A 49909-nucleotide genomic window follows, 5' to 3' on the forward strand; every position below is an offset into this window, starting at 1 on the left:
TCGACAGCTCCTGCGGGCGGCTCGACAGCTCCTGCGGGCGGCTCGACAGCTCCTGCGGGCGGCTCGACAGCTCCTGCGGGCGGCTCGACAGCTCCTGCTGGCGGCTCGACAGCTCCTGCTGGCGGCTCGACAGCTCCTGCGGGCGGCTCGACAGCTCCTGCTGGGGGCGGCACAGGTACGGGGGCATTGCCGGTACAGGTTCCGGGTACGAGTCCGAGTCCGACTGCGGGCGCGACAACTCCGAGTCCGAGTCCTTCGATCGTCCCCACTCCAACTGCTGCGCCCCCAACTCCTCCGCCTTTGGGCGGCGGGCCGACTCCGCCGAGTTTTACATCTCCGACTCCTAACCAGCCGCCGATCGTGGAAGCGGGCAAGACGGTGACTGGTTTGCAGAATTTGCCTCTGTCTCTGAGCATTTCGGCGCCCAGCGACCCGGAGGGCCAGCCGCTGTCGATCGCGGTAGTCGGACTTCCCAATCCTACTTTTGGTCAGGTAATTACGGGTACGAGCCCGGTCGCCGTGAACCAAAAGTTAACCGTTCAGGATTTACTCGGGCTGAAATTCCAACCTGGAACAAACGCGATCGGGCCAGCCGGTTCTTTCAGCTACAGCGTAGCTGACGACCAAGGCGGCACGGCAGCAGCGTCAGTGGCGATTAACATCAATTCTTTCGATACCTCCGTAACTGTTCCAAGTACCCTGTCGCCGATTGCTGTCAATGACGGCATCGTATTTACGAGTACGAATAATTCGCTGCCCACTTTCATCGATGTGCTGGCCAACGATTCCAGTCCGCAAAAAGGGACGCTCAACATTATCAATGTCAGCACACCGCAACTGGGGATAGCTGTAAATCTTGTCTCTCAAGTGCAATTCATCCCCGGCAACGTAGCGGGTACAACTGCTTTCACCTACAGCGTCAGCGACGGATTCGGGACAATTCCGGGTGTAGGTACTATCACCGTTCAAATCTTGCCTGCAGATAGCGGGCCTAACAATTTAGTTGGGGGTTCTTTGCCGGACAATTTGGACGGTTTGGCGGGCAGCGATACTATTGATGGTCAAGGCGGCAACGATACGATTAACGGCGGTGTGGATAACGACGTGCTCGTAGGCGGCCTCGGCGCAGATACCATGACGGGGGGCGGCGGCGGCAATCAATACCGCTATACCAGCCCTGCACAAGGTGGGCCTGGCTTTGATGCGGCTTCTTCGGCGGCGATCGAGGCTGCGATCGCGGCGGGCGGATACGATGTGATTACTGATTTTAACGGTCTCGGTGTGCCGATCGCCGATCAGTTTAATTTTGCCCCCGGATTTGCGAATCTGGGCGGTAACAGCCAAGTTCTGCTGAATGTGCAGACAACTGTTTCTGCAAATATTCTGGGAGGAAGTGCTTTCTTGTTTGCCTACGATTCCGGCGGCAATACTTACATCATTTATGACGGCAATGGCAATAACCTCACCGGCAGCGATTCTCGCATTTTGGCGAAGTTAAATGGTGTAACTGGGGTTTCTGCTCTTTCGGAATTTGACTTGACGTTTATCTAGGAATACGGTTCAGTTAGTGCTAAAAAACAGATCGTGCGTAGGTTAGGTTGAGGAACGAAACCCAACATTTTCGCTACAATTTTCCTTAAGTGAACCGTATTGGTTGATCTCGGAAGATAAGAGGTTTGAAACCGCAGATTAACGCAGATAAACGCCGATTTCCTTGGCAGTTTATCTGCGTTAATTTGCGTTAATCTGCGGTGAAAAATCCAATCTCATTATCTTCAGAAAACAATCCCAACAAAGAGCCAAGCATAGCACCGAACGTTTAGAAAAATCCGAGTTTTGATATCATGTCCGGTCGAGCAACCGCGATTTTTGTAGATACTGTCTTGATCTGTCAAGGGGTAGCGAGCAAATAAGTTGGATAGAAAGGCTTTTGGGACTTTAAAATACCAAAAGCCAAATGCACCAACTTCCGATATCATTGCACCAATCACCTGCATTTTGACCTGGACACGACCCAATAATCGCTCGGGAGCATCCCGGTTTTGTAAATATCCCCAAATCAGCGTAAAATAGTTAAAATCAATAGAAGCGTCAAAAAAAGTCGAGAAAAAGAGCCATGACCCCTGAAGAACTAGAGCGGTTGCAATCCTGTACGGCAGAAATTGCTAAAATTTTGTATAACAATACACCCCCCAGTAAACTGACCAGTCTGGAAAATATTGAAAAGCATCTCAGGCAACAAGGGCTTGAAAAAATCGGCCCCCAAATCGGTTTTTTTTTATCAAACAAGCAACGGGAACAGAACAAGGACGACCTCAGCGAGCGTAAAAAGCTGTATTGGTGAACTAAGAATTACTGAAAAACAGGCCAAAAAATTAGAGGTTAAGAAATCAACTAGATGATCTCCATTATTTGAAAAATGCTGTCTCCGTCAAATTGCTAATCTTTCCTACGAAAATGCGGCCTCATATATGGAAGTTCAGACGGGAGTCAAGATTGGACACACTTGTTTGCATCGATTAGTAGAAAAACAAGAATGGTCAGAACCTATAGCCAAAATTGAGGTTGAGGAAACTAGCATAGATGGAGGGAAAGTCCGTCTGAGAGGGAATTTGGGAGAAGGCTCTCATTGGCAAGATTATAAGGCTGTGCGGTTACATGAAAGTTATTATGGGGCTTTTTATCAAGACAATGAAGCGTTAATTAACTATATAAATCATCAACCTTTAGCCTATTTATTAACATGTTTAGGTGATGGACATGAGGGAATATGGAAGATTATTAGCCAGTTGAATCCGGGTAAAACCCGACGCGAAATCTTAGATTGGTATCATTTAATTGAAAATTTGTATAAAGTGGGAGGGTCGTTAAAACGGGAGCATCTCATATTTGTAAAAATACTTCTTCTGGCTCATTCCTTCTTCTGGCTCCTTCCTTCTTCTTCTTTCCTTCTGCCTCTTTCCTTCTGCCTCTTTCCTTCTGCCTCTTTCCTTCTGCCTCCTGCCTCCTGCCTCCTGCCTCAAAACTCCAATTTCTAGCGGAGGGCTGCAAAGGTGAGATGCACCCGTTAAAACGCCTAGCTAAAGCCAAGGGATTTTTGTGGCAAGGCCAGATCGACCGAACCCTTGACTTATTTAAATCGAACCCAACAAAAACCGCCCAAAACTTTTGTAACTATCTAGGGCTTGCTGAATATATCGATCGCACTTGACGTGGCATGGGTTAAGAACTGGTGCGATGCAAGTCAGGTGCAAAAAAAACAGGTAAAATAGATCAAAACCCGTGCATCACCATTGGTGACAAGTTAAGGCTGTAAGTTTTTTGTCAAGAGGCTTTTGGAGAATTATTGAAAAAGAATTGGTTAGAACCTCGTTGCTTTTCAGGAAAAGGGGCGACGATTAACTTAACATTTGGTTTTCGCTCCTGTTTAATAATTCCTAAATCGCGATTTTCTGGGGCAGCAAAATATTTAACTGGATCGGTTGCTTTACCTTTATGATGAGCTATCGTAAAATGATAAAGACCGCGATAAATCATTTCTAAAGAAATCCGATCAAAAGGTATAGCTAGTTCATCGGCTACTGCATCACCTAAGTCTACTAAAACCGCATAAAATAACCACCTTGCCCAAATTTGTAATTTAATCCCATTGATTGAACCCGTCAATAAATAGCTTAAATCTAACAGCCTTTTTACTATATTAAATGCCTCTTCAATCCGCCAACGTCGTCGATATAAATCTGCAACTACATAAGGGGTAATATCTCTGGCTCTAAGACAGTGGTTAAATAGGAATGCCAGGCTTTTCCTGAACGAACTTCAATCAAAAGTAAAGTAATAAACGGAGTTCTCTTTGTTCCAGACCCCAGACGTATCTTACGGTCTCGCAGTCCATAACTATCTGTAAACACTTGCTCTACTTTGATTGCTGCTCCTTTCTTTATTCTCCTAATAAACTTAACTTTTTGGTCAATTAATTTCAACCAAAAACTAAAGTGATAAAATCCTCTATCTAATAATAGCAACGTATTTTCGCTGACTAAACTGAGGATATTTTCTTCAAGCTTTATATCAAATTCTTTCGCATTTTCGGTAAACCAGATTTCTACTGGTAGTCGATTTACTCGCATCAATTACTGTACTTATTTTTCCCGCCCGTTGTCCGACCTTAGTCTCTTATAAACTTGATAATTTCCGAAACAATGCCTCTAATATTGAACTATCTATAATCCAAATCTGCTCAAATTTTGTTAATGTAAACTGAATACTTTCTGGTAAGGTTCGTTGATTTCTGCTTTGCCAATTTGTTCTTAACCTTGGCAATAAGTCTTTAAATACTTGTTCAAATAGCTCGGCAGGAAAGGTGAAAAATCTTTGTGAGAGTCCTTGTTGGCTGACTTTGGTGGGATTACACCACAGAAAACCATCTCTAGTTAACATTCTAGTCAGTTCTCTTACCCCTACTACATCTCGCCATAGAACCGGTTAACACCGCAGCCATCATCAGGGGCAAGTTGAGAATGCGGTCTCGCTCGCCCCAGTTGACGGTAGGAATTTTTCTGGTTGAGCATGGCTGGTGTCAGTAATGCTTCGAGTTGTTGGGCAATTACTTCATCCTCTATCATTGGCCGTTGTTTCTTCTTGGCGTGATCTCGATTTGTAGTTCTAGTCTTGGTCATGGCCCGTCTCAATCCCCCAATTACTTACCTGTTATGAGTTTCATCCATTTTTTACTTAATGTAAATACCCCATTGACAATTTACTCATCACCTTAACTTGTCACTAATGGTACTCGCCAATATGTTTTTGAGCTAAACCAGCCATATTCAAATCCCAGCAAGCTTGCCAAGGCGGAACGCTTTCTAAAGGTTGTTGCAAGTGTCTTGTAGTTTCTTTCAATGCTGCCTTCGCCTCACTCGCTTGTCCTAAATATGAATGTAGGAGAGCAACTTCGCAGTAACAACTATTTAGCCGAGATTGAATTGCAGGAGATACTTGAGATAAAGCTAAATTAAGTTTTGCTTGATAAATAGCTAATCCTAGCTCGTATTCACCAGCAGCAATATATAGCAATCCTAAATCATTCTCATAATTATTGTAGGGGCAATCCGACCCCTACTCCCCGTGGTTGCCCGATAGATAGGGGGTAGGCACGGGGAGTAGGGGTAGCACTACCCCTACAAATTTATCTGAATCATTTAGGATTGCTATAGCACAAACCCATATCACTGTATGAATTTAATTCTGTCCATTTATCGCCTTCACGCTTAGCGGCAAATTGAGCTTGGCGGTGATATTCTAGAGCTGCTTCAAAACCATCTGCTAGCAAATAGGCGTGACAGTCGCCGATGCAGCGATACAGACTTGCTTCCCGGTTAGGCGAAACTCGATTTACCAGTTTATCTGCTAATTCTAAAGTTTGGCTGATGTATCCCCACGATAAAAAATATAGAAACAATTCTTCTGGTAAAATAGGTATGGCAGGGGCGGCACAATACATCCCACGCTGAATCATAATCTTCAATTTCTCGGAAATGATAGTAAGCTTCTAAAACGTGCAAACCTAACTGAGGGGATTGAATATGTTCTACACTAGAAAACCAATGTTGTGCGATCGCCCTTTGAGTTTGTTCCCATTCGCTGCTATTCTGTAACTGATTCAAACCTGCCGCCCGAATCGCTGGGTGCATTCGGTATTTGCCCCGATGTAATTGTAGCAAAGAACAGTCACACAACTGCCGCGTTACTTTCAATTGTTCTGCTGGCGTTACATCCCACAGCAAAGCTTTGATACAAGTATCTGGCAACCATTCAATTTGTTGATAGCGACAAGCTCCCAAACGGCATAGCAAGCGGTAAGCTTGATGAGAGTGAGCGTTGAGGCGATTTAACTGATTGTTGATAAGAAACGAAAATGGATCTAGCTGCTGTAATTCCTGGCGGTTTTGTTGCCAAGCTTCGGCAATATCTCCATCATAATTATTTTGAATATAGCAATCCTAAATCATTCTCATAATTATTGTAGGGGCAATCCGACCCCTACTCCCCGTGGTTGCCCGATAGATAGGGGGTAGGCACGGGGAGTAGGGGTAGCACTACCCCTACAAATTTATCTAAATCATTTAGGATTGCTATATCATTGTACAGCACCTCCATCGCTAGAGCATTGCCTTTGTAAACTGCGTGCATTTCTTGCAGAGCTTGTAAATCTTCAGAAGTTTTGGGATATTCAAAATATTGTTGCCATGCTTCTGGAGTCAAGCCTCTTAAAATGTGAGTTTGAACGCCTCTGATGTCAGGTTCTTTTAATTTTTCTCTACTGGTAATCAGGGTGACTCCTTCGATTCGGGGATCGCTGAGTACGCGCAGTAATTCTACATAATTGCGGTATTCAGGTAAAAACATACCGTTGCATAAGGCAGACTCTAAGTTATCTATGAAAATTACAACTTTGATTTGACGCAGTTTTTTTTCTAGCAAACTTAAACTAAGGCTAAAATCTCTGGGTGCATCTTCCTGAAAATCTTGCTGCAGCCAAGTCTGAACAAATGAATCGGCACTCCGCAAGTCTTCTGGAGTGTATGCAATTTTCATATCTAATATTTTTTCAAATTGGCAACTGGCTAGGTATTGCTGTGCTAAGGTAGTTTTGCCGATGCCGCCTTCTCCTACTATTATCAAAATCTTGAACTTTTCTGATGTCCATTTTTGGAGCTTAGTAATATCTGAACTTCGTTCTACCCAGCGAGAATTTAATGGTTGTGGTTCTCCAGGTGGCGCTGGGATTAGTTCGGGCCTGAATTGAAAAAATAATGCCTGCAAATCTGACCAGCTAGAGCGCTTGTCGTTTCCTAAACCAAAGGCTTGATATGCTGTTGTCAAATGTTGGCGTACAGTTGCTTCAGATTTAATTGCGAGAATTTTGGCAATTTGTTTGTTGGGTGTTCCAGCTAGTTTTTGCTGCAAAACTTGCTTGCATTTGTTGCCTAAATTGTTGTAAATAGTGGTAAATTCTGCTTGATTCATGGGTAGTTTGCCTGTGGAAGTGCGATCGCGCGTGGCAGCGCCATGTCAGAAGTTGGCGACCGAGAATTTCAAAGGTGGTACAAGCCCCCGTCTCTATCCGTGGAATCAATCGAAAGCATCCCAAATCTAAAATCCTCAAGCCCCCGTCTCGATCCGTGGGGTCAATTCTTCAATCATCCAATCTAAAATCTAAAATCTAAAATCTAAAATCGAATGACTGCTGCCTGTGACTGCACAATTGTGAGTTTTGAATGTTTATTGATTTTACACTGAGTTACGGGTTAAAAAGTTATTCAATAATTAAATCTTTGCAAACATCATTTTGGGGGTAAGAAGTATGGAGTTTCTGGCGGATGGGAATTGTGCGGATGCAACGCTGCTAATTGTTGTGCGATGCTGTGCGTCATCGTCTGCGACTTTGGGGGCGATCGTGTAAATGATTGTTACAAAAGCTGGAACTATGCGTAAAAACATAGGGCTATTTCCGAAATGTAAGTAGAGGCTGGAATTTAGGGGGTAAAAAGCTATGAAGTTGGTATCAGAGGATGCAGCAGGCGATCGGACAGATCGATCGGGCGACAGCAACAGCAAAGCTAAGTTAAATCAGAAGGTGGAAACAGATATGTCATCATCGCCCGAAAGCAAAGAGAATCCGATTAATCAGGTTTTTGATAAAATCGAGGACATTTTGTGTGAAACTTGGGAAAAAACAGGGTTTGGAAAAGTGACTATTGAGAGTGAGAGGGCCCAAAAGGGTAAAGATAAAATTCAAGTGACTGTGAAGGGTTCTACTTATTATCGGTATCACATTTCTGAGGAAGATGTTCGGGAGTGGAATTCAAAGGAATAAGTGCGATCGGTTGGGTGAGGGCGGGTTTTTATAATTTGTTGATGGGTGTCAAAAATTTAGGCGAACCCGCCCCTATCAGTAAAATTGCGGACAAATTTGTAGGGGCGGGTTCACCGATCGATTCTGTCACCCACAGATTATCTTTATAAACCCGCCCCCACCCAACTATGAAACTATTTACAACAAAGATAAGGGAAGGTATTGACAGGTTAAATTAAATCGTGTAGATTATTTTTACGTCGGGTAAAGTACCCGCAATGATATAGTCTGTACGGTTGCGATGGTCGGCAGCATCATTGTTTAAACAATTGAATTTTAGGTAAAAACCTAGCTTGAGATGAGTGAGATGCTCACGGGGCTGGTGAAAGGGCAGGCGCGATCGCTTCGATCGCATTTGTCACTTTCCCGGCCTTTTGTGTTTTTTGGCAATAATTAGTTTTTTTGAGGAGATCGGATTATGAAATGGCTAACAGATGATGAGTTTTTCGGTACTGAAGTGGGTACGGATGTCGAGGATCGCGCTTTGAATATGATAAGTGCGATCGGGCAGAATTCCCTCACAAGTTTTGCAACAAGTGCAGATTTTCTGGCCAAGATGCAGGTAGCATTCGGCAACAACTTTGATGTTGAGAAAGCAGTCAAGTTAGCATCAGCTTGGGCACAGGGAGATTTTAGCGAATTTCCAGAGATTGAGATTCGTTCGGAAGCAGAGATTAATGGTGCTTTGGGTGCGTTTACGGCTGCGACAGGGAAGATTTATCTGTCGCGGGAATTCCTTGCCAAAAATGCGGGAAATGTTACGGCGGTTGCGGGTGTTTTGCTGGAAGAGTTTGGGCATTTTGTTGATTCGCAGATTAATACTGTAGATGCGATCGGGGATGAGGGGGAGATTTTTTCGGATTTAGTTCAAGGTAAGGCGTTGAGTCAGGGGGAATTGGCGGGGTTGAAGGGTGAGGATGATTCGGCGGTGGTTGTTTTGGATGGGGAATTGAGGGCGATCGAGCAGAAAGTACAATCAGATACCCTTGATTTTTTTGCAAACAATATTGAGGGTTGGAATAATTTTAAACTCCCCAGGTACGATAAAACTCTTTTGGATACTGGCAGCATAATATTTTCAGGAAAGGACGATAAAGGTAGCATTCAATTTGATGGGAGTTTAAATGGCTCTGCTAAAATCAATTATTTTGCTGAATGGGGCGGTCTGGGACGTTTAGAGGAATTTCGATATCCAATAAAAACGGATATTACTCTGCCCAACAATGTGAATAATAAAGAGACAATAAAAATAGATACCTCATCTTTTTCAGTTCAAAAAGGGTCAATTAAGGGATCGGGATATGAGCTACCAGGTACAGGTCTTGATCTAGTATATAGCTTAGCGCCCAGTGGTTTGAGCAATATTTTAGTAAAAACTCCTTTCGGAGACAAAAAGATCCCAAATTTAGGCTATTTCGGAGATCCGATAGTTGAACAAAAAAGTGAATTAGTTCGTGCCAGAGTAGGTGATGTTGCTTTGAAGTTTCCTCTGGGAAATTTAGGCTCTCTCAGCTTTACACCAGTTGACAATATAGCCATAAAACCCTCAGAGTTTGAATCTGAAACCCTATTGAATTTTATTCCATCTAGTATCAATAAAAAACTTGTACCTATTAGTGGAAAAGGTACAGATGATTTGGCAAAGCTAAAATTAGATATAGATGGACTTATCGCGTATTTTTTCCCTCCAGCCAGATTTCTTAAACTTCCTCCAATAAATTTTGGAGGCTCTGTCACCAATCCAACAGATAATACTACAACTCAAGTCACTCCTCAAGAAAGAGAAACAATTGAAAAGTTTGACTTTGATAAGTTAAAGCAAAAAGATTTAGATTTTTTTGCAGAACAAGGAATAACTCTACAAGACTTGCAGGCGGTCAAAAACTTTGATATCAAACGTCTTCCTTTAACTAATAAAGAAGTGATTAAGCAAGCAAAGTTTGGGTTCGCAGCTAGTTTGGATATTTTAGATGTAACAGCAAACTTGTCTTATGTTGTGAGACAAGATTTTGTATTTGCTCCATCTGATGTAAAGGTTAAAATGGAGGTGGTTGGAGAGCCAAATTCAACAAAACCAGGTTCTTTAGGAGATGTGTTTGAATTTGAAACTCCTGAGCAGGGATGTGGTGTTGTAGAAATCAAAGCCGAATACGAACTTTCGGGTCAGATATTTAATGAAATTGGTTCGGCAGTTCAGGGGTCATTAGATACTGAGATATTGAAATATGAATTGGGGGCTAGTTTTGGTTATTTGCAAATTCCACCAATAAAGGGAGGGCCACTCAAAAAGTTTCAAGTTCCTGAAGGAGGTCTCACAAGTGAACCAACTCCTATAATCGGTAGTAATCCTATGGCTACTTTAAAAATTGCGCCAATTGATCTAGCCCAAATTAAACAAGATGATAAGGTCACAAAGAGAATAGTAATTGAGAAAACTTATAGAATTCCTTACAACCTACCCGTCTCAGTTTCAGATGCAAGCGTAACTGAGGGGGATAGCGGCACTAAAGATATGGTGTTCCCAGTAACACTACGCGATGTGCCAAACGAGGCAGTAACGCTATCATATAGCTCACCTAAAGGTAGTGGCTCAGTCACAATTGCAGCAGGTCAAACCAGTGGCGAAATTAAAATTCCTGTTACTGGAGATGAAACAGTAGAGCCAGATGAAACCTTCACGCTTACAGTCAAAGACCAAAATGGTAAACTCTTTGCTGACTGTAAAGGCACAGACTCCTCTGAAGCAACAGGCACTATCAATGACGATGACAGCCCCGATCCCAAGCCAGAAAATCGAGGTAGTACATGGGGCGAACCCCACTTAGTAACCATTGACGGACTCAGTTATGACTTCCAAACGGCAGGTGAATTCATGCTACTGAAGTCGGAAAGTGGAGACTTAGAAGTTCAAACCCGACAAGAACCCTTCAGAAATGAACCAGTCTCTATCAACACAGCGATCGCAACAAAAATTGATGGACAGCGGATAACAATTTTCCGCAAACCGGAACAACAAACGCCTAATACACCAAATCAACAGGTTTTCATCAACGATCAACCTACTCAAATTGCTGATAATAGCTACCTGAGTGTTGGTCAAGGTCGTATTTATCACCAAGGAGATCAATACACCATTGTTTATCCAAGTGGCGATCAAATTGACATTGATACCCAGGCTAGTTTCAAAGGAATAAACTACCTAGATATCAATATCTATTTAACGAAAGAACGAGAAGACAAAATTACGGGTCTGTTTGGCAATAACAACAATAAACAAGAAGATGACATTGCTCTGCGAGACGGAACAATTCTCCAGTCTCCTGTTTCCCGTAACGATCTGTATGGCAAATATGCTGATAGTTGGCGGATCAAACAAGAGGAATCCCTCTTTCACTATGAACCCGGTCAAAGCACTAACACCTTTACTAATCGAAAATTCCCTCTTAACCCCATTACTATTGAGGACTTACAAGCCAAAGACCCACAAAAATTTGAGGAAGCAAGACAGAAAGTTCTCGCTGCGGGAATTACAGATGAAAACCTGATTAACGCTGCCATTCTTGACTTTTTACTCACGGGAGACGAGTCTTTTATTGAAAGTGCTAAAAACGCACGAACCACAAATGGGGTTTTAGCGATCGCCTCCCCATTCACCGCCAACAGCGACTTTACCACCACCACCGTCAACACAGCCACAAAAATAGATATCCTAGCCAACGATACCACCGCCAAAGACCCCCTCTCCATCAAAGAATTCAACACAAAATCCGTTGCCGGAGGCATCATCACCCTCGACAACAACAACACCCCAGACGATAAAACCGACGACCAACTCACCTACACCCCACCCCCAAACTTCACCGGCACCGATAAATTTAACTACCTCCTAACAGACGGCAAACAAATACAAGCTGCCACCGTTAATGTCAATATAAATAGCCTCAAACTTGACAACCTTTCCGGCAATAACGGCTTCGTCCTCAACGGCACAGAAGCAGGTAACTTCTCAGGAGTTGCTGTCAGCAAAACCGGAGATATCAACGGCGACAAAATAGACGATATCATAGTCGGATCGTTCGGTGCCGACCCCAATAACGTCAACGCCGCAGGCAAAAGTCAAGTCATCTTTGGTAATCAAAAATTCCCCGCCAGCGTCAACCTTTCCCAACTCAACGGTCAAAATGGTTTCACCCTCAATGGCACCGATGCCGAAGGTTTCAGCGGCGGAACAGTCAGCAGTGCCGGCGATATCAACGGCGACGGCATCAAAGACTTTATTATTGGTGCCTTCGGTGCCGCTGTCAACGGTCAAAATAATGCCGGAAAAACTTACATTGTCTTCGGCACAAACAAAGGATTTCCTGCTAACTTCAACCTGGCTAATTTGAACGGTAATAATGGTTTTGCCGTTACAGGAACCAACACCTTTGACTACGCCGGCCTCTTTGCGACTGGCATTAGCGATATTAATGGCGATCGCATTGACGACATACTCATCAGCGCACCCGGCCCGCTCGGTGGCACACCTGGTAAAAGCTACGTCATCTACGGCCGCACCACAGGTTTTTCTCCTAACTTAAACCTAGCTGAAATTAACAACAATAACGGCTTTGTTATTAATGGGATCGACGGCAATTCTAGCGGTACTGCCAGCAGCGGCGATATCAACGGCGACGGCATCCCCGACCTCGTAATTGGTGCAGATGGCGGCAACACCAGCGGCGGCATTAATGCAGGCAAAACTTACGTTATCTTCGGTCAGCAAGGCGGATTTAATGGCAGCGTCAACGTCCCAGAATTAAATGGAACCACCGGATTTGTCATCGCCGGCCTCAGTGCTGAAGAACGTTCTGGAATCGCCCTCACCGCCACAGGAGATATCAACGGTGACGGCAATAAAGACATCGTAATTGGTGCTCCCGGTGCGACAGTTGGCGACCAAATTAACGCTGGCAAAATCTCCGTAATTTTTGGCAAAAAAGAGGAATTTCCTGTCATCTTTAACCTTGCTGAATTGAACGGTAGTAATGGCTTTACAATCTTAGGTTTCGATGCTGAAGGTTCAGCCGGAAATGCCGTTAGCTATGCCGGAGATGTCAACAAAGATGGCTTTGACGACTTGTTAATAGGAGCCTCCAGCGCCAACTCTAACGATAAAAACAATGCTGGAAAAACATTTGTTGTTTTTGGAAGTAAGGAATTTCCAGCTAATTTCAGTTTAGCAGAAGCTAACGGTAAGAATGCCTTAGTTTTAAATGGAGTAGAAACCGATGGTTTACTTGGCACTGCTGTCAGCGGTGGGGGAGATATTAACGGCGACGGCATCGACGATATAATTGTTGGCGCACCCGGCAGTTTATTTCAAGATTCTCCCGGCAAAAGTTATGCCGTTTTTGGTAGCCGAGGTTTCGGTTTTGCTAACCCGAATAATGGTTTGCAAGGCACGGTTCAAGATGATATTATCAACGGAACCCAAGAAGATGACACGATTTCCGGCCGCCAAGGAAATGATAAAATCTTTGGTAATGCAGGTCAAGATGTGTTATCAGGTAATCTCAATGATGACTACTTAGATGGTGAAAAAGGGCAAGATATATTAATAGGTGGAGATGGAAATGATAGCCTTTTTGGTGGACTTGGTAATGACGTAATTAAAGGCGACAATAGCAACGATATTCTCACCGGAGTTGACATCAATGCTATTAACCCCGGAATTGAGGAAATTGACACCTTAACTGGTGGAGGTGGTAGCGATATTTTCGTTTTGGGAGATGTCAATAACACTTACTACGATAACCTCGATAGCGACTACGCGCTAATTACTGATTTTAATGCCAGTGAAGATAGTATCCAATTGCAGGGTAAAGCCGATGATTACCTGCTAGTTCCTTTCTCGCAAGCTAACCAAACTGGTACGGCAATTTACCGCAAGGCGGCTCAAAATGAATTAATTAGCATTCTCCAAGGAGGTGCAAATTTGAGCTTAAGTGGTAATTATTTCAAATTTGTAGGGGCGGGTTAACCGATAGATTCTGCTACCCACAGATAATCTTGATAAACCCGCCCCCACCCCACCAATAACCCCAATTGACTATCCCCGCTTAACCTTTAAATTCAATTAATTTTTGATTTCTGGGTTGGGTGGGGGCGGGTTTTTATAATTTGTTGATGGGTGTCAAATATCTAGGCGAACCCGCCCCTACAGGCCTGTACAATATTAGGATTATTTTGTAGGGGCGGGTTAACCGATCGATTATGCCACCCACAGATAATCTTGATAAACCCGCCCCCACCAACCAATAACCCGATCGACAATCCCCACACAACCGTAAAATTAAATAAAATTCAATTATTATTAAATTATGTCATCACTAATCCTAATCCGCATTTTCATAGCAGCCGCAGCCGTATTCGGAGGTTTATCCGTTGCAGGCGGTGCTTTCGCCTCCCACGCTTTGAAAAATCAATTGACCGATCGAGCTTTAACCATTTTTGAGACCGGCGCCCGATATCAAATGTACCATGCCCTAGCTCTATTACTCGTCGCTTTACTCTTGAGCCGCGCCCAAGAGTCTCAAACCTTTTTTGCAGTGGCTGGATGGGCTTTTATTGCCGGCACAATCATCTTTTCAGGCAGTTTGTACGCCCTGAGTTTGAGTGACATCAAATGGCTGGGTGCAATTACGCCACTGGGGGGAGTTGCTTTTATTGTTGGTTGGGGATGTTTGGCAGTCGCAGCTTTTAGTTTTAAATAGGCAACTGGTAAATTTTGAAGCAATTACCAATTATAAATTATAGCGGTTCTCAAAAAAGTGAGGTATGCCCTATGCCCTATGCCCTATGCCCTATGCCCTATGCCCTATGCCCTATGCCCATGAGTACCTCATATGAGAGATCGAAAGGCTATATCTAATTATCAAACACATCGCTGGAAAACATCTCAGTCAAAGTACGCAAGTAAGGTACAAATACCGTTAAATCTTCAGCAGGAAGCCGATCGCATATTTCCCAAAATAAAATCAGCAGCATATCCTGCACTAACTCCCAACTTACATGAAGTTTGGGGTACAACATCACGCAAATTGGAAACAATTCTTGCTGTACCGGGCGAATACTACCTTCCAAAACGCACCAGCACAAATAGCTTTGAAAAATCTCGACATCCCGGATACCAGAAATTTTTATCTCCCGATCGCTCAAATAGCCACTGCTGCTGCGGTATCCTTGATGCTGGGCACTAGCTCGATCGTACACTGCACTAGCAATCTGAGTCGTCTGCTGCAACAAATGCTGAACGGCTAATAGAGCTCTTGAATTCGGGGGCTGATTCGCCGCAGCCTCGTTAATCTCTCCGTAGGGAATGTGCAGGTAGTCGTCTACAACTTTTAAGTAGGGCGCAAATTCCGCTCTCTCTGACTCCGAAAGACATCCTAACAAGATTTTGCTAGTGTATTGAAACTGCATTGTCACAAATCCCAGCACTAACGGATCTGTCTCTGAGTATTTTCGCCTCACTTTGATAATATCTTTTCCCACCAGCACTGACAAGCGGAAAACAGGTTCTCTATCCGCATAAGCGTCTATTGCTTTCCGATATAATGTGCGAGAATCGGCGGCAATTTCTAAAGAATTAATTAAACTTGGATCGATCGCGTGCCGCTCTATTTGTTTCCCTAAAAGAGCTTCTACTCTACTCCAAGCTATCTCGCTGGCTAATTTCAGGGTATCTGTCAATTTGTCAACTATTGGGGCCCTATTTCCCTCAAAATTAGTTAAATCGAGGCTGGGGAGAATTTGGCGTGGCCCTTGGTTCTCTCGTGTCGCAACTGTACTGTAATATTTTTTTGCCCAGCTAACTGCGAAGGAAGAAACGCTGACACCTTTAGCTTTTGGGAGTTTGTCAGTGTCGGGTCCGGTAATACCTTGGGACGCCTGACTTGGGCCGTGTTGAAGTTGGTCGGCTGCTGGTAAAGATTTTGAAGATATTTGTGAAATACCCGTCATGATAAACCTCGTTTTTTTATTAAGTCGCACCCGATCGATTCCCCTAAGTTTTAACGTTGTCAACTACAATTTTCTGCATTTGTACGCTGACAGTCATCAGCCATTACGCTTAAAGCTATAAGCAATTTGGCTCGACTGCCTGCATCTTTTATAAGTTGCACGTTAATAACATTATTGATTGTGCGCTCGATCACCATCACCCTGTGATCGCGATCCTAAGTGATTTTTTTGACCTATAAATGAGGACGAGCAAGAAATTTAATCGGTCTTAAAATCTGATAATTAAAGTCAAATCTGCCTCAAAAAAACTGCTGCTTGAAATACTTTATCTTTGTTTTGGAGCGCTTTTGTCGATCGCCCTAATTTCTTAAAGAAGCTAGGCTACAGCACGCTCGATCGCTGACTTTGGTTAATTTATTTCCGTCGCTGAATTAGAAATGTATTGTGAGTCTGGCGATTGTTAGGAAACCCTAACAAATTTAACGATCGGCTTTTCTAAATAAAAAATTAAATTTGAGATGAGAATCAGATTTATGTGCATTTCGTTAAGGCCATTGCCAGGGTCGTTTTTTGCGATCGGTTTTTTAGCTTCCCCGTGAAGCGAAGCTATCCCGTAGGGAATCGCTCGCAATTGATCGTCGTCCATTCGATCGGCAAACGACCCTTCAAAACCGGAATTAGCGCCTGACTAGCCCCATCCCTCCCACATTTTGCCCACTCTGACTTGTTCGAGTCCTCTGTCGGAGGCGGAAGCCTGTCCCTACAACGATAGGATTAGGCAGATGCGGGCCCCACGGGCGATCGATCCTCACAAACAGCACGGCCAGTATGTCTTTAAGGCTATGCCTTCGGGTAGGATTAGTAGGACGAGAGGAAGTGGATAAAATGAGCGCTAGCAGCAATTCAACAGAAATTAAGTTCGGAACCGATGGGTGGCGAGGACTGATTGCCCATGACTTTACTTTTGCCAACGTGCGAAAAGTCACCCGGGCGATCGCCAGTTACCTAGAAACCGCTTACACCAAAGACCGCCCAGTTCTAGTCTCCTACGATACCCGCTTTCTGGCAGACGAGTTCGCCCGCACCTCAGCGGAAGTATTGGCAGATTTGGGATGGACGGTGAAAGTGGTCGATCGAGATTGCCCCACACCAGTCATCGCCTACAGCGCCAAGCATCTCAACTCCGCAGGAGCCCTGATGTTCACGGCTTCGCACAATCCCGCACCTTACTGCGGCATCAAATACATCCCCGACTACGCGGGCCCGGCCACCCCGGAAATTACTGATACCATTGTGGCAAATATTGCTGGTGCTTCTGATGCCCCAGCCAAAGGCAGCCACAACGATAAAATCTCCAGTTTTGACCCGAAACCCGAATATCTGAAGTTTCTTTATACTTTGATCGATGTGGAGCGGATTCGCTCTGCTAAGTTGAAGGTGAAGTACGACGCTCTCTACTCGACTTCTCGCGGCTATCTCGACGGCGTTTTGGAACACTGCGGCTGCGAAGTCGAAAGTTTTCACACCTACCGCGACGTGCTGTTTGGTGGTGGAATGCCCGAACCCAAGGGGGAACAGTTAGTTGAGTTGGTGGAAGCTGTTAAGAAGGATTCGGCCGATTTGGGTTTGGCTACCGATGGCGACAGCGATCGCTTTGGTATTGTTGACGAGTTGGGAAATGTCTTGACTCCAAATACTGTACTGTTGCTGCTGGCACGTCACTTGGTTAAGAATAAAGGATTGACTGGGGCGATCGTCCGTACAGTCGCAACTACCCACTTGCTGGACAATTTGGCCGCCAAGTACGGTTTAACAATCTACGAAACCGCAGTCGGTTTTAAATACATCGGCGAAAAAATGCGGGAAACTGCGGTGCTCATCGGTGGGGAAGAGTCTGGCGGTTTGAGCGTTTTGGGTCACATTCCTGAAAAAGACGGGATTTTGGCTGATATGCTAGTTGCTGAGGCGATCGCCTATGAAGGCAAACCGCTTTCTCAGCTAGTCGAAGAAGCCATTAAAGAAGCCGACGGCCCCCTGTACAACAAACGTTTGGACTTGCACCTAGAAGAAGCCCACAAAGCAGCCGTTTTGGAATCTTTTACCAAGAATCCCCCCACAGAAATAGCAGGTATCGGCGTTAAGGAAATCGGCCGCAAAGACGGGATTAAACTTTATCTTGAAGACGGTGGCTGGGTACTGCTGCGGCCTTCGGGAACCGAACCCTTGATGCGCGTTTACATGGAAACCAATTCTGTGGAAAAAGAAAGCCAAGTTGCCCAACACATGGAAAAGGTAATTTCCCAGTTAGAACCTGTTTAAATTTCTACCTATTCCAACGGGGGTTTTTCCCCTAGCGCTTGGGATTGTGAGGTGCGCCGAAGCGCACCTTACGTATTTTTGATAACTCTGGCAAAGCCTCTGAACATTAATCATCGATACTGCTGGGCCAGTTATATATTTGCAATACACTGGGATTTGTTAAAGTTTGGGATTTGTAAATTTATCTATTTATTTTTAATTTTTAATTAATTTAAAAAATTCCTAAATTTTTCCCGAATCTACTTGACTTTTATCCAGATAAAATTGTATATTATTAAATAATGGGGTGTTTGCAAAAATAAAATTTTCACACATATTCCGATTATAAAACAATTATACAAGTTAAATTACTAGCCTGTCAACCCGTTTATGAAAACAATTCCTCTGCTCGCCATTAGTTTTTTAGTAGCAATTTTAGTAAGCGCGATCGGCATTATCTCAGTGCAGAACGCCGCCCCAGTATCCTTAAACTTTATCTTTTTTCAATCGATACAAATGCCCGTAGGAGTAGTATTGGCAATGAGCCTGAGTGCAGGACTGATCGGAGGTGCGCTACTGCAACCGCTGTGGAACCTTTCAGATTCCCAAAACTCGCGTCCTAAATTTCAGGCCAATCCAGAAGAATCCGACACCGTACAATATTAAATTGATGTGATCCCTTATAGGGAATATACCTGACCGTCAATCAGCAGCCGAGTAATTCCCTTTGCTCGCAAATAAGGTGCTGCTTTTTGCAGCATACTGCTGTCAGGAATCTTGAAAACCCTTTGATTGCGAGTAGCAAACCGGCGGGCCACTCGGTGATTGTCAAACACTGCCAGAGTTTTCTCGCGAATTTCCGCCGCCGGAATTTGACCGAGTTCGCCAAAAGCTTTTAGAGGTCTGGTGATTAACTCCGCCGCCCGATCGACCACCAAATAACAAATTTTGGGCAGAGATGCTTCGCTTAAAGGCAAAACTTCAATCAGCCCTGTACCCCGAAGCTCGTTAGCGAAGCCCTCGAAGAGGATCGACTCCCCTGACGATATTGAACCCAGCAGACGGCCTTCAAATAGAGAGTCTTCATCGTCTAAATCTTCGTCGAAGTCGTCATCTAAATCATCCTCATCCTCATCCTCATCCTCGTCATCTTCCTCGAAATCGCTAAAATCTTCACCTGCCAGCAGCCCGGATGCTGGCAGCATTGCCTTTAGTTCACCAGTTACAACAGCACGGTGGCTGCGATCGGCAAGATTGGCTGCTTGGGCATCTGGCACATCAGAAACATCCAAATCCGACTCTACATTCCCTCGAATTTCGAGTTCTGGAACTGGTTCAGGGACTGCTCCAGAACGCTTTCGGATCGTCGGTCTCGAATTTGCGGCTGACTGCAGGAGGGGGACTGACTCCGACAGGGGGACACCTACAGGATCGATTTCGCCATCTGCCGACGGCTCAGTAGTCCTCTCTGTCGGTTCAGAAACACTGGTGCTAGAGGACAAACGCTTTTGTTTTTGCTGCACTAGAAATTCGTATTCCGGCCCCGACAAAGCCCCCTGAATGATGCGCCTCACAGTCGAACTGCTCACTCCGTAGCGCTTTGCCAGAGTGATAGTATTCTCGTTTGACTGTCGGTACAGCCTGATGAGTTCGCGTTTGTCTGAATCGGAGAGTTTTGTAGGCGTCATGCCAAGTTTTCCAGCAAAAAGACTTGATACTCCCGACTGATGAATCAGGGGGATTCTTGACTAAGACCATAAAGGGACTTTCAAAGGCGTTATCAATGCGCCTCTACTGACTTCTTTGAGACAAAGCCCCAAAGTTGCCGCTACTTTTCTACCGATAATTAAAGTCAGTGAAGGAGTCGCCTCCTCCACTGCTCTACAAAACGGAACGTGATAGTTTCCCATCATTCCGCTCCTCAATAAAACGGCTGTTGTCATCAGTACGTCATTACCAACATATCGTTTTCCCACGCCCAAAGGCTTGGTTCCACTGGTGGCTTAGGTTTAGCACTTTTGCAGCTAGATTTGTTACCGAGACTACCATCATTGGCAGTCTTTGTGTCATGGCAATGTCGATGAAGTAGCTGCCAATTATCATACAATTCCCTTCCACCTTTCGATTTGGGGATGATGTGGTCAACCTCTATCGAATCTCCATCTTTGAAGTAGTTATCGCAGTGAGCGCATTTCCCTTTTTGTCGCTTGAGTAGTTTAGCCACTCTTACGGGTATTTCGGGGTGTACTCCCATTCTTGAACTCCAATATATCCAGTCCCCGTCATAGGGTGATGCCATCCCTTTTACTTTTACATAGCGTTTTATTTCAGTGGAGCTATGTTGTATGAGCTTTAGAGGATTGTTACCCTCTCCGGTTGCGAACACCCAGTTATTGCCTTCTACGGTTTTGAAGTATTTAAGGCGTGTCCACCCTCTGCCCTTGTTCCTATGACGATGGCGACCCCATTTGAGGAGCTTCCAAACCACTAAGTGCCATAGCCTATCAAATACTTTCTGACTGACGACTGTTGAGAAGTAGTTACACCAACCCCTAATGATAGGATTGAGATTTTTTATTAAAGTCGCTTGGTTTAACCCACGTGATTTATTTATTACTTCCGCAACTTTTCTGTAGTGCCTTTTCTGACTTTCCTTGCTGGGGGTGATAATAGTTTTAAAGCCCAATAAAGTGCCTCTGGTTCCCTTACTTGAGTTGTGTTTTCCTACTGGAAACTGCTTGATGTTGAATCCTAGAAAGTTAAATCCCGGTTTTTCACCATCTAGTTTATTCAGGGTGTGGGCTAATCTTGTTTTACTCGGCTTTAATTCTAACCCAATGTCACTTAACCACTTCTCTATCTCAACCTTACACAGCTTCACAACTTCTAAATCCTCATGGAGGACTACGAAATCGTCCGCATATCGTATCAGTGAAATCGATTTGATTTTGTCTCGTAATCCATAAGTATGACCACGATAGTCTCTCATCTCGAATTTTGGGGCTAAACCCCTAATCAATTCCTCAATCCCATGTAAGGCGACATTGGCGAGTAGAGGAGAAATCACCCCGCCCTGTGGTGTCCCTTCATCAGTTGGGAACAGCTTGTTTCCATCCATAACACCAGCTTTTAACCAAGCTCGGATTTGTCTCCGTAGGGTAGGATAGGTATTTAATTTTGAGAGAAGTACATCATGGTTAATGCGGTCGAAACATTTACTAATGTCGGCATCCAGAACATATTTTGATTTCTGACTTACCGCATTGAATATTGCTCCTATCGCATCGTGGCACGAGCGTCCTGGTCTGAACCCGTATGAGTTAGGTTCAAATCGCGCTTCCCATTCTGGTTCTAACACCAGTTTGACTAACGCGCGGCATCGCTCGGTCTTCCATTGTCGGTATACCTAAAGGTCTTTCCTCATCTGTCCCTGGTTTGGGTATCCAAACCCGGCGTGTTGGTTTAACCTTAGAACCCAATGATATTTTATTTATCAATGCGAGACGTTGCTTTGGATTCAGTGATTTAACACCGTCTACGCCTGCTGTCTTCTTGCCTTGATTATCCTGAGTTACCCGACGAACCGAAGCGGCTTTTGCTGCCCAAGAGCTTATCAAAAGTTTCTGGAGTCTGCGTACTAGCTTGACATCACCACGATTAGACGCTTGATATATCCGATGAATGCAATTTAAAAACGTTACGCTCTAGCTTTCGCCAGTTGATATCGTTCCATTCATACATCGGTTTTTCTGCCGTGTTCATAACTTATTCATTGCTACTTGTAGCTATACCATCCGTATTACCGTAAGTCCGTTAGCATATCCTCACCATTACAGTGAGACGTTGGCTTTTGACTCAATCTCTACCACCTGTTACCTGGAAATCCAGATATTTCGTCTTAGCTGACTGCTCGAAGTTTTCGACCTCTCCGAGAGTAATCAGGTGGGTTACTTCGTTCCTCACAACCATTGGTTTGTTCCGTTAGGATGTCACCTTTTCACCGAGTTTTTGGGTAACGTAGGTATGTCGAGCCAAATTCTCATACCACCCTGTACTAATGCCCTTTTGGGACTGCCAGCGCATGAAGCCTTATTTCGCTGGTTCGGCGTAACGGTGATTCACGCAGTGACTTCGCTTTCGCTATCCGTAGGAACTTGCTCACGGGATACCACTTTAGGCTAGTAGCTCTTTCCGCTTTTTATCCCCGCTTCACCGATTGATGGCTAGTCTCTACAGTGGGGGATATGCTTTCACCTCTACGTTTGGGGGGCAGGGTTTGACGCTTTCTAGGATACTTACGCTCACCTGCAAGGTTGTGAAGTTGTCATCTACAAGGGATTAAAGTGCGAACTCAATCCTAATGGATTACCCTGTAGAAGCCAGTCATCCCCCGATTTCTCGGTTTCGACTGAACGAATCGCACTTGCCTGCCCCATTGCAATCAGCATTAATCAACAAACCTTCAAGAGTACGGTACAATCCGCGCTTAATTCTTTGACCGCAAGGTTGCCACCCTTCTGGTTTTTCGCAGAATTTAGGTAGCAAATCAAGATCGATAAAGGAAGCCTTCGACGTATACGACTCTTCGGTTTCCACAAACCGAATCCCGTACTGCTCGCATAACTGAGCAATACGGGATTTTAGCCGGCCAGTTGGAATCTGAACAAAATTTTGATTAGTTTTATTTCCTAAACTAATACCATTTTTCATGACAGCATTCCAGCCGAATACTACAGTACCAATTTTATTGAGCAAGCAATGATTTATTACTTTTCGAGCTGCTTTGTTGACAGCATCCCGCATGGTGCGATTGCGATTCTCAGTTAAACCCTCCAATCGTTTTGACCAGTAACCATTCGCTTTCCCTGACATCAAAAACGCAACACGCTTGTTATATCCTTGATTGATGGACTTCAGATGTCGTCCGTCAATTATTAAGCTAGTCCCCACATTGCTGATACAAGTCAACCAATTGTTCATCCCGTGGTCGATCATCAAGACCTTGGATTGGTCTACCTCTACTTGGACATCTTTCAGTTTGTAAATCAACTCTAAATAGAAGGCACCGTTTCGAGGTAGAATCCTATATTCTCTGATTGCTTTGTAGTCGAGATTGGTAGGCTGAGGAAGATAGAAAGCATCCAAGCCGAACCAAGTTTTAACCTTGCTGCCCAATGGGAATCTCAGTAGTCCATCCTTAAGCCGGACAGAGCGACCTGTATAAGTCACTAAAGCTAGACCGCCTTGTCGATAATTCGGTAATCTAGGTCTTTGGGTTACAGTGCCTTTGCGAATTCCTCTCAGTAGTCCAATGTAGGATTTAAAAGACTCAGCGACGGTAGTTAAAATCTGTTGCGCGGTATCCGAATAAAATGCTTTGTAATGCAAGTTCTGGTTTTCTGTACCAAGCACTTTGTGCAACTGGGCCCTACTCGGTATCTTGCCTGTCTTGAAGTACATTTGGCGAGCATAATATATTCCGCAGTTCGTCAACTTTGACGACTCGCTACAAAGGAATTCTAGAATTGCTTTTAAGTCTGTATTGGGACTTATTAGATTTTGTTGGCATCCAAACATATTCTCTTTCCTCCCTGTTAAATTATACTATCATAGTAGGATTTCATCCTGTCAAAAATAAACAATATAATTCTGTTTATGTTCATGATTTGACCCCTGCTGTAGATCGATCTACAGCAGGGGTCAAATCTGTCGTAGCCTATCTTCTGCTATGAAGGAATTAATTGAGGATAAAGATGTTAGGCGACGGTCGTCGCTGCCGCTTTCCTCCCCATGTCTAAAGCCAGGGCTTCTCGCTCGTTTTTTGGTGAAAAGACGCAGGCTAGCAGTCAGCGAACTGTGATTTTTCATTTTCGATTTCAAGCTCACAGATGCCGACAAGGGCAAAACAGCTTTCGCGTCCCCATCGCTTGCCAAAGCAACCCTAACCTCAAATCGCTAGGCTGCGCGACGACTGCGCCTGCTCTGGCGAGAACGGGTTGAGATATCATGTTCCAAGATAGCTCCAATTCCGAAGAGGATGGCGCTGAAAACAAAAAAGACTTCCAGCAAACTGCCGCTTTGATAAGTACCCTCAGCCTGAGTATCGCGCCATTTAAAGTACATATCTGCGATGTAAAGCGAAAAAGTTGCCGCCGCAATCATTCTCCAAGATTGGGAAAAACGTCCTCCCCAAAACGCCAGCAGCAGTGCTGTAGCAATAATCAGCAGAAAAACGTCCCCGACGATGTAAAACAAATTGATTGCATAGGCGTAAGGCGACAGTTGCTTGTCAAGTGCTATTACCCATGCGGGAGTTTTACTTGGTTCTGCTGCTTCTTCTTCTTCTTCTTCGGGTGCGGATTTAGCAGCAGTCGCGGCTGTTCCTTTTACCATTGAGTTGGACGAATTTTCTAAACCAGGCCCTTTTGCCGCAGGCGCTGGCGCAGAGCCTGTCACTACTTCCTGGGTGGCTGCTGGAGACATTCCTAGCTGTAGCCTCCAAGACTCAGGTGCAGCAACCCAGATAGCTACAGCAATCCCGAAGGCTGCAATTCCCGCTAACAAAGCCCACTGCCAAATTTCTAGATTCAGCCGTTTGGAAGTCACAGCGATCACCATGCCCCCAATCAGTACCACATAGCTGCCCAGATAAAAGGCATCTGCGGGGGACACGTCCGGGTCGGCCTCGAAATACAGTTCCCAAATGCCAAATAGCACACCGCCGATAAAATAGAACAGCATCCCCAGACCAATGCCCAGCCAGACGTTGCGCCCGCTGACCATGTGCGGGCTTTGCCAGTTTCTAAAACAAACTAATGCAGCTCCCAGGTATGCCCCGCATTCAAAAATATAAGTGCCGATCGAGTACCACAGAGGTAAACCCTCTTCTGCTGAGAGGGGGACGCTGAACAGCAAAAAGAACAGCAGCGCCATGACAGCCCAGACAATGCCCACAATCACTAGGGTCTGAGCTGACAGTAAAGATGAAGATGTAGATGACTTTTCTGAAGTGCTACTCATAGGGATTCCACGAGACCTAACTAGCGGTTGAACGCACCCCATCTCAATCTTTGATTGGAGATGAGGATTCTTTCGCCAAAAAACTTAAAAAACCTCGATCTGACGCTTCCGGGATAACTGGCGTCCTCAGTGTGTCGTCGGGGCTTTTGCCCTCGTACACTATAGAAAGACTAAGCAAGAATAATATCTATTTACTAATTCAATAAATTAGTTGTTAGTCGATCTTGTACCCGGAAATATAATGATAGACATACGGTAGATGTCTCCACCCTTAAGGTTTTTACAGTACCAAATCTATCTCTGAAATTATACCCTCAAAGGTTGAGGTATCTGTTTTTTTGCTTTCCCATTCCCCTACTCATATCAATGATTCTAGGTGGGGAATGCGATCGAAACTTAGTTAAATTGCCAGACCATAGGTGGCATCCAAACCGAATCAACAATTTGGTTGGTCAATACAAGTTGGCAATCCAACCTGTATATCGCGTACCCCCTACAGCGCAATTATCTAAGATCCATTATCTCGACCCAATTGTCTGAGCAATTGTCACAGATTTTCTATCCTGCGATCCACAACTTGTTGAGGGCTGATTGTTTCAGCCAATCTAGAAACTGAGTCCGATCCGGTGCTGGCATATCTTGCAGCACATCGCTCACTCCCTCCGCGAAGTCCGTATTGCCAAAATATGATTTGCCCAAGCGGTGGAGTTCTTGCAATAAGGTCTTGAGATGCTGCTCTTGCCAAGGAGGCACCTTGTGATTTTGCAAGGGACTAACGGTTAGCCAGTTTTTTATCGCATCAGGGGAGTCTGCCTGGGGGAAGTTTCCCTGCTGAAATACCTTGGCGATATCTTTCTGAAACGATGTGGCTTGCCTTGCGCCTAAGAGGTCTTCTACATCGAAGTAAACAGCTTGGAGGAGCAGCAGACAAGCCTGCGCGAACAGTGGTGCTTTGGCTGCTTCATTCCCTGCCGGTTCTTCACCGGCAAGCTGATCTAAACGGACTTTTCCCCAGACGCTATATCTATCCGGCTCTTCTAGCAGAACACAGGCTTTGCCTCGGTTGTCGGTTAAGTCCCGCCACAAGGCTCTGGCGTCTTCTGCTTGCTTGCCGTTGAAGGCGCTGATCAGGCGAAAAGTCTGCCCCTGATAATTGAGAATGGGAATTTGTTGATCCCGTTTTGGGTGTTGAAAATTGGTTATTTCAACATCCTGCCGTTTCAGAATAAACATGACACTGCGATTTGACTCCTGTCATGGCCGAGGTGCTGTGCTTTTGACACTCCCGATGCCTAAAGGCGAGGGGATTCTTGATTCAGCGAATCCACTTAAATTAGCAGGATTGCTCCCGATCACCCAGAGATGGTTCTGCTACACAAAACTTGGCTAAACTTATTTAAGTCTCACCATTCAATCAGGATTGCTCCTAAAGGGTCTGCTTCCTGTTTCACCCAAGGGAGTCGGCTCCTTCTTGTCCACAGGCGTTAATTTGGGTGTAGCCCGCCCTAATTGAGTTAATTTTAGTTGAAGCTTTTAGCCATGAGTCATCCAATATTTTCAACCAATTTAACGAAACGCGGACTCGCGTTCGACCTTGTAACAGGCTGGTCAGTTTTGACTTGCACGGTGGTTTACTCTCCCAGATAATTAAGCCTTTGTTTTCGGCACTGAGGTAATCATACCGCCCAGAATGTTAACCATTCAAGTTAAGTATGACTAATTTTAGTAAACTTTTTGGCTATTTAGTCCAACTCCTCAAGCGTTCCGATACTTTTTTGCTAACAAATGCTAACAAATATCTAAGCTGAGATTGTCTCTCAGCCTTGGCGTATAAATCAATGCACGAAGGAAAATCCCCCGCGCACAATTTAGGACTGCTGTACTGGCAACGCTTGATTTTCGCGCTCGTGCTGAGCAGGCGATTGACTGTTTTGCTTTGATGCCGTAGAGGAAGCTTATATAAAGGCTCCGTACCATCAGGGATTTTCACCTGAGTCTTTCAATCCTAGTTCTACCACATTTTTATCAAATATCAAGTCGAGCAGAATGTTAGCCAACATAACTCAATATCAGCAAATTAGTCATTCTGGCTCAACTCATACCTCAAATCAGGAGACGATCTCTGGTTTTTCGGTAATGCGGTCAGCGTTTTAGGCTTTGCCACTACGGGATGTTAACATAACCAATAGACATCGGGGAAAAAGCACCTGTGACTCTTTTGCTGTCTGAGTTCCGTCTTAATGGGGAGAGATATCCGATCGACCAAATAGTTGGGTTTCAACTCGACCTCTAAATACTTTACCCGAGTTCACCAAAAAACGAGCGAGAAGCACCGGGCTACCGACATGGGGAGGAAAGCGGCTGCGACGACCGTCGCCGTGGAATGATCGCAACTTGAGTCGCAATGATATGATAAGTGCAGCGATTAAGAATAACCATCTACGTGTTGAAGCATTTTAGTTTCGGTGAGATTCCGGCACAGTAAGCCACTACTGCCTTTGAGCAGGAAGCCTATTTAACTGACAAAAAATATCAAAATGTGGAGCGTACCTATCTGGCATAAGTGATGGACTCCGAAAGCCGAAAAAAGCCAAAAGTATACGCAAAGCTTGGATTCGTCCATGCTGAGTGGGTAGAGGCGCATTGATAACGCCTTTGAAAGTCCCTTTGTGGTCTAATCAAGAATCCCCCTGATTCATCAGTGAGGAGTATCAAATAATTTACTTGCTCGATCGCACACTGCACCGATACAATAATCTTGTTAGCGATTTTTGAGTTGGGTGCGTAACTCAGTTGGATAGAGTAGCTGCCTTCTAAGCAGCGAGCCGCAGGTTCAAGTCCTGCCGTACCCGTTAGGTAATCCTTTTGCGTAGCAAGGGTTTCAGGTTGACTAAGCTACCGAGAGTCTGGTTTTCCGCTCATCTTTAGCTCAGTCCTACTCTTCTAAGTAGCTGAGTATGTCCAAAACTGCCTCCATATCTGCCAAGTTTGCGCCGGACTTTTTGCGTCTGGTCTTCAACTTGTTAAGCAGGTCGGCCGGCTCTGGAAATTCTGCGACGGTCGGAGCCGAGTTTTTATTTGCTTGCCGATCGCGCTGCGCTTCCTTGAGTTCTTGTTCCAACATCTGCACCTTCAGTCCTAAATCGCCGTTGCGCTCGTGTAACTCATTCAGTTCCTTATCCCATTCTGCAAGCTGCTTGTTGGCCGCTTTCAATTCCTGCCTGAGTGATTCATCGTTGCCGTCACTCAGGCACTCAATTTTCCCAGCCGTTCCTCAATGGCGGCCATCCGTTCCATCACCGGGTCAAGGCGATCGGCTACAGCCTTGTCTACAGTGTCTACAATTTCTGTAGACACGACGCTATCATTGCTTCGTGTAGACAAATCTGTAGACGATGTAGACACTATCGGTGTAGACAAAGTAGACAGCGCTGTAGACGTGCCTGAGACTTCCTTGAGAATGCGTTGTGCAGCTTGACTAAGTGACTCACCGTCTAGCTTCTGAGCTTCTATCCAGTTCAGGAAGTGACCAGAAGCCCTAAACGATACAACTTGACTTTGACTCATTGTAGACACCTGTATACAGTATTTGTCTACAATAACTGATATCTGTCTACAGTGTCAACAGTTTGTAGGCAAAACTTGTAGACATGAAAATCCCCCAGTTAAGGGGGATGGGATTGATCCGTCAGTTGTCAGGCAGTGGCTAAATTTTTCCTTGGAGACGGATGAGTTCAGCAATTCGCTCACGGACTAACTCGTCTTCTCCCTCCAACCAGTCAGCGATAGTAGCAGTGCTGTATTTCCGTCCCGGAGTATTCCATCCGAACATTTGAGTAAGCAGGGCTTGTAAATGTTCAGAATGGTACTCTGGTCACCAGATTAGTGCAATGTCTCGCATTTTTTCTGCGTCCTCTAGGGTGATAACTTCAGGTACTGATGCCACTGCCGGCTCTGACTCCGGTTTTAGCGGGGATTGAGATTGCTGAGGTTGAGTGAGTATGTTTACCATTTTCTCGCGCTCGCTTTGTGGCTGTTTTGAGAACCATTGCAAAAATTCTGTAAAAGGTGAGGAAATTGAGTTGCCAGAGTTGCCAGCGCTCTGTGTAAGGGTTTGTGGGTTGCCAACTGGGTTGCCAACTGGGTTGCCAATATTTTCTGGCAACTCACCTGGCAACCCTGTAACCCTTTCTGCGTCTACTGGCAACCCTGGCAACCCAGTTTTGCCACTTCTTGGGGAACTTTGTACAAAGCTAATTCCAAGCAAGTATTTTTGCCCTCTCCGTTCCATTTCGTCACGACCGTTATATCGGTGAACTTGTACTTTAGGGAAAATCTCGCACAACCTTGAATACAACTGGTTTACAGCTTTCACCGGAGCGTCATATTTATTGGAAAGTTCATTCCAAATCAGCTTCTCCTTGGTGCCACTAGTCTCTCGCTCTAGAATCCCTGCATCCTCATACCAAGCTTGCAATTGCTCCCACAAATCTTTAACCCAGACGCGACCGCCAGACTGAACCTCCAAACCAACCTCGCGGGCAAACTGCCACAAATGCCGGCTTTCCTCCTGAGCTTCTCGCATCGCCTCACGGGTTGCCTTGTAGTCAATCCCCTCTTTTAGTAGCAGTGGCAACCGCTCCAACATCTTGTTGAGCATCGCCGGCGCAATCCGCTCAAGGATAAAGTTCTCATCATCCTTAAAGCGCGGGTCAGCCTCTAATTCACCCTGAGACGGGTCAGCATTGTGCTTGTAAGTCTTCTTGAAACTCAGGATGCCGTAGCGGTCATCAATGGCGGCCGTCCCTCCAGTGATAGAGGGTAGTTTGTTGCAGTTGGCAAAGAAGACGGCCGCAGGCTTGTACTCATAACCATCCTTGCCCTTGCGTTCAATATCAATGATGTCGCCTGTGATTAACTGCTTAAGACTCTGGATGGTGTCGAGGTCTACTTTTGCAGTATTCTCGGAAGCCCAATTACAAATACTTCCTTCAATTCCTGCTAGAGAGAACTTGCGGCCATTGTCATAGGACTTGAAATCTGACAGCGACTTGCCAGTCATCCCCCGCCCAAAGACAGCGGACAACACAGCCCGCAATGTATCCTTGCCGTTAGCCCCCTCGCCGTGGCACAGCAAACCTTTAACGCCCCGTCCCGTCAGCTTGGAGCGAACAAGCTTCAAATTCAACGCAGCAGCAGCAGTCCGCAAAAATACCTCACGCTGCGACGGTTCCAAGCATTCTAAAAGGCGATCGCAATCTGTCGGGTCAATGTCAGGGTCATACTTGCAGCCAACATAGGTATAGACCTGGTTAGGGTCATGTGGCACAAACGAGTGAGAACCGTCAGGGTTAATTTTCACTACCCCGTTAGAGCAGTTCAAGCCGTCAGGATTTATTTTGTTTGGGTCAACCCAGTTCTGATCGATAACCCACGTCAGAATCTCAGTTCTGTTACTAGACCTGGCTCGGTTGTTGACCCAAACACCCTTTACCTTCTCCGCGTAGGTATTGAGCCAGTCACCGATACGGCGCTTTTCCTCGGATTCCGATCGCAATTCGTAGTGACTGCCGACATAGCGATAAAGCTGACCTCCAATAGCTTTCCAGTGACCGTCTGAGTAAAGTGCAGCCTCTGCCTTCTGTACGAAGTTTTGCAGTGCAGTCGGTGCTGTGTCTGGGATGTAGTCACTTTTACTACTGTCATACTTCTGGCATACTACTTCTTCTCGCGTGCGCGGGTGAGGAGTTAAAGAAATATTAGGAGTTAATTCCGTTGCAGTGTTATTGACTGCTTCCTCCATCCGTTGAATAAATTCCTCGCTGTCTATGGCTTCCAAGATTTCTCGGATGTCTCCCGCATCTGGAATATCTGGGTAGATGACACACGGGTCAACAACCACACAAGGGAATCGGATGTGACGGGCAACCAGCCAGACTCCTTGACTTTTCTTGATACCCGCGTCATCGTTATCGCGCAACACTGCAACACTGACGTTTTTGCCTGTCGCTTGCAGAGTTTCGAGCATTATCTGAATTTCGGGGTCACCCCAATTGGAACCTTGCAGCGTTAGTCCTGCGATGCCGATGCCCCTCGCACGGTCTACATTGTCTTCCCCTTCAAGCGTCAGAACGAGAACGGGTTCACCGTCTGGTAGTGCTTTTAGTAGTTCGACAACTTCATCAATCCGATATGCCGGCCAGCGAGTATCGCCTTTGCTCCAGACTTCCTTGCCACTGGGGTCGATGTGAATTTGGCGACAGGTTTTGTCGCGTCCCTTTGGTTTACTTGCATCGGGCCAATCAAACCGCAAAACCTTTTGAGTGTCGCTGTAGGCGTAGGTGATTTGTGTAGCACTATCTGGAACGCCTTTAGGGAAGTATTTAGGTTGTTCGGTTCGGGGTGGTTTTCCGGGTGCGGGTAATCTCAGAAGTTTCGCGCCGATCGGAACTGGTACGGGTAGGTATTCCTTCTTTTTGGCTTTTGGCTTTGATGCCTGTGGTTTACTTACCTGTTGCTTAAGTTTTTCTTCCTCGCACTCTGCTAAAAATTCAGCCAGTGGCCGGATAGCTTCCCGAATATCAGCGGTTGAGCAAGCGTTTGTCCAGCACTGGTACTTACCGTTCTTGGAGTTAATCCCTAAACTGTGGCCCTCGCAAACAGGGCAAATATAGTAATTTTTGGCTTTGCCTGGTTCCAGTTTGTTGAGATGGTCGCGGATGTCGAATTTTTTGGGGGTGCTTGAAATTTGCTCGTTATCTGGAGTAGAATTGTCGTACATAAATTTAGCTCGCCCACAGCGAGTCTGAATGTGGATAAAGCCTCAAAACCGTTGCGTAAGGGTTCCAATCTTCGAGCAGCGGTTTTTTGGTGTTTAGTTAGGTTTTTGAAAAATTGAAAGCTCAAGTGGAACCAGCTTTTCTGGCGTCAGGGTATGACGTTAAAAAGCCAGTCTTCCTCGTGCAAATGAGAGTCCAGCTTAAGTTTTGGTGGGTCGTATGCACGCGCAGTCGTTTCACGGTACTGCCTGTCTATCGGGTCTTAACCCGCCCCTCCTAGCAACCTACTTTGGGAGATTCCCGGATTCATTCGTCACCATCGACCGAGCAACAAACCCACCTACTCTTTCTCTTGCAAAGCATTTCTTTGGGCTGCCTACCGGATGCACCCCGATTGCTCAAGGTTGAGGCTCCACCACTTTAAATTCTAGGGCTTACCCGACCGCAACTGACACCACTTCGTTAAAATTTTGGCGTCAACTTGTCCGATTGAAATCATTTCCCCTACAACAAAAATCATCGCGGACAAGCTGCCACTCAAAATTTTTGTCAGTTGCTACTTAGTGTCGCTGTAATTTCTAGGGTATGGTAACTGAGGACGAGCTTTATATCCAGGAAGCGGACAATCGGGAGGAGTAATGAAAAAAGCTACAGAAGCAGGAAGTTGCCCTTCATTTGCATCCATATAAGAAACTACTTGCAAAATCCTCTCTACATAAAGCGCAGGTATCCGTACCAACTTAGTTTTTCCAGCAACTTGCCATTTATAAGGTCTGCCCGCCCGCAACCTCAAACCGCCTACCTTGTTTTTTTTGACTCTCATTTTGTTACACAATTAACTTTTGGTTACACAATCACATTTAGCTACAACCCTTACTCTGTATCCCCCCTAAGTATTATATTTCTTTATCTTATTTCTGTTATACCGGGTATTACTCGCCCCGGTTGGCCTGCGGCGCCATAAATTCTAACTATCGCGGCTGGGGGGGCGGGCCATACCCGGCTCCCCCCCCCCAGCCCACGTTTTCATCCTCCTTCTATTAAGCGTTTATACTCAGATTCAGCAGCTTTGTATTTTGGTGAGCCTCCCTTGCTAACCCCCCATACCTCAAGGATGATTTTCGCTTTACCCCATCCCTTAGCCTTCAGTTGCAGCGCTCGTTCAGCGCGTTCTGATTCAGCGTTCTGAGAGTCGTTCTGTTCGGGTTCAGCTAGTTGTTTTTGGGCGATCGGTTCTGATTCCTCTTCCCCGTCATAAGTCAGTGCCAGTAAGCGTTCTAGCTGTTCTCGCGGGTTCAAAATTTGTTCAGCTTCTTGCTGTCGCTGTTGTTGAGAAATGTAAACAGATGTACTGATTTCGTCAATCGTATCAGCCTTGATAGCCTTAGCTTTCATCGCCTCGATTTCATCTTGTTCTGACTGTTCGCGAGCGATATTACCAGCGACCACAGAGCAAGCGATCGCAGCACACAAACTGACACCTTGCAGTGCTTTATGAGTGTTTAGCTTTTTGTCCAGGGCTGCTAGTGGAGTCAGCCACAACACGACAGAGGACGCGCTCAATACAAACAGTTTTAGCTGCATAGAAACACCCCCAAACCAATCAACAGCATCGCTAAACCGCCGATTAAAAGCGCTTGTAAATCGGCCACTGAAACCTTAAGCAACTTACTCAGGGAGTAGTCAAGTAACCAGCTCAACCCCCAAGCAATCGCAATCGCTGCTAGCAAGAATAAAACGGCTTTCATTGCCATCGGATGCAGACTCGCTATCCACCCCAAAAGGGAGAAAGCGACGCATCCGGCAACGAAGTAGTTAGCCAGATACATCGCTTTCATTTAGTGAGTCCCTCCTGTGAGTTTTGCCTTGATTTCATCAATGCGAGTCCGAGCATCACTGTCAGCCTTATCAATCCCTAAACCCAGTCGGGCATAGCCGGGACGCAAACTGTGCAAGTGCTTAGCTAGTCGAGTGTCTGAGCGTTTTTTGCCCAGTTCATTATCGGCCACAGCACCCTCATATTTGCGGTGATGACGGTGAACTTTAGCATCGGCTTCTTCAACTTTTGCCAGCGCTTCATAGGCACGTTTAGATTGTTTTGCCCCGTCTGTTTTCTCCTTTGCTAAATCCTTCATAGCGTCCGCTTCTTCCTTCGTGAAATAGCGCGGTGCTGGTACAACTGGAGCACTACGAATGCTGGAAAAGTTACCAGGATTTAGCGGTGTGATGACACTTGCGTCGGTGCTTGCCAAAACTTTTGATTTGTCGATAGCGTGTCCGCCGTCGTTGCTAGCCGTGAGTTTTCCAGCATCAGAATTTCCGCCAAAAAGGCGTAGTTGTAAGCTCATAATTTTGTCCCGATTTGAATGTTGATGCGAACTGGGGAGGGAAATAAATTCAAGGGGTTGATTTGTCGCCACATAGACATAGCCAGCACAAACACCCCCGCCGATGTGAGTACGAGTGCAATGAGTTGAGAGATGTCAACCCAGTCTAAAAAGCTGGTGGAAGTCTGGCGGGTGAAACCGCACACAGGGAATGAACCGTCGTTAGTCCAATCAAGGGTGTCTACAGTGTCTACACCCTCCATGTCTACAGTGTCTAGCGCTGTGTCTAGTGGTTCCGTCAAGGTATACAAACAGTCGGACTGCTTGCGACTGTTTGCGACTGTTTCACCTGTGTCAAGCGGTTCAGGTGTTGTGTCTAAAGTGTCTAGCGGTGTGTCTAGTAGAGTATCTAGTAGAGTGTCTACATTCACTGTGTCAAATGATTCACCGGCAACGAGGTACAGTTCCAGCAGTGCTTCCCATGTAGCAGTTTTGCTGAGTTTCCCAAACTGTCTGGCGTCTTCGTTGGTGAAACCACGGTCAAAGGCGATCGCCTTTAATTGGTCAATGCGACGGTAGCTGACGGTAGGTTTAGTCATGGCAAAACCCCGTCAACTCAATCATTAAGAGTTGCGATCGTCCGTTAGGACAATCGGCTGAAAGTGGCATAATTTATAGGCTCCAAACGTTGTAAGAGAACGGTTTGGGGAAGTCGTGGTTTGGCTAGCATTTCCAGTGCTCGTCAACCGCGCATCAATCTTCCTTAGTTACTCACGATTGCAGACTTCCACTTCCTTGTCAACACAGGAAGTGTAAAGTTTTGTTTCAAATTATTCGGCAAGCAACTCCATCACTTCGTCGGGCGTAATGCCATAAATAGCGGCTAGCAGTTTGACATTTTTCACATCACTTCCTAGCTGTTTAAGCACTCCAATTGCACTACCCAATGGAATAGCTTCTGTTGTGGACTGAGTTAGTAAATCAATCGTTGTCTGAGTATTGGCTCGTTTTTTATAAGTACCTTCATTCATCTGTGTTGAATGCCCCAAACTCTTAGCTCTTGTCTCCTGAGACATCCCCGCCATTTGACCGTTGAGATTCGCTAAGTGACGTAAAGCGTGGGTTTGGGTAAAGCCTTTGTCCCATCTTCTTAAGATAGTTTGTGCGCGGTCACTGTATAGCCCACTAATCGTCTTTGGATTGTTTGACGATGTTCTAACATCAGGCAAGTTGCCTGATTTGATTTCTAAACATTCCATCAAGTCAGGATGAGTAGGAGGGAGCATGGGTATACACAACCTGTAGCCCGTCTTGGTTGTAGTATCTAGTAAAGTCTTATCGCCTACTACGGCAATCATTTGTTTGTTTACCGGTTCATTCAAGGCAGGAATAATAACACCATCTTTCGTCTTAAATGGCTTGTCAATATTCTGAATCGCAAAAACTTCATGAACTCGAAAGCCATACACCAACTGCATTGAGAATACCCACATCCACCGCCTACGTGATTCCAAATGGTATCGTTTGTTGTTGGGAACATCTAAAACCACTTCGCGAAGTTTTAAAAACTCATCAACCGATAAAGTTTGAAGGTCTTCACGAAATTCTGTTTGTCTACCGTCAATCTCTTTGAGCCTGCCCAATAAGTCGGCACTGTCAATAGTCTCAGCAAGCTTTTTCATGGCACACAAGCAATTTTTAAAGCACTTGGTTCCTTGTTTTTTACCGTTAACTGCGGACAGAACATCTGTTAGGTTTACGACCCTATCTTGTGGCAACAGCTTATAGTAGTCACCGTAAACGGCACTCCAAGTACGTTGCTGACTAATACTACTCCTGTCACGTTGTTGACGGCGTTTAGTGCGTCCATCCCAGTATTCTTTCTCTACTTTTGTTATCGCCTGACCAAACGTTATCAAATCATTTTTGATGACGTTTTTATCCAAAATAACATCATCATACCAGGCTAAAAACCGACTCTCGCTAGAGAAGGACTGTAAACCGCTAGCAACTAGATGAGCTTTCCTCAGAGCATCAGTGATACCTTGCATGGTCAGGTAGCACCCACAAGTCTTGTTGACCCGCTTGTCACCTAACTTGAATTGCAACGTTATGTAACCACCGCTCGCTTTCCTGTCTCTTTTTAGCCCTACGCCCTTGGGGCATTCTTTCTGTGCTTGTTGGAAGTAGTCTAGAATCCGCTCGTAGCCAATAAGGTAGTCTGCGGTGGTACTTGCAGTGACAGGATTAGATTTTTCGCTCATCTCTCGCTCCCTACTCTGATAGTGCTGAGTTCGACTGATGTACTCAGCCTACAGCAAGTCGCTCAGTGTTCGCTCAAATCAAAAACAGGACTTTCAGAGTGGGTGCAAAAAATGGCTAGAACGACGGAAATTCGTAATTCAAGAGCGAGGCTTTGATTCAAGTCCTGCCGTACCCGTAGATAAAACCTAATAGCATCAACGCTTTGAGCCGTTCTTTACCGAAAAGTAGAGAGCGGCTTAAACCTTATTTGTTTCGCATTTGTTTCGCATTTTGTTTCGCACAACAAATGCGAAACACTGCCTATCTGGGTCAGGTGGTATCCCGGCATCCTGTCGGTAGACACTGCTACCCTTCTGAGTATAGGTTTGCCACAGCCGATGTGGTATCATAAAAAGTCGATTGTGTCAATAGCCTAGCTCCTGCGATGTTCAAACAGCAACAGCAGGTTGTGGGCCGAGTAGCCCTCAGAGGTTATCCTTAGTAATCAGGCTAGTTTCCGACAGGTTTGGATATGTTCCCAACAACTCTATTTCATGTTCCCCAAAATTTAATGCTATTACTCGACCGCAGCGCGATCGACCAATTAAAGCCCCTATTGGCGCAAGCAACCGGAATGCCTATAGTTGCATCGGAAAATACGGCAACAATTGCGCTCGTATTGGTTGCTCTGGGAATTCTGGGTTGGGGATTTTATCGCGCCAGACCTTTTGGCAAACTGGGAATTTTGGCTTGGTTGCAGTCTGTTGCGCTGATGAGTCCCTGGCTGCTGTTCTTTGGTTTGTTCGCCGCCGGAATTTACCTCAATCTAGTGGCGGTATTGTTGCTGCTAGTGGCATCCACGGGATTGTACATTTATCTGGGCCGGCAATTGCGTAAGGCTGCATCTGATACAGTGCTGCCGAGGCCGGATGCTGCTGAGGTAAAGTCCCAAAGCGATGCTTTCTCGGCCCCTGAGTCGCAGCGACCACCAGGCCCAGAAACCATTAAGATCGTCACCTCGTCGCCTGCGAATAATGAATCAGAAATAATTCCTGTTCCAGTTGAAGACCTCAAGGCAATTAAAGGCATCTTTGGAATTGATACTTTCTTTGCCACAGAAACGATTCCCTATCAAGATGGGGTAATCTTGAAAGGCAATCTCCGGGGAGACCCAGAACAAGTACACTCACGTTTGACGGCAAGTTTGGAAGAAAGATTAAACGATCGCTACCGCCTATTTTTAGTAGAAAATCAGGACGACAAGCCCGTAGTTATTATCTTGCCCAGCACCAACGACCCGCAGCCAACAACCCTGTCTCAAAAAATCCTAGCAGTCGTGCTGCTGCTGGCAACAATTGCTACTAGCTTAGAGACAGGCGGTTTGCTGCTAGGTTTCGATTTCTTTAACTCGCCGGCTAGATATCTAGAAGTTTTGCCAATTGCAGCCGGAATTTGGGCGGTTTTAGGCTCTGGGGAAATTGCTCGCCGAGTGCTGGCAAATCGGTACAAGGTTGGCTTGAGTTGGCCATTTTTTATACCAACTTTGCAGATAGGTTGTTTTGGAGCGATCGACCGTTTTGAGTCGCTGCTGCCCAACCGTAAAGTTTTGTTTGACATTGCTTTTGCCGGGTCAGCGGCTGGGGGAATAGTTTCTGTGCTAATGCTGGTAACGGGTTTGCTGCTGTCTCACCCCGGCAGTTTGTTTCAAATTCCCGCAGAATTTTTCAAGGGCTCGGTTTTGGTGGGAACTTTGGCAAAAGTGGTTTTGGGTTCGGCGTTGCAGCAGCAGATTGTTGACGTTCACCCGCTGGTAGTTATCGGTTGGTTGGGCTTGGTAATAACGGCGATTAATTTGATGCCGGCGGGACAGTTGGACGGGGGTAGAATCGTGCAAGCCATCTACGGTCGGAAAATAGCCAGCCGCACTACTTTGGCGACTTTTGTGGTGCTGGCCATCGTTTCTTTAGTTAATCCTTTGGCTCTGTATTGGGCGATCGTGATTCTGATTTTACAGCGGAATCTGGAGCGGCCGAGCCTCAACGAGCTGACTGAGCCTGACGACGCTCGCGCGGCTTTGGGTTTGCTAGCTTTGTTCTTGATGATTGCTGCCCTGTTGCCTTTGACTCCGGCTTTGGCTGGCCGTCTGGGAATCGGGAACTAGCAGTAGTCGGGCATCTTTGGTAATAGGCTCTTGGGTTGCGGTAAATTAGTGGAATCTAGGAATTGAGCGATCGAAGTGGGAACTGAAGGGCGATCGGGTTCCTAACTACTAATTTCCAATTAAGATCCCCGCCCTGGGCAATTTATCTATTACCAAAAGTTGATTTTTTTATAACCCAAAATTTGTTTAAACTTGATCGATTAAGTTTAAATAACTTATCTGAGCCTATAGGATAAAGTCATGGCTAATCAACTTCCTCCTGTATTGGTAACTTTTGATGCAGATGTTTTAATGACGGGCCGAACCCAAGTGTGGCAAGAATATTCCAAGGTGGGAACTTGCTATATCCCGGAAGTAGTGTACGACGAAATAGATCGTCTGACAGGGCAAGCGGTGGAAAAAGCTCAAGAGCAAGTAGCTAGAGAGTTTATGCGATTTTTTGCCGACAGTGGCTGGATTGCAACTGACGCTCAGGAAACACACCGAGCTCTGGAACCTTCGATCAAAAATCAAAGCAAGCCAGCAATGCTCGTGGTGGCGACGGCTCAGTGCGTTTACGGTTTGGCTCAGGAACACCCGGAGGCATTGGTGATTTTTGTGTCCAATAGCCAGCCTCTGCTGAAGCGGCTGGCTTCTGTAGGCGCTACGAATCTCTGCGGGATTACCGGGGCGATGCTGTTAAATTGGGCGAGGAAAGGGGAACGCCCGCCGGCGGCGACTCAGCAATTGCAAAGTTTGATGCGTACCCTCGCCGAGCGCAAATCGACTCAGCGCCCTAACAGCAGAATTCAGGATGCTGCTGTTGGCCAAACGGGGGCTTCTGCTAGCAAGTTAACGGGAACCCGCGGCGCTTCTGAGCTAAAGTCGCCCAGCAGTTTTACTAAAACTAATAAAACGGGTTTGACTCAGAAGCGCAGTGCGAGTTCGCGGCCCAAAACGCCGCCCCGCAATCGCGAGGAGTCGAGAGATTACGAGCCGGCTGTATATCGCATGAAACATATTACACCTCCGAAAAAAAGGGACAGCGGTTTTCTGTCTACTGTGTTCAATTTTTTGGGAGCGTTATTTTTCTTGACGGTAGCGGTAGGTATTTTGTGGCGAGTGTTCGATGTTAAGGGTTTTAGAAAGACTTTTGTGCCGGCTCTACCACAGCCTGTGCAACAATTTGTTAAGTCGATCGACCCTAAATAATCTGGTTTTCGGAAAATTATACCTTCTGAGCCGGCTGATTTGTGCTTTCGGTCATGGTTCATCTTGCACCTTGGGAAACTGGGAGAGCACGCTTGGTTCACCACAAAATTGGGTTTGAAGCCCCGTCATAAGCTGGACGGCTTTAATTATAAAACTTTGTTAAAATATCTAATAAATTCTCAACTAAAGCTGAGAATTTAGACAGGCAAGTAAGAACAACCATCTACGTGTTGAAACGATTTCATAAGGTGAAACTCCTGGGTTGGATCGCTACTCGGCAATGCCGAGCCTGTCCAAACACGTAATAGTGATTCGTTGAGCGTACCTAACTGGATTATTGATGGAATCAGAAAGCAATCTAAAAACAAAAGTAAGCGCAACAGCAATACTTCTCGTGCCAGTAGTTGTTTCGAGCGTGTAGATGCGATTTGACAGCGCATTTAAGACTTAAGTCTTAAGAATCTCCGTGGCTTTAGCCCGGAGAGTGTCAAAAATTAGTTCCCTCCCCTCAATATAGCTAGCGGTAAGGTTCTTGTGGCGCACCCTACGGTTATAATTTCTGGCTTTAGTCGGCTGGGAATTTTCAACGGCTACTACCACAACAGAAGATGAACGCTTAACTGTAGTAAGCTCAAAATCCATCGCCATGCTGAACTGGAATCAAATAATTAGTGGATTAGCACTGGCTTTTGCGGGTTTTGCGTATGCTTTAGTATTTTTTGTTATTCTTCCCTTCAGACAGTACGATTATGCAGCACCACTTGGGGCAATAGCAATGGCGATCGTCCTTACTATAGCAATGAATTGGCTACTATCTGCATCGTTGCTAACTGGGTGGAGTTGGGTGGCTGCATTATTTGGTTTTCAGGTAGCCCTCATGTTTTTTGGTAGCGTGTTTCTGGAAGATGGGCTGTACTTGCCAAATTTGTTGTTTTTTGGAACTATGATCGTAGGATATGTGAGCATTTATACCACTTTTTCACAACAAAAAACACTGCTAATTGTGGGTTTATGTACAGTATTTTTCCTAGCTTCAATGTACTTCTCTTTGATTGGCGGCTATGTGCTAAAAGGTAAAAATCCATTTCAGGGTTCTTCTACCCAGATGCTGCCGCTGTTGAATCAAAGGGTAGAAATTATCACCGACAATCCCAAACAATTGTATTTGAATGGTAAAACTGGCGATCTCACGCATATTGACCGTTATGAGGTGACTGTGAAACTAGATTCGCGAGGAGACGAGAGATTGATGTGGCCCTATGTTGATGTTTGGTGGCAGGATATTAAGGCTGCTAGCGAACAGAAATCGCAGTAATTTATATCGTTTCCGCTGGCATCGGAATAATAAAATCGAGTCAACACTTAACACTCAACCATTCAGTTTTTCGACCCAGAGTCAACAGTCAACAGTCAACAGTCAACAGCCAACAGTCAACAGTCAACAGTCAACAGTCATTAGTCAACAGTCAACAGTCATGATGAGTGCAACCGGAATTGATATCAGTCACTATTTAAAGCTGGTGCTGTTCCTTCCACAGGTCGAATAATGACCGGTTTATTAGTAGATCGTTGCTGAAAAAGTGCCTTGAGTGCCAAGTCAAGACTTTCTGCCATGACGATGCGGTTTTCGTAGGCAGCAATAACTCTGATTAAAGTTGGCAAGCTATTGCGTTCGGCTTCTAAGTAAAGAGGTTCCACATACAGTAAAGATTGTTCAATGGGAATTACTAATAAGTTTCCTTGAATGGCTTTGGAACCCTGGCGATTCCAGAGAGATATTTGTTCGGAAATAACCGGATCTTGGTTAATTAAAGCTTCTATTTGTTCCGGGCCGTAAACTAATCGCTGTTTGGGGAACAGATACAGCAGCAATTTTCCGTACTCGCTACCATCCGATCGCCCTGCAATCCAAGCAATTAAATTGTTACGACTTACTGGTGTAAATGGCAGCAGCAAAATAAATTCTTCGGCTTTTTCAGTTGGCAGCTTCATAATCAAATAATAGGGTGATACGGGCTGCTGTTCGCTGCCATAAATTTCATTGGGAACTCGCCACAAATCCTCCCGATTGTAAAATACTTGCGGGTCTTCCATATGATAAGTTAGCAAGCGTTCTGATTGAATGCTCAGCAAATCTACAGGATATCTGATATGTTTGCGGAGAGCCGGAGGCATTTTGTCAAGGGGTTTGAATAGTCCGGGAAAGATAGCCATCCAACTGTTAATAATCGGATCGGAGGGATTGGCAACGTAGAAGTCAACAGACCCGTTGTAGGCATCAATCACTACTTTAACGGAGTTGCGGATGTAGTTAAACTCATGATTGCCGGGGTCAGAATACGGATAGCGATCGCTCGCTGTATAGGCATCGATAATCCAGTAAAGATAGTTGGGAGATTTATCAGTGGCCGAGGGTGAAGGTTTAATCTCGTTGCCATTTTCATCTTTTTCTTTTTCTATATCATCATTGCTAAGATTGGCGTTCGCTACTACTAAATACGGGTCAGAATCGTAGCGCAAAAAAGGAGCTATAGCCCGGACTCTTTTATTAATATTTCGACGGTACAGCAATTTAGTTTCTGGCGTAAAATTGCGCGTCAGTGCCATTTGCCAATTTTTGAGATAATTAGCAAACAGCCAGCGCCGCCACATAGAACCGATCGCAATTCCGCCCCTACCGCTGTAAGTATTGTAAACATTGTCTTCGCCGCTGGGATAGTCGAATTCTTTGACTTTTGTGGGCGCCATCGCTTCTGTATCGGTGATTTCGCCGTAGTAAATTCGCGGGTAGCCGATCGGAATACTGGCCCGAATTCGATCGCTGGTTACTTCCAAAGCCGTCTCCCCTTCCTGGGCTGCAACTCCAATATCTTTGACGAAATAATCGGGTAAACCGCCGACACCGACTGTATTTACCGGAGAAAGAGTAAAGCCGTAACCGTGAGTGTAAATCAGGTGTTTGTTCACCCAAGTTTGAGCTTCGGGGGCAACTGCCGTGTAATCTAATTCCCGCGCTGCCAGAAACACTTGTTGGCTTTCAGAATCTCCCTTTTTTGCTTTTTCATTTTTGATTGTGTAGCGCTCTATATCGGCATCAGGAAATGTATAATAGGGTCTAATTTGCTGTAACTGTCGGGTGGTTTGCAGCAGCGGCTGCTTGTCCCACAGCCGGATGTTGCTAATAGTAAGTTTATTTTTTTCTAAGTCGGCATAAGTAAGTTTTCCGGCGGGATCGAAAGTTTTTATTTCTATATTGTTGAGGTCAAAGGCTTCTTGAGTAAAGGCAATACTGCGCTTAATGTAGGGCTTTTCCCTTGCTAATTCGTTAGGTTTAACTAGGAGTTGCTGCACAATTGTTGGCAGCAGCCAAGTTCCCAACAAGCTTAAAGTTAGCCACGCTATAATAATCTTTTTTATGAGTTCATGTTTTATTTTGAATGGGTAAACTTGCCACAGCATCAAAACGGCGATCGCCCCCGCCAAAAAACTCAAAAATCCATACCAGGGCAGCCGTACCGTTACGTCAGCATAATTCGCCCCGTAAGTAACGTCTCCCCGCGAATACAGCAATGCGTAGCGCCCCAGCCAGTAGCGGAATGCAACAGCTAGCATGGAAGCTGCACCCAACCCGTACAAGTGCCGCTGCTGCGATCGAGAAAACCCCCAAAATCTCCCTTGACTCAGACTATTTCCCGATAGCAAATATGTTAAAGCACAAGATACTAAACTGTACAAAAATACAACTGTCAGCCCGAATCCTAGCAAATCTAAGATTGGCAAAATAAATACATAAAAGCTAATATTTTGATGGAAAAGAGGGTCGGTTGTGTTAAAATTAATAGGGTGAAAATATTGCAAAACATTTGTCCAGCGACTGGTGGCAATCAGCCCGATCGCCAAACTGAGAAAAAGGGCGATCGCCCGCAGCCAAAAATCAGGCTTAATTACCACAGCTAACATTGTCCCCAGCAGCAAGCCTAACTGCCACCAGCGAGAAAATAGCTGCACCGCCCCATGCTGGATTGACTCAATTCCCAACTGCACGGGCGGTGCAGGTAAATTGTCAGCTATACCGAAATAGGCGATACTGCTTGCAGCTAACAGCCCGCAGTAAATTGATGTCAAAGCTGCGATCGAACTCAATCCGAATACCGCCAACAGCAGCCAGGAAAAGGTTATTTGGGATTTAGCAACAGGTAATTCGTAATTCTTCCCAGTTTTGTTCGCCTTCAGTGAAGCGAATAGCGCCTCCGCAACCGGCGATTTCATTTCCTCTACGGGATGTTGGAGGCGGCGGGCTAAAGCCAAATTTCCCAGCAAAAAGACAGAAGAAACAGCAATTGCGATCGTCCCCAGCAACCCTTGAGTTTTCAGCTTTAACAGAAAAACCTGAAGATATCCAACTTCCTGAAACCAGAGAATTTCTGCCGAAATGCGGGAGGCAAACTCAACAACCAGCCCTAGCCCCGCAATCAGTAGGATTATTTGATAAATTCGCCTATTAGTCATTAGTTATTAGTCATTAGTTATTGGTGGAATGATAACTGATATCAGGTTCGAGCAATTTACCCTCCCGAATGATGCTTTTGCCGCAAGGGTTGGAGGCATTTTTATTCATGGTAATTTACCGGACATAATATGACTCCTGCTTTCGGGTCAACTGACTAATGACTAATGACCAATGACTAATGACAAACTAGCTGTACTGCTGATTGACATCCACATCCAAATTAAACAGTGTTTGCAAAGTTTGCATCGCTTGCCGCCGCGCCTCAATATCCTGCTGAGCGCGCAACTGTACCATCGGATCGTGCAAAATCTTATTCACAATCCCCCTGGTTAAAGATTCAATCACATCTTGATGTTTCTCCGAAAATTCCGAACCCAGACGCGATAAAGCTTTTTCTAACTCTTGTTCCCGAATCAATTCTATCTTATCCCGCAAACAGCTAATAGTAGGAACAGTTTCCAGACTGCGCCACCAGAGATCAAAAGCCTCTACTTCCTGTTCCAGCAAGCCCTGAGCTTCCATTGCCATTTTGCGGCGGCTTTCGTGGTTTTGAGCTACCACTGCTTTCAAGTCGTCTACATTAAACGATCGCACATTAGCGAGTTCGTTCGCATCTGAGTCAATGTTGCGTGGCACAGAAATATCCACCAACATCAAAGGGCGATTCGGGTCTAAAACCGCTTCCAATTTAGCTTTATTTAACAGCGGATCGGTAGCTGCCGTACTGGTAAAAACCAAATCAGAAGCGGCAATTACCTGCATCATTTCCGAGAGCTGATACAGGTGCAATTGAGCATCTTTAAACTGACCGGCCAACTCCAGCGCGCCCCGCACAGAGCGGTTAACGATCGAAATATTGCTAGCTCCTTTTGAGAGCAAATGCTGTACCAAAAGCCGCGACATTTTGCCAGCACCGATAATCGCAATTTTGCTGCTTGCTAAATGCTGACCCTTCATTTGAGCCAATTCTGCCGCCGCCGAACTAATCGAAACTGCACCGGTACCGATGCTAGTTTCCGTGCGAACTCGCTTCCCTGCTGTGAGAGCTTGCTTGAACAAGCGCTCTAAAATTCTGCCTACACCTTTGTACTGCTGAGCGAGTTTGTGAGTTTGTTTTACCTGAGCCAAAATTTGTCCTTCTCCGAGCACCAAACTGTCGAGGCCAGAAGCCACTCGCATCAAGTGCATCACCGCATCTTCGTGCAGCAAAATAAACAGGTGAGGGCGCAAAGACTGCACATAAACTTTACTGCATTCTGAAAGGAACTGAATAACCTCTCGCACTCCCGGCTCCGATTCGCTGGTAACAATATAAATCTCTAAGCGGTTGCAAGTGCTGAGGATGGCAACCTCTTGAATGTGCGGGTAGCCGCGCAATTGGGCGATCGCGGCTTCAACTTTCTGTTCTGGAATGCTCAGTTTTTCGCGAACTTCTACCGGCGCTGTTTTGTGGCTGAGACCTACGACTGCAATATTCATATCTGTGATTTGTCACTATTTCTTTCTTAGTTGTTAACAGTCACCTGTTATTAGTTCTTAGTTTATCGCTAATTGCTAATCATCGGTGACTGTTAACATTTAACTGTTAATTGTTAACATTTAACTGTTAACCCCTAACTAATCACTAATTCAATTGCAAAGATTTCGGCTGGTCAAACATATGGATTGTATCCACAAACCGAGCAGTTTTCGACTGAGAAGAAATTACCAAACTTTCAGTGCGAGCGCCGCCGCCAAAGAAGCGAACTCCATTCATCAGCGTTCCGGGAGTAATCCCGCAAGCTGCAAACAGAACTGTTTCTCCAGATGCCAGCTCTTCAGCATTGTAAATCTTGTCTGGGTCTGTGATGCCCATGTCTTTCAGGCGGGCGATATTGCTCTCTTTGCTTTCACCGATCAAACCAGTTTTTACAACAGCCGGATCGTAAATTAACTGCCCTTGGAAGTGACCGCCCAAGCAGCGCATTGCTGCTGCGGAAATCACACCTTCCGGTGCTGCACCAATACCCATAAGTGCGTGGATGTTGGAACCAGAAAACGCGCAAGAAATTGCTGCCGAAACGTCGCCGTCGCTGATCAGCCGAACTCTTGCACCCGCTGCCCGAATTTCATTAATTAAATCTTTGTGTCGGGGGCGATCCATGACCACCACCACCAAATCTTCAACACCGCGGCCGAGACAATCAGAGATAATTTTGAGGTTTTGAGTCGGCGTTTTGCGAATATCTACATGATTCTTAGCAGCCGCCGGAGCAGCCAATTTGTTCATGTAGAAATCCGGTGCCGCAAACAAACCACCTTTTTCAGAAATTGCCAAAACTGCCATCGAACCGTTTTGACCGTAAGCCACCAGGTTAGTACCTTCGCAGGGGTCAACAGCGATGTCAATTTCGATCAATTCATCTAGGTTGCAGACATCTTTGGCATCTTCGCGGGTACAAATACCTACTTGTTCCCCGATGTAAAGCATCGGTGCGTCATCGCGCTCGCCTTCGCCGATCACGATGCGGCCGCGCATATGAATTTTGTTCATGCGCTCCCGCATGGCTTCTACAGCCACTCTGTCAGCTTCATCTTTTTCGCCTTTGCCCATCAAGCGAGCGGAGGCGATGGCTGCCTGCTCAACTACTTCGATGATCTCTAAACCGATTACATTGTCCACGAACTAGATCCTCCCAACTGCTGATGCGTGCCTTGTGCTATTTTGCACTCCCAGCCATCAAGTTTATCAGAGGCGGGGATCTGTGCGAGCGCAAGCAGTTGGTTAGTTTGTGTTAACTTTTGCTTCTTTGAGACTGGGGCTGGAAAATCTGAGTCCCACAAGCTCAAAGATCGATCGCCCCAATACTTCACTCTTGCTTGGAGGATCGCACGCTAGCCCCGTCTGAGGGCTAAATCGCGGAGTCCAGAGGCTCATGGGCAGCGAGCGGCTGTTTCAGGCAACTTGTCATCGCGAGTGCCGTTAAAGGTTTTATGATTAGTTTGCGATCGCACGATTTCTCAGAAACCTGGTTGCTAACCCGGAATTTATCGTTACTAAACCCAAAATTTTGGTAGAAACCGGGTTTGTGAGGGTAAGTCCTAATGATGATCGCAAATCAAATGGACAGCCCCAAATCGGGACGCAGTAGACTTTATCAGCGGGAAGGAATAAACAATGATGATGAAAGCCCAAGACATTATGACCACAGATGTTGTTACCATTCGCGGTTCAGCAACGGTAGCTGAAGCGGTGGCGATGATGAACGATTTGTGTTTGCGCGCGTTGATTGTGGAACGTCGCCACGAACAAGATGCCTATGGCATTGTGACAGAAACGGATATTGTCTATAAAGTAGCAGCCTACGGAGTAGACCCGAAAAAAGTCCGCGTCTTCGAGATTATGACCAAACCTTGCATTACGGTCAATCCCGACTTGGGCGTGGAATACGTGGCGAGGTTGTTCGCCAATACCCGCATCCGCCGGGCGCCGGTGATTAAGGACGAGCTAGTGGGCATTATTTCGGTCACGGATATATTGACAAAAAGCGATTTTCTTGAGAAGCCGAAGAGTGTTTTATTTGAGGAACAAATCGAACAGGCGATCGCGGATGCCAGAACTATCTGTGCCGAAAAAGGCGCTACCTCTAGAGAGTGCGCGGTAGCGTGGGATATTGTAGAAGAAATGCAGGCAGAGGCTTCTCACCAGCGATCGATGAAGCTTGAAAAAACGGCTTTTGACGAGTATTGCGAGGAAAATCCCGAGGCTGCTGAAGCGCGGATGTACGATAGCTAATTTAGTTATTAGTCATTAGCCATTAGTTATTAGTTATCAACTCTTATTTAGGGATTGATAACTAATAGCTAACGATCGGAAATAGCTTTTTTTCTTCGAGATTCACGAAAAACAAAAAGATTAAGTGTTTGGCCCAGGCATACAAAACACGTTCAGCTTGTTCCCCTCAATATCCCGAAAATATCCCGCATAAAACCCCGGCAACACGCCTCTTGGCCCTGCCGCTCCTTCATCCTTAGCCCCAAGTTCGATCGCTTTGTTATAAACTAAGTTGACTTTTTCGGGACTGTCAACTTTAAGAGCTATCATTACTCCATTGCCAACAGTTGCTGTGTTACCATCATAGGGTTTTGTAATAGCAAGTGCTGGTAGATCTGGAGAAAGACCCCATGCGATAAATTGGTCGAATTCTATGAATCGTCGAGCGCCAATTTCAGCAAGCAAAGCATCATAAAACTTGGCTGCACTTTCAATATCGTTGGTACCTAGTGTAACGTATCCGATCATATTTTTTGTCTTCTAACTGATGTTAAGGTTTAAAAAATGTTTGAGCAAATAACAACTGAGTTAAACTGATCTTGAGAAAACCCAAGCTACAACTCAAACATCATTTTACATCATAACTCAAACTATCGCGGTTTTGTCCGCTGCAATGATTTATTGCCGATCGCTAATACATTCGGGAGTGTCTCTACTTGGACTGTTGACGATCGCACTTACGGCCTTTGCTTTCATCGCTTCGGAAGCATAGGGTTTTAACAAGGGCAAAACTTCCTGAGCATTTTTAACAGCAGGATCTAGCCACTGTTCCCAATCGCTGTCGGGGAGAATCACTGGCATTCGATCGTGCATCGGGTGGACTGTTTCGTTAGCAGCGGTAGTAACTATAGTGCAAGATACAATGTTTTCTTTTTCAGGAGATTCCCAATTTTCCCACAAACCGGCAAAAGCAAAAGGTTCGCCGTCTGCCTTTTGAAAATAGTAAGGCTGTTTGTTCTTTCCCTGCTGTTGCCATTCGTAGAAACCGTCAGCGACTATCAAACATCGCCTGTGCTTGATGGCGCTGCGAAAAGCAGGTTTTTCGGCTACAGTTTCCGATCGCGCGTTAATCATCTTGCTGCCTATTTTCATGTCTTTTGCCCAACTTGGAATCAGCCCCCAGCGCATAAATTGAAAATGTCGCTGCATTTTTTCTGGTTCAACTGTTACTGTGGCAACTGATTGAGTTGGGGCGATATTGTATCGCGGTTTGATATCGGGAACTCCCGACAGTTTGAAGAATTCGGCGATGATTTGACCTGAAGTAGTTAAAGTGAATCTTCCGCACATAATTTTATAGTTGTATTAACGCGGTTTTTACCGATTCCGGCAGTTCGACAGTCGGGTAATCCGGCAGTCCGGCAGGGGTTTAAACCCCTGCCTCAAAGCTAAAGTCGGTTTAAACCGACTGGAAATATGATCTCTATATCTATCTATTTTAGTCCTCTTTTAGAGGACTTTAGCTATGAGACAGGGGTTTTTAACCCCTGTCGGATTGTCGGACTAAACCGGGCGGGACACCCCACAACAAAATTCATTCTTTGTGGAACAGGCATCTTGCCTGTTCTTGCGGGACACCCCACAACAAAATTCATTCTTTGTGGAACAGGCATCTTGCCTGTTCTTGCGGGACACCCCACAACAAA

39 protein-coding genes, 1 tRNA gene and 2 pseudogenes are annotated in these 49909 nt (G+C 45.5%); 13 read left to right on the top strand and 29 right to left on the bottom strand.

Features of this window, described 5'->3' with window-relative positions:
* The 3 genes from QT990_RS07755 to QT990_RS07765 all read left to right on the top strand — a co-directional run.
* Positions 1-1551, top strand: a 1551-nt coding sequence (locus tag QT990_RS07755) for an Ig-like domain-containing protein (RefSeq protein ID WP_445305437.1), incomplete at its 5' end; no start/stop codon positions are given.
* Positions 1552-2116: 565 nt separating this feature from the next.
* On the top strand, positions 2117-2344 hold the full coding sequence (locus tag QT990_RS07760; protein ID WP_333143463.1) for a hypothetical protein: 228 nt from the start codon (positions 2117-2119) through the stop codon (positions 2342-2344).
* A 127-nt stretch (positions 2345-2471) separates the two neighbouring features.
* Positions 2472-3038 carry a hypothetical protein gene (locus QT990_RS07765; protein ID WP_333143462.1) on the top strand — a complete coding sequence of 189 codons (567 nt, stop codon included), beginning with the start codon at positions 2472-2474 and terminating at the stop codon, positions 3036-3038.
* 286 nt (positions 3039-3324) lie between these two features.
* Here QT990_RS07765 and QT990_RS07770 read toward each other — a convergent pair.
* The 6 genes and pseudogenes from QT990_RS07770 to QT990_RS07795 form a co-directional block, all read right to left on the bottom strand.
* Positions 3325-4625, bottom strand: a pseudogene (locus QT990_RS07770) (IS4 family transposase).
* Positions 4626-4782: 157 nt separating this feature from the next.
* Entirely contained in the window at positions 4783-5073 is a 291-nt protein-coding gene (locus QT990_RS07775; protein WP_333143461.1) for a hypothetical protein, read from the bottom strand.
* A gap of 121 nt (positions 5074-5194) precedes the next feature.
* Positions 5195-5458, bottom strand: coding sequence for a hypothetical protein (locus QT990_RS07780; RefSeq protein ID WP_333143460.1), 264 nt, complete (start codon positions 5456-5458; stop codon positions 5195-5197).
* The gene (locus tag QT990_RS07785; RefSeq protein ID WP_333305118.1) at positions 5400-5852 is read right to left on the bottom strand and encodes a hypothetical protein; all 453 of its coding nucleotides are present in this window, start codon (positions 5850-5852) and stop codon (positions 5400-5402) included. The genes QT990_RS07780 and QT990_RS07785 overlap by 59 nt, the downstream gene beginning before the upstream one ends.
* A 187-nt stretch (positions 5853-6039) precedes the next feature.
* The gene (locus tag QT990_RS07790; RefSeq protein WP_333465102.1) at positions 6040-7026 is read right to left on the bottom strand and encodes an AAA family ATPase; all 987 of its coding nucleotides are present in this window, start codon (positions 7024-7026) and stop codon (positions 6040-6042) included.
* A 300-nt stretch (positions 7027-7326) separates the two neighbouring features.
* The gene (locus QT990_RS07795; protein ID WP_333413365.1) at positions 7327-7500 is read right to left on the bottom strand and encodes a hypothetical protein; all 174 of its coding nucleotides are present in this window, start codon (positions 7498-7500) and stop codon (positions 7327-7329) included.
* Between the two features lie 52 nt (positions 7501-7552).
* Between QT990_RS07795 and QT990_RS07800 the strand changes: the two genes are divergently transcribed.
* The 3 genes from QT990_RS07800 to QT990_RS07810 all read left to right on the top strand — a co-directional run bounded on the left by QT990_RS07800 (position 7553) and on the right by QT990_RS07810 (position 14670).
* Positions 7553-7876: a hypothetical protein gene (locus QT990_RS07800; protein ID WP_333143457.1), complete on the top strand. Its 324-nt coding sequence runs from the start codon at positions 7553-7555 to the stop codon at positions 7874-7876.
* Between the two features lie 457 nt (positions 7877-8333).
* Entirely contained in the window at positions 8334-13937 is a 5604-nt protein-coding gene (locus QT990_RS07805; RefSeq protein WP_333465103.1) for a VWD domain-containing protein, read from the top strand.
* 340 nt (positions 13938-14277) lie between these two features.
* Entirely contained in the window at positions 14278-14670 is a 393-nt protein-coding gene (locus QT990_RS07810) for a DUF423 domain-containing protein (RefSeq protein WP_333465104.1), read from the top strand.
* A gap of 154 nt (positions 14671-14824) precedes the next feature.
* Here QT990_RS07810 and QT990_RS07815 read toward each other — a convergent pair whose 3' ends face one another.
* Both QT990_RS07815 and QT990_RS07820 read right to left on the bottom strand, forming a co-directional pair.
* A complete protein-coding gene (locus QT990_RS07815; RefSeq protein WP_333305137.1) occupies positions 14825-15919 on the bottom strand; it encodes a hypothetical protein in 1095 nt (364 codons plus the stop codon).
* A 460-nt stretch (positions 15920-16379) separates the two neighbouring features.
* Entirely contained in the window at positions 16380-16565 is a 186-nt protein-coding gene (locus QT990_RS07820) for a hypothetical protein (RefSeq protein ID WP_333465105.1), read from the bottom strand.
* Positions 16566-16804: 239 nt separating this feature from the next.
* Here QT990_RS07820 and QT990_RS07825 point away from each other — a divergent pair, with 239 nt between their 5' ends.
* Both QT990_RS07825 and QT990_RS07830 read left to right on the top strand, forming a co-directional pair.
* The gene (locus QT990_RS07825; protein ID WP_333143451.1) at positions 16805-18238 is read left to right on the top strand and encodes a phosphoglucomutase/phosphomannomutase family protein; all 1434 of its coding nucleotides are present in this window, start codon (positions 16805-16807) and stop codon (positions 18236-18238) included.
* A 369-nt stretch (positions 18239-18607) separates the two neighbouring features.
* Entirely contained in the window at positions 18608-18883 is a 276-nt protein-coding gene (locus tag QT990_RS07830) for a LapA family protein (RefSeq protein WP_333081696.1), read from the top strand.
* Positions 18884-18897: 14 nt separating this feature from the next.
* On the opposite strand, the gene QT990_RS07835 is transcribed toward QT990_RS07830, so the two are convergent.
* The 6 genes and pseudogenes from QT990_RS07835 to QT990_RS07860 form a co-directional block, all read right to left on the bottom strand.
* Positions 18898-19905: a hypothetical protein gene (locus tag QT990_RS07835; protein ID WP_333143450.1), complete on the bottom strand. Its 1008-nt coding sequence runs from the start codon at positions 19903-19905 to the stop codon at positions 18898-18900.
* Between the two features lie 60 nt (positions 19906-19965).
* Entirely contained in the window at positions 19966-20160 is a 195-nt protein-coding gene (locus QT990_RS07840; protein WP_333143449.1) for a hypothetical protein, read from the bottom strand.
* Positions 20160-21979 (bottom strand): annotated as a pseudogene (gene ltrA, locus QT990_RS07845) (group II intron reverse transcriptase/maturase). Before ltrA ends, QT990_RS07840 begins: the two are co-directional and overlap by 1 nt.
* Positions 21980-22600: 621 nt before the next feature.
* Positions 22601-23794, bottom strand: coding sequence for a transposase (locus QT990_RS07850; RefSeq protein ID WP_333143448.1), 1194 nt, complete (start codon positions 23792-23794; stop codon positions 22601-22603).
* 378 nt (positions 23795-24172) lie between these two features.
* A complete protein-coding gene (locus QT990_RS07855; protein WP_333412671.1) occupies positions 24173-25237 on the bottom strand; it encodes a hypothetical protein in 1065 nt (354 codons plus the stop codon).
* Positions 25238-25795: 558 nt separating this feature from the next.
* A complete protein-coding gene (locus QT990_RS07860) occupies positions 25796-26470 on the bottom strand; it encodes an Npun_F0813 family protein (RefSeq protein ID WP_333055855.1) in 675 nt (224 codons plus the stop codon).
* A gap of 1545 nt (positions 26471-28015) precedes the next feature.
* Between QT990_RS07860 and QT990_RS07865 the strand changes: the two genes are divergently transcribed.
* A tRNA-Arg gene (locus QT990_RS07865) sits at positions 28016-28089 on the top strand.
* 83 nt (positions 28090-28172) lie between these two features.
* On the opposite strand, the gene QT990_RS07870 is transcribed toward QT990_RS07865, so the two are convergent.
* From QT990_RS07870 to QT990_RS07915, 10 genes are all read right to left on the bottom strand, one after another.
* Positions 28173-28451 (bottom strand): flagellar alpha dynein, encoded by a 279-nt coding sequence (locus tag QT990_RS07870; protein WP_333143446.1) that lies wholly within the window; start codon positions 28449-28451, stop codon positions 28173-28175.
* A 32-nt stretch (positions 28452-28483) separates the two neighbouring features.
* The gene (locus QT990_RS07875; protein ID WP_333140985.1) at positions 28484-28804 is read right to left on the bottom strand and encodes a hypothetical protein; all 321 of its coding nucleotides are present in this window, start codon (positions 28802-28804) and stop codon (positions 28484-28486) included.
* Positions 28805-28943: 139 nt separating this feature from the next.
* Positions 28944-29069 carry a hypothetical protein gene (locus QT990_RS07880; protein ID WP_333465106.1) on the bottom strand — a complete coding sequence of 42 codons (126 nt, stop codon included), beginning with the start codon at positions 29067-29069 and terminating at the stop codon, positions 28944-28946.
* A gap of 42 nt (positions 29070-29111) precedes the next feature.
* A complete protein-coding gene (locus tag QT990_RS07885) occupies positions 29112-32018 on the bottom strand; it encodes a DUF5906 domain-containing protein (protein ID WP_333465107.1) in 2907 nt (968 codons plus the stop codon).
* Positions 32019-32572: 554 nt separating this feature from the next.
* Entirely contained in the window at positions 32573-32839 is a 267-nt protein-coding gene (locus QT990_RS07890; RefSeq protein WP_333143444.1) for a hypothetical protein, read from the bottom strand.
* A gap of 203 nt (positions 32840-33042) precedes the next feature.
* Positions 33043-33600: a hypothetical protein gene (locus QT990_RS07895; RefSeq protein WP_333143443.1), complete on the bottom strand. Its 558-nt coding sequence runs from the start codon at positions 33598-33600 to the stop codon at positions 33043-33045.
* Positions 33591-33854, bottom strand: a complete 264-nt coding sequence (locus QT990_RS07900) for a hypothetical protein (RefSeq protein ID WP_333143442.1) — start codon at positions 33852-33854, stop codon at positions 33591-33593. The genes QT990_RS07895 and QT990_RS07900 overlap by 10 nt, the downstream gene beginning before the upstream one ends.
* On the bottom strand, positions 33855-34364 hold the full coding sequence (locus tag QT990_RS07905) for a hypothetical protein (protein ID WP_333143441.1): 510 nt from the start codon (positions 34362-34364) through the stop codon (positions 33855-33857).
* Entirely contained in the window at positions 34361-34942 is a 582-nt protein-coding gene (locus tag QT990_RS07910) for a hypothetical protein (RefSeq protein ID WP_333143440.1), read from the bottom strand. The genes QT990_RS07905 and QT990_RS07910 overlap by 4 nt, the downstream gene beginning before the upstream one ends.
* Positions 34943-35173: 231 nt before the next feature.
* The gene (locus QT990_RS07915) at positions 35174-36607 is read right to left on the bottom strand and encodes a hypothetical protein (RefSeq protein WP_333143439.1); all 1434 of its coding nucleotides are present in this window, start codon (positions 36605-36607) and stop codon (positions 35174-35176) included.
* A gap of 512 nt (positions 36608-37119) precedes the next feature.
* Between QT990_RS07915 and QT990_RS07920 the strand changes: the two genes are divergently transcribed.
* The 3 genes from QT990_RS07920 (at position 37120) to QT990_RS07930 (ending at position 41254) form a co-directional block, all read left to right on the top strand.
* Positions 37120-38748: a site-2 protease family protein gene (locus QT990_RS07920; protein WP_333143438.1), complete on the top strand. Its 1629-nt coding sequence runs from the start codon at positions 37120-37122 to the stop codon at positions 38746-38748.
* 240 nt (positions 38749-38988) lie between these two features.
* Entirely contained in the window at positions 38989-39939 is a 951-nt protein-coding gene (locus QT990_RS07925; protein WP_333101902.1) for a hypothetical protein, read from the top strand.
* Between the two features lie 646 nt (positions 39940-40585).
* Complete coding sequence (locus QT990_RS07930; RefSeq protein ID WP_333143437.1) at positions 40586-41254, top strand: hypothetical protein; 669 nt, start codon at positions 40586-40588, stop codon at positions 41252-41254.
* Positions 41255-41439: 185 nt separating this feature from the next.
* Here QT990_RS07930 and QT990_RS07935 read toward each other — a convergent pair whose 3' ends face one another.
* The 3 genes from QT990_RS07935 to glpX all read right to left on the bottom strand — a co-directional run bounded on the left by QT990_RS07935 (position 41440) and on the right by glpX (position 47111).
* A complete protein-coding gene (locus QT990_RS07935) occupies positions 41440-44448 on the bottom strand; it encodes a UPF0182 family protein (RefSeq protein ID WP_333143436.1) in 3009 nt (1002 codons plus the stop codon).
* Between the two features lie 187 nt (positions 44449-44635).
* Positions 44636-45928 (bottom strand): glutamyl-tRNA reductase, encoded by a 1293-nt coding sequence (locus QT990_RS07940; protein WP_333143435.1) that lies wholly within the window; start codon positions 45926-45928, stop codon positions 44636-44638.
* Positions 45929-46073: 145 nt separating this feature from the next.
* Positions 46074-47111 carry a class II fructose-bisphosphatase gene (gene glpX, locus QT990_RS07945; RefSeq protein ID WP_333143434.1) on the bottom strand — a complete coding sequence of 346 codons (1038 nt, stop codon included), beginning with the start codon at positions 47109-47111 and terminating at the stop codon, positions 46074-46076.
* A 495-nt stretch (positions 47112-47606) separates the two neighbouring features.
* Here glpX and QT990_RS07950 point away from each other — a divergent pair, with 495 nt between their 5' ends.
* Entirely contained in the window at positions 47607-48224 is a 618-nt protein-coding gene (locus QT990_RS07950) for a CP12 domain-containing protein (protein WP_333143433.1), read from the top strand.
* 120 nt (positions 48225-48344) lie between these two features.
* On the opposite strand, the gene QT990_RS07955 is transcribed toward QT990_RS07950, so the two are convergent.
* Both QT990_RS07955 and QT990_RS07960 read right to left on the bottom strand, forming a co-directional pair.
* Positions 48345-48731 carry a VOC family protein gene (locus QT990_RS07955; RefSeq protein ID WP_333143432.1) on the bottom strand — a complete coding sequence of 129 codons (387 nt, stop codon included), beginning with the start codon at positions 48729-48731 and terminating at the stop codon, positions 48345-48347.
* A 150-nt stretch (positions 48732-48881) separates the two neighbouring features.
* Entirely contained in the window at positions 48882-49553 is a 672-nt protein-coding gene (locus QT990_RS07960; protein WP_333143431.1) for an SOS response-associated peptidase, read from the bottom strand.
* Positions 49554-49909 lie beyond the last annotated feature (356 nt).

It is taken from the genome of Microcoleus sp. T3_B1 (assembly GCF_036700445.1).
In the GTDB taxonomy this organism is placed as follows: domain Bacteria; phylum Cyanobacteriota; class Cyanobacteriia; order Cyanobacteriales; family Microcoleaceae; genus Microcoleus.

Coding starts and splice junctions, on each gene's coding strand:
- QT990_RS07760 (WP_333143463.1), top strand. CDS start 2,117: ATGACCCCTGAAGAACTAGAGCGGTTGCAATCCTGTACGGCAGAAATT.
- QT990_RS07765 (WP_333143462.1), top strand. CDS start 2,472: ATGGAAGTTCAGACGGGAGTCAAGATTGGACACACTTGTTTGCATCGA.
- QT990_RS07790 (WP_333465102.1), bottom strand. CDS start 7,026: ATGAATCAAGCAGAATTTACCACTATTTACAACAATTTAGGCAACAAA.
- QT990_RS07795 (WP_333413365.1), bottom strand. CDS start 7,500: ATGTTTTTACGCATAGTTCCAGCTTTTGTAACAATCATTTACACGATC.
- QT990_RS07800 (WP_333143457.1), top strand. CDS start 7,553: ATGAAGTTGGTATCAGAGGATGCAGCAGGCGATCGGACAGATCGATCG.
- QT990_RS07805 (WP_333465103.1), top strand. CDS start 8,334: ATGAAATGGCTAACAGATGATGAGTTTTTCGGTACTGAAGTGGGTACG.
- QT990_RS07810 (WP_333465104.1), top strand. CDS start 14,278: ATGTCATCACTAATCCTAATCCGCATTTTCATAGCAGCCGCAGCCGTA.
- QT990_RS07815 (WP_333305137.1), bottom strand. CDS start 15,919: ATGACGGGTATTTCACAAATATCTTCAAAATCTTTACCAGCAGCCGAC.
- QT990_RS07820 (WP_333465105.1), bottom strand. CDS start 16,565: ATGGACGACGATCAATTGCGAGCGATTCCCTACGGGATAGCTTCGCTT.
- QT990_RS07825 (WP_333143451.1), top strand. CDS start 16,805: ATGAGCGCTAGCAGCAATTCAACAGAAATTAAGTTCGGAACCGATGGG.
- QT990_RS07830 (WP_333081696.1), top strand. CDS start 18,608: ATGAAAACAATTCCTCTGCTCGCCATTAGTTTTTTAGTAGCAATTTTA.
- QT990_RS07835 (WP_333143450.1), bottom strand. CDS start 19,905: ATGACGCCTACAAAACTCTCCGATTCAGACAAACGCGAACTCATCAGG.
- QT990_RS07840 (WP_333143449.1), bottom strand. CDS start 20,160: ATGACAACAGCCGTTTTATTGAGGAGCGGAATGATGGGAAACTATCAC.
- QT990_RS07850 (WP_333143448.1), bottom strand. CDS start 23,794: ATGTTTGGATGCCAACAAAATCTAATAAGTCCCAATACAGACTTAAAA.
- QT990_RS07855 (WP_333412671.1), bottom strand. CDS start 25,237: ATGAGTAGCACTTCAGAAAAGTCATCTACATCTTCATCTTTACTGTCA.
- QT990_RS07860 (WP_333055855.1), bottom strand. CDS start 26,470: ATGTTTATTCTGAAACGGCAGGATGTTGAAATAACCAATTTTCAACAC.
- QT990_RS07875 (WP_333140985.1), bottom strand. CDS start 28,804: ATGAGTCAAAGTCAAGTTGTATCGTTTAGGGCTTCTGGTCACTTCCTG.
- QT990_RS07880 (WP_333465106.1), bottom strand. CDS start 29,069: ATGTTCGGATGGAATACTCCGGGACGGAAATACAGCACTGCTACTATC.
- QT990_RS07885 (WP_333465107.1), bottom strand. CDS start 32,018: ATGTACGACAATTCTACTCCAGATAACGAGCAAATTTCAAGCACCCCC.
- QT990_RS07890 (WP_333143444.1), bottom strand. CDS start 32,839: ATGAGAGTCAAAAAAAACAAGGTAGGCGGTTTGAGGTTGCGGGCGGGC.
- QT990_RS07895 (WP_333143443.1), bottom strand. CDS start 33,600: ATGCAGCTAAAACTGTTTGTATTGAGCGCGTCCTCTGTCGTGTTGTGG.
- QT990_RS07900 (WP_333143442.1), bottom strand. CDS start 33,854: ATGAAAGCGATGTATCTGGCTAACTACTTCGTTGCCGGATGCGTCGCT.
- QT990_RS07905 (WP_333143441.1), bottom strand. CDS start 34,364: ATGAGCTTACAACTACGCCTTTTTGGCGGAAATTCTGATGCTGGAAAA.
- QT990_RS07910 (WP_333143440.1), bottom strand. CDS start 34,942: ATGACTAAACCTACCGTCAGCTACCGTCGCATTGACCAATTAAAGGCG.
- QT990_RS07915 (WP_333143439.1), bottom strand. CDS start 36,607: ATGAGCGAAAAATCTAATCCTGTCACTGCAAGTACCACCGCAGACTAC.
- QT990_RS07920 (WP_333143438.1), top strand. CDS start 37,120: ATGTTCCCAACAACTCTATTTCATGTTCCCCAAAATTTAATGCTATTA.
- QT990_RS07925 (WP_333101902.1), top strand. CDS start 38,989: ATGGCTAATCAACTTCCTCCTGTATTGGTAACTTTTGATGCAGATGTT.
- QT990_RS07930 (WP_333143437.1), top strand. CDS start 40,586: ATGCTGAACTGGAATCAAATAATTAGTGGATTAGCACTGGCTTTTGCG.
- QT990_RS07935 (WP_333143436.1), bottom strand. CDS start 44,448: ATGACTAATAGGCGAATTTATCAAATAATCCTACTGATTGCGGGGCTA.
- QT990_RS07940 (WP_333143435.1), bottom strand. CDS start 45,928: ATGAATATTGCAGTCGTAGGTCTCAGCCACAAAACAGCGCCGGTAGAA.
- QT990_RS07950 (WP_333143433.1), top strand. CDS start 47,607: ATGATGATGAAAGCCCAAGACATTATGACCACAGATGTTGTTACCATT.
- QT990_RS07955 (WP_333143432.1), bottom strand. CDS start 48,731: ATGATCGGATACGTTACACTAGGTACCAACGATATTGAAAGTGCAGCC.
- QT990_RS07960 (WP_333143431.1), bottom strand. CDS start 49,553: ATGTGCGGAAGATTCACTTTAACTACTTCAGGTCAAATCATCGCCGAA.